This window comes from Paenibacillus sp. FSL R10-2782 (assembly GCF_038592985.1).
GTDB lineage: Bacteria > Bacillota > Bacilli > Paenibacillales > Paenibacillaceae > Paenibacillus > Paenibacillus terrae_C.
In genome coordinates, this window is record NZ_CP151951.1 from 5,501,055 (window position 1) to 5,558,725 (window position 57,671).

Genomic DNA, 57,671 nt, shown 5'->3' on the forward strand with positions numbered 1-57,671 from the left:
CTTAGTGTCGATACTTTACGTGAAAAGCAACAGAATATCATTATAAAGGCAAATAAATCGTTTGATATTCAAGGTAAAGTAACTTTAACTCATTATCGGACTATCCAATATACTTAGTTAATTAAATCAAAGCTTATCATAGGGCGAATTATGCAAGCTTAAAGGTTGCATTTTTTTTAGCGGATTCTGTAAGATCGGCTGGACGTTCAGTTCGGCTATGCACCTTCATGCCCTTATGCTATATTCGGTCTAACTTCAAAATCAGAAAGGGGCAACTCCATTATGAATCAAAATATTAAACAAGCGATAGTCAGGGGAGAAACGTCGCTTGGCATCGAATTTGGATCCACACGAATCAAGGCTGTACTGATTGACCGCAATTTTGAAACAATCGGTTCCAGCAGCTGTGAGTGGGAAAATCAATTGATCGACGGTTATTGGACCTACCATCTCAATGAAATGATTAATGGGTTGCAAGAAACTTATCACCAATTAAAGCAAGAGGTTGAGAATAATTATGGCGTAACATTGCAAAAAATTGGATCAATCGGATGTTCTGCCATGATGCAGGGCTATATTGCACTTGATCAAACAGGAGAGCTATTGGTTCCGTTCCGTACATGGCGCAATGCCACAACGGGTACAGCTGCATCTGAGCTAACCGAGAAATTCCAGTTTAAAATTCCTCAACGCTGGAGCATCGCACATTTGTATCAAGCGATTTTGAACGATGAAGAGCATGTCACTAACATTGACTATATTACGACTTTGTCCGGTTACATTCATTGGCTGTTGACTGGCAGCAAGGCTCTTGGTATGGGGGATGCCTCTGGTATGTTCCCCATCGACGAATCTGCACAGCAATATAATGAAGATATGGTGAAGCAGTTTGCCGATTTAATTGCCAATAAAGAATACCCGTGGAATCTTAAAGATATTTTACCTAAAGTTTATTCTGCAGGTGAACATGCTGGATATCTAAGTGAAACTGGTGCCCGACTATTAGATCCATCGGGCAGCCTAAAAGCAGGTATTCCGCTATGTCCTCCAGAAGGCGATGCCGGAACAGGCATGGTCGCTACGAATAGTATCAAAAAACGTACCGGCAACATTTCCGTAGGTACGTCGATTTTTGCCATGGTTGTACTAGAGAAAGATTTATCCACGGTGTACCCTGAGATTGACATCGTAACTACACCTGATGGCAGCCCTGTCGGCATGGTTCTTGCTAACAACTGCTCCAGCGATATTAATGCATGGCTCGGCTTGTTCCGTGAATTTTATGAAGCAATGGGGCTGAAACCCGATATGAACCAGTTATTCAGCGTCCTGTTCAACAAAGCGCTGGAAGCAGACGCTGATGGCGGCGGCTTGCTGAGCTACGGCTACTATTCAGGCGAGAACATTACCGGGCTTGCAAAAGGTCGTCCGCTGTTCGTTCGTTCTCCAGAAAGCCGCTTCAATCTGGCTAACTTTATGAGAATACATCTGTTTACTGCGTTTGCTGCACTAAGGCTCGGGATGGATATTTTGACACAGAAGGAGCATGTAACGATTGACCGTATTTTGGCGCATGGCGGATTGTTCAAAACGCCGCTAGTCGGTCAAAAAATGTGTGCCGCAGCACTGAATGTTCCTGTTTCGGTCATGTCTACGGCTGGTGAGGGTGGCGCATGGGGGATGGCAATTTTGGCATCCTACATGGCTAATAAGGAGCAGCACGAGTCCTTGGCTGATTACCTTACCACTAAAGTGTTCAATGATGCAGAAGGACAAGAGGTCTATCCTGACAGCGCTGATGTGAATGGCTTTGCCTTGTTCATGGAGCGTTACACCGAAGGGCTGGCAATCGAGCAGGCAGCGGTAGATCATTTTGTGGAAAATTGGAAGAAAACAAAAGCATGAAAATTAAAAATAATCGATGTCCACCCTATTGCAATAACAAGTAAGCAGCTAGTACATTACTCATATAAGGCATTTGAAAAGATAAACCGAAGGGCCATCCTTTTGTGGGATAGCCCTTTCTTTGATCTCGCATCTTTTTTGCAAATAGAAAAAGTGGATGGATTTCTCCAATTGCGCTTTCGCTTACTTTAATATTCTCTTTTAATTACAAAAAACGAACCCCGAATTGTTCCAGCTAGTTTTGACTTCTGCCTAGCAAACTTAAACTTCCCTTCTAGCTCCTTTGGTACCTCCATCCCCTCAGAAAGCTTAAAACCAACGGCCCGCTTCTTAGGGTCATCAACCGTATACATGACGTTGACCTCAAGACCATCCTCATAAAAAACGTAAGCAAATTTAATATTCTCAACTTGAAAACGTGACGTTTCTAAAGGTTTGGCCGCAAACTCAATATCACGCTCTTTCAGAACTCGGTTCACATAATCAAGGGTCTCCTGACTTTCACTAGCTGACACAACCGTAAATTCATGCTTGTATTTGTTCATAAAGTAACGGGCTTCATTTGCACGCAAACCAGCAAGCGCTTCTACTACAGGTGAAGACTCTAAACCAACCGTAGACACATTATTAAAATCAACGATATAGGACATTTCCATCTCTCCTTTTATCTCATTATTTCCAAAAAAACTTGCCACTACTCAATAGTCTCAAATCTACTAACGGGATCATTTCTGCCTAAAAGTTTATTTTTGTGAATCAAGAATAAACATAGATGCATCATGTCCCATGAATATTTTACTTCCGTTAAAAAAGGTTTTGGACTGAATATCTCTATATCCTATTTTAGTCATAATGTCAGTCAGCTCTTCTTGACTAAATCCGTTATGAACTATATCTGAAACTACTTTTTCATTTTTATTAAAATCTACGATTAATAAATGTCCTCCTTCATTTAGAACATCAAATAATCTTGATAAAACGAATTCAACATCATGAATATGGAGTAGAACCTGAGCCATAAAAATATAGTCAGCATGCAAATCCGATAGACCTTCCTTTTCAAAATCAAAGCATAATGTATCTGCATTCTGAATATTAAAATCGGAAATTTTTTGCTTTATTTGATTAATCATGTTTTGTGAAGTATCCAGAAAAAGCATAGAATTAAAATCGTTTAACAAGTTCATTCCGACAAGACCCGTTCCGCACCCGAAATCAACAGCATTCTTACTATTAGCGTCAACTACATATTCACGAATGGCATCAGATGATGCCTTTGCAATTTGAATTCTTTCAGAAGTGTCATATATATTAGCTATCATTTCAAACTTATCCGTATTTCCCATGATTACCTCTCCAATCTAAATTAATAAAATCCTGAATATAACAATATAGAATGATATGGTGGTTCATGTACACCTTTCTCACGATTCGTCTTTGTCGAAATAATCATCTGGCAAATGTAGTTCTCGCAAACAACCGATAAATTTTTCTCTGAATTTTGGATCTCTTTTATATTTCGGCCATACCGCCTTATAGTAAGGCAGCAACTTCTCATGTGGAATAATGCCGCAGTATAAAATCAAGTTATTCATAACCTGCGGGCCGCCCCCCATCAACATCTGTTCAATGATCTGCCAGTCTCCCAGCTTGTTTTCGCAACTACGCGCGGCATAGATGGCCGTGGTTTGCATTTTCGGGTCGGCGTGACACAAGAAAGGCGCAAAGTTCTGGAGAGTAATCGCACCGTTATCTTCCAAGATATACCCTGCATAACGCAACGTTTCCGGGTCGTGAATCCTGTCAAGCCTTTGCAAGATCACTGGAATAAATTCCGTTAAATCCGCAGTTTTACTGGAAGCATGTAGAATCTGTAAAGCTTGCAGAAAATCCTCATGCCCATCCGATTGCAACAGCTCCAGAAGATATTTTCTACCCGCGTCAAAAGAAGTTTTGCAGATTAGCCAAATGGCTGTGGGCCGATTTTTTGGGCTTTGCTCCGCAATATTCTTCAAAAAACCAAGGGTTGGCTGAGAGACTTTCTTAAACTTGTACATTCCATCAAGCGCTTTTGCTTGGATTTCTTCGTTTGGAGCGCTCTGATAAATCTGGATCAGCGCATTCTCATCACCCGGCATTCGACTGCCAAACCACCCGATATCATAATCCAGAATAATTTCATCCAGCCAGCGCTCGTACCAGTCCAGAAAGCTGTTTTCATAGACAAAGAAAAAAGGATGATCGGGATGAAAATCGGAGGTGTACACAATTCTCCCCCTATATTTCCCTTCAAGTACGAGATACATTTCGTATTCGCAGCCTTGGGTGCCTATGTACAACATGCCGCCCAGCACCTTATTACAGACGTCGTCGTATTCCTCATCTGGGATGTCCTCATCCTTGGCCAGGGGCTCAATTAGATGGTTCCATTCCTCTTTGGTCATCCCGGGATGCAGAACGGATTTTGCAAGGAGTGCCTGGCGTTCAGTATAGGAAGCTGCCTTTTCAATCGGATAAATTCCATAATAGGGTCCGGCGCCTCCGTTGCCGACTTTCGTTAAAAACTGCGCGTAAGGCTCAGGAAGAGTGACCTGATTGTGGGCTTGCCAGTCCGCCAGCTCTTTTGCAGTAAGCTTCTCATTAACCTTGTATTGATGTGAGGATGCTCCAAACACCGAGAAAGCCGTGTCTTTGCGCATGGCTTGACTCAGTTTGTTTTTTATTCGATCCAGTTGCGTTTCTTTCTTCCCAAACCACATATTTGAACCCTCCTGTTGACTATAGCCAGGTTTCCTCTATTTGCTTATCCAGCAATTTTATTATTTCTCTATGGGTCTTACCTATTTAGAATTATATGTATCTTTAAGTAGGTTTTCATTGTATCTTCTCCTAAGGTCACCACTGAACCACCTTAGAGTACCACAGAAAAAGTCCAAATGAATGGAATCTAACTAAACTCATCAAACGCAGATCATTTTAACCAAAATATAGTGAGGAGGAAAATAATGAAAAGCCAATTAAGAAATATTACAGTCGTCGGTTATGCATTCGTTTATTGGTACTCAGGCGGGTCTCGCTTCATCTTAAACCTATCTTCCAAAGAGAATAAAAACATCAAAATCACGCTCGTCTTTCAGGCAAATCCTCCTGCACCAAGGGAGACGCTTGAATGCACCTGCGAAAATCCTTGCCCAGCAAGGAGCCTGTCCGATCTCCGCCAAAAAAACTTGCCACTCCTTATGATACGGTTCAGCTTAACGTCTCTATCAGCGAAATTGCTAAAGGAGCTGCATCTATCAGCTCTTTTAGCAATTTCGATCTGATGTGCGTATTGTCATTTTCTGAACTGTTTATCCACTGGAATACTCTGAGCAAAACGGAACACATTATGAGGATCGTACTTTCGTTTCACCTGCTTCAATCTGCCAAAGTTCACGCCATAATACGCCTTGGGCCAGTTCTTAATCTGCAGATCGGGAAAATTCACATAATCCCCTTTAACAAAGGGACGTAACGCTCTGCGAAACCTTTCCACCCACTGAATATTCCGCTCCTGCTCCCCATTGTTTCTCCAGCGGGCTGACAGTTCGTAGATTGTCTCAGCCTTCCGATGAGGATAGGCCGTTGCAGTAGGCGATACTCGACTCACCGCGCTTCCTGCACCACCTAAGCTTTGACTCCACACGCTAGAATGTCTGTTGGGTGCTTTGGATAAAAAGTCACGTATAATTCGTACTCCTACAGGCGGCAAAGCTTGGAACCCGTAGGCCCCGGTTATTTTAAACTTCGGTTCCAAATTCAGGTCCGATTCGGCAAAAAATTTGGTTGCTTCAATAAAAGGTACTGTCTTCACCATCACCTTCACCGGAGTGCCTGCTCGCAAGAGCGGTCTAATCAATCGACGCAGCTCCTCTGCACCGCCAAGCAATTGCCCGGTAGATACAATGGTTCCCACCTGCTTGGCAGCCACCTCAATTGTTGAGGTTAAGCGGTTCGTGACAGACGGTGCCCAGCGCTGCCAAGCCGGTAACACTTTCTCAAGATCACTCCATTTCCATGTAATACTGTAAATAGATACCGATGAAATCGGTCTAACCCGAAATGTATATTCTGTAGCAACACCAAAGTTCCCTCCCCCTCCGCCTCGTGATGCCCACAACAGATCGGAATGTTTCTTTCTGTTTGCCACAATCGTCTTTGCCCCATACCGTCCCGAAGCTACGACCATCTTCACTTGTTTCAAGTTATCGCACGTAAGTCCATATTTGCGGGAAAGAAGTCCAATGCCTCCTCCCAGGGTAAGCCCAGCTACGCCTACGTCGGGCGCAGTCCCCGCCGGAATGGCCACACGCTTATCCCACAGCTTTTTGTACACACGGGCAAGTGGATTTCCCGTTTGTACAATGGCCACTCTATTTTTTCGATCAACCTTAACCTTATTCATCTCGCTCACATCAATAATAATACCGCCATTTACAGCCGAGAAGCCTTCATAGCTATGCCGCCCGCTGCGCACTCGCAGCCGTATGTCCCGCTCACGAGCCCATTTGACTGCGTTGATCACATCCTGAGTTCGTTGGCAAAAAACAATGACCCTTGGAAATTTGGAAAAGCGCCTATTAAACTCCATTCTGGCCGTATTGTATGACGGATTGCCCGGAATTACGATCCTTCCGGTTAATCGTGTACTTTTCTTTTGCAACTTTTGTGCCATCTACTTTACACCATCCCTGCTCATGACATAAGCCTTTCTCATCAACCTATTTCTATGTAGGGACACCTGTCCTAGTAACGGCAAACGCCCAGTTTATATCGTAAAAGTAAAACTAAGACGTGGTCGTTTATCTGATCAAGAAGAACAAAAAACCTCTAAAACTTAAAGTCTCAGAGGCAATGAATCCCTTCATCTTACTACTTGTGGTACGGTTCACCGCGATGGCTGTAACGGCAAGATTTAGGGCCATCCTTTTGTGGGATAGCCCTTTCTCCAATTGCGCTTTCGCTTACTTTAATATTCTCCTTTAATTACAAAAAACGAACCCCGAATTGTTCCAACTAGTTTTGACTTCTGCCTAGCAAACTTAAACTTCCCTTCTAACTCCTTTGGTACCTCCATCCCCTCAGAAAGCTTGGACATTTCCATCTCTCCTTTTATCCCATTATTCCCAAAAAAATTGCTGCTATTTATGTTACGGTTCTGCGATCACAACTTACTGGTACACATAAATCGTCACCGATCCGAAGGAATATTCTCTCCAACTTCCTTCTGTCTGTGGAAACATGGACAGACTTTATTTCAGATCGAATCAATACTTTCTTTTCTAATCGTGTGTACCATCACTTGTGATACGGTATGTTGAAACTACTGGCTGATGGGAAGCGAGGTAACTTCTCCACCGTTATCACGTAGAAACTTACCTGTTGACATTTTATGGAGGATACCGTATATATTCGAAGCCAATATGAAAGACAAAAAAGGAGGATCTGCATGCACAGAGTGATCAAAATCAATTTACGCTCTTTTACGGTGAGGAAATAGACATCTATGCCGGGCAATATGAAGATTTGTCCATTTCTTTACTATCGATAAATATGTATGGCACACAGGAAATAATTCTCCTCCAAAAATTTCTTCCAAAGCTGGAAAACATCTTGTCCATCCTATGTAGCCTTATACTACCTCATCTAACCAAAGAAGGGATGGCCATGTATTGTCGGATAACGCAGGTTGATAAAACTCTTCCCCCAAGCTATGCTACAAGCCAGATCAATCGGGTGGAGGCTTGGAAGGCTCAACATGAGGCCGCCAAGGCATCTACGATCAGCAATATTCACCAAAAAAAGGTAAAAGCCAGAGGCAGAATCATAAGTGTTCGCCTCTGGCTTATTTTGTTGTCTATTTGGGGTTATCGTGATTAGTTGGATTAGTCAGAACTTATCAATCTTGTACCAGAATATGGGTAGGGGAAACCATCCTACGGGCGCAGTTACTGCCATATAACGACTGTGTTGTGTAAGCAGAAGTGCCTGAGCCTGCTGCTTATTAAGGACAACTGCATCGGGCTTAGCAGACCGCTCGACAGTCACGCCACTCGCATCCACTCGCGCAGTAATCGGCTGACCGTCCATGACTGCGGAGAATTCCCCCTGGACAATCCCTGTGGTCTTAAACTTAAGCGTCAGATAAGCCTTCAATACATTGGCAAAATCCAGAATATGATACATATCAGATGTCTCGATAACATAGTCTTCAGCAATGCTGCCAAGAGTCGTATTCAGCGGAATGTCATACTCCGGCGTATACACAGAAATCCGCTCTGCTCTGCTATATACCATATAAGCCTTGATAGTCCGCGAAATATCGTCCGTATTTTCCATCGCGAATTCAGATATTTCATCGCCTGCCTCGTTTACGATCAGATACCCAATCAACTTACCTTTATCCAGGACACCCAGCGCATTTTGATGGAGGGTGTTAAAAATAAGTGGCAATTGCTGTACGTTACGTTCAATATAAGCAAGCCGCGAGGTGTTAATGCTATGCGCAAAGGATTCTGCTCCTTCAACCTCGAATAACGGGCAGAAGGATATTCCTGTGTCGTTCACATGTCTTAAGGCATGGCGCACGTTGGCCTCCCCCACGAAATACTTGAACTTTACACCGCCAAGAGTGAAGCCAAAATACTCATATCTCTGTCGCTGACCATATAATACAACCATATCATACGTATTGCGCAGTTCTCCAAGCCACATGTTCATGAGCGCCTTCATATGTCCTTCGCCACGCGCACGTGGATGGACCGATACGGTACCCAAATAGCAGGTTCGCAGAGTATAGTCACATACCGTCAGAGGCTCTGGAAAAACGGCCACCTGTGCGCGCAGCCTGCCTTTCTCATCCACAGCAACCTTATGCATGGCTGAAGAATCTACGCTCTTTCCATACGCTTTGGGCATCAGGGTTTCAAAATCTAAGCGAAAAGCATAGTTGGCTAAATCTATGCATTCATCGCGCTCGTTCGGAGTTGCCATTCTGTATTTAACCATTTTCCCTACCCTTTCCGTCTAAATATTAAACTACCTTCCTAAACTATAATTCTAGAAGCATATTCAATATCCTGCCCAACAGCGTAGTAGAGATCGACAAGGAACTGGCGACCATCGAGAGCCTGCGCAAGCGGTTCTTCAAGCTGTTCGAATCAAGCGGCGTAGATGACAATCTGTTCGTCGCGTGGCTATGCGAGTTGAAGGTTCAGCAAGAACGACTCACTCGGCGCAAGTCAGAGGCTGAGCGTCAATAAAATATCATTCTAATTGCACACCTGTGCGCGAAATCTCTTTAGGTGTTATTTTTCAAAAAGGTTTCTCTGGTCAAGCTCAAAAAGGCTTCGATTGCAGGCGAGATCCACTTCTCTTCATGCCAAAACATTTGGGTTGCAAACGATGTGGCGGTCAAATCCCACGGCAACGGAACGAGTTCTCCCCGATTCACTTCTCCGATCACGGCCATTTCAGGCAATATGGCAATGCCCATTCCTATTTTCGCACATTGTTTAATAGCCTCAGCACTGTAAAACTCCAATTCGGTAATTCCCCCCATGCCCTTCTGTGAAAGACTTCGATCAAAAAAAGTGCGATAGGAGCATCCCTTCTCCGTCAACAATAAGGTCTCGCCATGAAAATCTTCAATGGTCAATGCAGTATGTGCAGCCAAAGGATGATCTGGTGATACCAATAAATAAAAGGGCTCATCCAGCATTTTTTCACCGCAAAATCCTGTCTCGCCCTTGTCCTCATCCAGCATAAAAATAATGTCAGCGTCCCCTTCACGCAAGCTCTGTTTGAGATTCGAATTAGCCAGCGGTCGAAACATTAACCGAATCCCTGGATAGCTCAAACGAAACTGGCGCAATACAGTCGGCAGCCGGTACGTACACAACGTTTCATCGGCACTTATGACTACCGTACCCGTCAATTCGCCGGATTGCTTGACGGCATGCTGTGCTTCTTCAACCACACTCAATATGTTATCTGCATAGCGCAGGAACGTTCTCCCTGCATCGGTCAAAGTCACATTTTTACCCAATCTGTCCACCAACTTGACACCTAATTCTTCCTCTAAGGCCTTCATTTGCATCGTAACCGTGGAAGGGACATAGTTCTGCACTTCTGCAGCTCGGGTAAAGTTGAGTGTGGAAGCAAGCGTATAAAAAGTTTTTAATTGGCGCAATTCCATCGAGTTCCCGCTCCTTAATTCAAAAAAAATGAACGTTCTCTTTATGAACGTTTCTTTGACTTAACAATAGCAGCATCGTAGAGTGATGACAAGGAAGGCAGTCCATACTTTAGCTATGAAAAGGAGTTTTTTGTATGAGGGATTATGAAATTTATGAACTAGGAGATGTTCTGCTGCAATCCGGTGATACTCTGCCAAATGCCATTCTCGCCTACAAAACATACGGCATGCTAAATGCAGCCAAAAATAATGTGATTGTATATCCCACCTGGTTTGCCGGCTTGCATACTGATAACGAATGGTTAATCGGACCTGGCAAGGCTCTGGATCCAGAAAAATATTTTATTATCGTCCCTAATATGTTGGGCAATGGGCTCTCCTCCTCGCCAAGCAATACGCCACCGCCCTATCATCAAGCAAATTTTCCGCTGATTTCGATTTATGATAATGTGCGACTGCAGCATCAACTGGTGAATCAAAAGTTTGGTATTGCAGAAATCGCCCTCGTTGTAGGTTGGTCACTAGGCGCTGTACAGACCTTTCAGTGGGGGGCAAGTTATCCTGATATGGTAAAACGAATCGCTCCATTCGGCGGAACTGCCATGACCCGGCCACATGCAAAGGTTGTATTTGAAGGAATGATCGCTGCCCTTCAGGCTGATTCTGCTTGGAAAAATGGCTTTTACACGCAGAAGCCCAAAACGGGATTGGCAGCCATGGGTCGAGTCTACGCAGCTTGGGGATTCTCTCAGGCTTATTATCTAGAGCAGCTCTATCAGCAAGAGGGCTACCACACACTGGAGGAATATCTCGTCGATTACTGGGATCACGTATTTTTGACCTTTGACGCGAATGACCTGATCACCATGTTACGTACCGGAATTGCAGGTGACATTAGCGATAATCCGACGTATAACGGCGATTTTGAACTTGCATTAAGCAGGATAACAGCACGGGCCCTGGTTATGCCGGGAAGTACAGACCTTTTCTTCCCTCCCCAGGATAACAAAGTTGAAGCATCACATATACCCAATGCATTCTTCCTCCCGATTGAATCCAAGTGGGGGCATTGCGCAGGCATTGGACAGCATGAACCAGATTCCGTATTTATAGATAAAAGTCTAAAAAGTTTCTTGCTTGAATGAAACGGAGGAGGATCGGATTAAATTGAAAAATAAATTGATTATATATGTCCTAGCACTTGCTGTTTTTCTAATTGGAACCATTGAATACATTATTACAGGAGTCATTGAAATGATCGCCACGGACTTGAGAGTAGCTACTTCCGAAGCTGGTTTACTAGTGACTGTATTTGCTCTCGCAGCGGCCATTGTTGCTCCGATTCTGATTGCATTAACAATAAATATGGATCGCAAGAAGCTACTGATGGCTGCAATCAGAGAAGAAGAAGCTGTTACACCCAGGATGCAGCTGCGTCCATAGTTCTCTTACCGAAGCAGGTCCTTCATCGAAATCGAGATCAGGGTTGAAATGCGGAAGATCGCCCAATCCTTTCCTTGAAAAAAATTTGTTCCTAATTATGATAAGGTTCACCGCGCTGGCTTAAGGAGCAAGTTTTAAGGCCAGCCCTTAAAGAGCTGGCCTTAAAAACTTTTTCTTCTATTATCATTTTTATCACTTTTCATAGAACTTATGATGCTTGTCTCTTCGAGATTTTTTATAGCATTTCTTAAAGAACCATGATTAGCATAACCAAATTTATCCTGATCGTTTAATTGAAATGAACCACCTAATTCTTGTACTCTTCTAATGATTTTCCAATCTTTATCGGTTAGCTTTTTATTTAACGCCCCCTATTTACATAATATGTTATATATGGTACCATAAAAATGAATACGCTTACATTAATGACTGCGCATTGCTTTGATTCTTGAGCGTGGGTGCTGCAGGTCGGGAGAGGAGGAGGCCACTCAGTTTTGAAAGGGGTTACAATCGGATGGTAGCAAGGAGAATAGCTTCTGAGAGAGTAACAGAACAGAGTGGGTCAGGTTCACTCCAAGCCGGCAAGGCCAAGAGAATTCACAAATCAAGGAGGATAAGTGAAATGAAGAACGCCTTAACTCGCATTTTAAGTGTGGTTTTATTCACTACGTTGCTGGTGCCATCGATGTCCTATGCTGCGTCCCAGACACAAGATCAGAGCAATTCTGAAGTGCAGAGCAATTCTGAAGTGCAGAGCAATTCTGAAGTGCAGAGCAATTCTGAAGTGCAGAGCAATTCTGAAGTGCAGAGCAATTCTGAAGTGCAGAGCAACTCTGAAGTGCAGAGCAATTCTGAAGTGCAGAGCAACTCTGAAGAGAAGAGCAGCTCTGCTGTCGCGGCTGCCAGCGGCGCCGTAATCCCAGCTCCGCAGGGATATGATGCTTACCGCCAAAATATTCCACACGGGAACGTGCAGCAGATTTCCTATTATTCCACAACAGTAGGCAAGTCGAGGAACGCGATGGTGTATACGCCTCCGGGCTATACACCATCGAAAACCTATAACGTCCTCTACTTGCTGCACGGTATTGGCGGCGATCAGTATGAATGGCTCAATAATATGAATCCGAAGAATATTCTCGACAACCTGTACTCCGAGAACAAACTGGAGCCGATGATTGTGGTATTCCCGAACGGCCGCGCAATGTGGGATGATCGTCCGACAGGTGATATTTATGCTCCGGACAAGGTAGCCGCTTTCGAAAAGTTTGAGTTCGATCTGATCAATGACCTCATTCCTTATATCGACTCCCATTATCCGGTGTATAAGGATCGGCAGCATCGCGCACTGGCCGGCTTGTCGATGGGAGGCGGACAAACGCTGAACTTCGGATTAACCCATTTGGACAAATTCTCTTGGATTGGCGCGTTCTCATCTGCTCCTAATACGAAGTCGGCGACGCAGCTCATCTCCAATCCGTCTCAGGTTGCCAGCCAACTGAAACTGCTGTGGCTGTCATGCGGCGCTTCTGACAATCTGCTGTCGGTCAGCCAAAATTTCCATAATAGCTTGAACAGCATGAATATCCCGCACATGTGGTATCTGGATGTGGGCGGACATGAAGGGAAAGTTTGGAGTAGCGGGCTGTATCAATTTTCGCAACGCATCTTTAAGTAAATAAAACTATAGCGATTGCACGCTTCTTACGTGGCACAAGCCCATGGGACTGTCCAATACGTCTCTAAAATGAAAGCTGGACGAAAAACGCAATGTTTTCCGTCCAGCTTTTTTATGACAAGGTACCTACTTCACTAGACCCCCTGTACAAGATTAAAGGATGTAATGATAGCGTATTCCTGAATTCCCATGACCAAATACTTCTCTTTTAACTTGCCAACACCTATAAGTTGAATAAACAAATTCCATACCCCTATCTATGTTGAATGATAATGTAAAATCGCATTTACGATCCCTAACATGAAAAGATACCTTTAACATCACGCCTGTTGATTAACCAGAATAAGTAATTTGATTCATAGAAGCAGAGACACGCTTAAGAGGAACATGCTGAATCTGGATCAGCTATTCCACCGGTAGATTTTGCAGAAGAAAAAGACGAGAAAATCGAGCAAAGGAAAGAATGGCATGTTGGGGCCACGTCCCTTGAGCGGCATCAAATAACCATTTAAGCAGGACATAAACGATGAGCGCACAAAAGAGTTGCCCATAGACCGCATTTTCGGTTGTCCCAAACAGCGTTGGAATATTCAAATGTTGCTTGATCCAACGGAAAAAGACCTCAATCTGCCATCGAGCTTTATACATCTATGCAATTTGCTCCGCTGTGACCTGCATTAAATCGGTAACGACTCGGATGACTCGACCTTCAAAATCTCGAAACATCACCACACGATGACGTCGCTTGGAACGACACTGCAGTGTCCCCAACTGGCAGGTGATATCCCGAAAGATAGTTGAATCCGATGGCTTGAGACGGGAAATGGCATGAGGCTTTTCCAAATGGACATTGTCACGAAGCCGAATGACAAAGGATTGTCCTTGGATTTTGAAGTCATCCAGACGCTCCAGTTTCCCATAAGCACGGTCCATCACCACAATGTAGTCCGGTTGAGCCAACGCTTCACTCATGGGGCCATCATGCTTGGAACCCAGCGTTTCGACCACCTGAAGGGGTTGCCCATTTTGGGCTCGTAAAGCAACATGAAGTTTAATACCTGCACGCTCCCCGTGATAAGGAGCCCAGGGTAGTCGTGTTTTTCCCACCGTCATGGTGGTCGAATCGATGAGGAGTAATTCTTTGGGAAACGCAAGTTTTCGGCGTGTTTCTCGGCTACACTTGTGAATGACCCGATGAAGAAGCTCCTTAAATATAGCAAAGGGGACTTCGGCCGCTTTGGTGGAAAAACACGAATAATGAGCCGCAGGTAAGCTACTGTGAGCGGCATGATCCACCCCGGAACGATAACTGTCCCATTGTTCTAAGGCAGCTACACACCAGTATTGAAGTAAGTGGGTTACCGTGAATTTACGGGCTTTATCTTCATAGTCTGTTTCCTTGGCAACGCTTTGCACTTCTTCTGGTGTCAGAATAGATTGAAGGATGAATGGGATCGTGATAGACTTTTTCATGGAGTCGTCACCTTTCGGTTAAGTTTGTAGGGGTACAAACATTTTACCGAGTTGACGGCTCTTTTTCTACCATTTAGTGGTTAATCAACAGGTGTGATACTGTAGTAGTCTTCACTAATTTCCTAGATTCTACAGGTGGCTAATATGACTAATAAGGGATGATCCACTTCCTTGTCTGTATGAAGAGGATATGCTGGAGGTGCATTTGCTTAAGGAACGAAACGGTGGCGTCAGATGGAGAGATTGGTCACAAAAAAATAGAAGAGAGGCACTAATGCCCTGCCTCTCTTCTATAACGCATATGAAGCAGCTTGACACCGTGTTTCAATATCGTCATTTACGCTTTCGGGCAATCACCGCTAACCGGCCGTCCTCGGTTGAGTATTCACACGTAGACAGTACAATAAGCTTGTCGCCATATCGGGCTGTCACGCCCGTATCGTAAAGAGCGAGTTTTTTGATGTTCTGAATATATGAGTCAAACTCGGCGGGCGTACTTACCTTCTCAATCTGGTAGTATTTAAAAACGTCGTCCGATTTGCGATAAACTTTTGACAGAATAACGGCAACAATTTCATACTCTTCCTTTTCGTAAAGCGCGCTGAACTGGAACGTAGCATGCTCTTTATAAAAGCTTTCGTTCTTGTACTTCATTAAATCTTTAAACATCCAGCCGCTTTTCATGTGGTGTCCGTGAATCAGCAAAATGCCCGAACCGTTGGTCCGGCTATGCGCGTCCAAAAAGGGGAGGCCCCCTTTGTTTTCCTTTTTATCGAAATCATGATTGAGATAGTACTCCGCATCCTGTGGATTCTGCATGACTGGGTACTCAATTCGGGTGCCGTCAATCTTCAGCCAGCCGACGATGTCCGAGTTCCTCTCGTAAAGCTCTCGAAATTCGGGAAGCATAACCGGCTCATTCGCCTTATTGAACAAAAGGGAGGGGAATGCATCCCCTCCGCCTTTGTTCGACCCTTCCTCCCAAACTTTTGTCAGCTCTTCGATTTTCTGCTGCTCGGCATAATCCCCCAGAAAGGTTCTCGCAATATTAACGAGGGAAAATACCAACAGAAGGGAGGAAACGGCGATAAGAAACTTTTTAGTTTTGCTCATTTTCTTACCGCCTTCCCGGTCACTGGATGTGCTTGTTCTTCTTGTTACCGAGTAGACAGAACCCAATCGTCATCAAGGACATCAGCGCCAAAACCATATAGAAGATTGGTGATACGCTGTTGTCTCCGGTTTTCGGAGCATCGTCCAGCTCGTTGCCGACGTTGTCAGTTCCGTTGCCGACGTTGTCGGTTTCGTTGTTACCGTTGTCGGTTTCGTTGTTACCGTTGTCGGTTCCGTTGTTACCGTTGTCGGTTCCGTTGTTACCGTTGTCGGTTCCGCTGTTACCGTTGTCGGTTCCGTTGTTACCGTTGTCGGTTCCGCTGTTACCGTTGTCGGTTCCGTTGTTACCGTTGTCGGTTCCGTTGTTACCGTTGTCGGTTCCGTTGTTACCGTTGTCGGTTCCGTTGTTACCGTTGTCGGTTCCGTTGTTACCGTTGTCGGTTCCACTGTTACCGTTGCCGGTTCCACTGTTACCGTTGCCGGTTCCGTTGTTGCCGTTGTCGGTTCCACTGTTACCGTTGCCGGTTCCGCTGTTACCATTGCCGGTTTCGTTGTTGCCGTTGTCGGTTCCGTTGTTGCCATTGCCGGTTCCGCTGTTACCGTTGCCGGAGTTGCCGCCGGAGCCGCCACCGGAACTGATCGGCTTCATTGGCACGTCGTATTTTATAATGTCAAAATCGACAGAAATCGTATCACTCCGGTGCGTCTCGTATCCGTCCTTCGTTACGATCAGATAGTAATCCGCTTCAGGAAACACCATGTACGCATAGGAGCCATTTGCATCGCTATCCTGCTCCGGGCTCTCGTTGTTGTGCGGTGGAAAATTTGGAACCGGAGGAAGCGTTACTTTCGTACCCGGAATGCGGCCGTTATCTCTATTCCGCTTCGTATCCGCATAATACAGTGTAACTTTGGCTCCGTCAATTTTCTTGCCAGTGATGGCATCTCCTGTCGTTTCATCATAAACCGTACCATAAGGGTCGACCAATTCCTCGGAAATATTCAGCTCTCCGTTAGCTTTCACGTCCAGTTGCGTCACTTTGAGGAGCAGTTCCTCGCCGGTCTCAGCTTTATAGCGAACTTCCATGGTGTACTTCTGCTCGCTTAGCCCTTCCACAGAGAAAGTTCCGTTCGAAGCCATCGGAAACGCCTTAGGACGACCGTTCTCCTTAATATAATTGCCGTCCTTGTCCTTCAAATAGATATGCATATGGTTGGTAAACGAATCGTTGAATAGCTCTTTTGCTCCATTCAGCTGCTTGAACAGAACGATCCCTACCGCCGTAATGTCCGCCGGAACGGTCTCGTCCGTCACGCTACCGTCCACATTTGCTTTTTGCGTGAACTCGACAGGCACATCCTTCCCACCTACCTGATACCACTTCGTATATGTGATCGTATAGTCGGTATCCGCTGCGGCTGGGACCGAATATTCACCCTTCTCATTTGTCTTCGTCTGAAGCTCCTTGCCTGTGTTCAGATCGGTCACCGTGATGGGGGCATTCGGAATGACTTCTCCTGTGTTGTTATCACGCAGCACGCCTTCCAGATACGGGCGGGTATTGACAAAGTGTGCTTCGGCCGCTTTTTTCTGTGGAATGGTGCCTGTGCGAACGAGACTTTCAGGATCTGTCACATAGCCGTCTTTCGTATAATCATCCTGGGTCACCTTATACTGGAGATATGTCGGAAGTCCTTGCACAATGAGCGTCTGGCCATCTGTAAGCTCGAAGGTCTCTCCGCTCTTGATCGTGCCCTTACTGCCATCCGACTTCACATAAGAGTAGGATTCGTTCGCTCTCTCGCCTGTGAAGGTGACTGTGTACTTGAACGGCTTCTTTTTGTCGTCGTCTTTGCCTTTAATCGTGTTGCTGATTAGCAAGTCGCCCTCCAAGACTCGCACGTTCGTAAACGGGGCATCTTCATCTTTGCCCTCCATGACACCGGTATAATACCGTTCCTCAGGAATGGTCACGTATTCGTCGGCTGTGTATTCCTTCTGGGTAATTGTGTATTTCAGACCCTTAGGCAGACCCGAAATATCCAGTGTCTCTCCATGCTTGAGCTTGAAGGTATCGCGGGACTTGATCGTACCTGTGCCCCCGCCCGACTTCAAGTAAGAGTAGCTTCCATCCTTGCCTGCATCCTCAAAGACGACGGTGTACTCGAACATCTTCGTCTTGTCGCCGCCGTTGCCCATGACCGTATTGCTGACGGTCAGTTTGTTGACGGTCCGTTCATTGATGAAATCCGCCTTGTGGTCGCCTTTGTTCACGATTGTGCCGGACAGCTCTCTCGTCTCCGGCGTGGTGATATAACCGTCAACGGTCGTATAATCGGCCTCTGTTACGGTATAGACCAGATCCGCAGGCAATATCGGGAGCGTCACAGATTCCCCGTGCTTGAGGGTAATCTTATCTCCGCTCTTGATCGTGCCAAACGTATTATCCGGCTTCTTATAGGTGTACTTTCCGTCCTTGCCTTCGCCGGTAAAGGTCACGGTGTATTCAAATTCCTTGGAAGAATCGCTGCCGTTTCCTCCAACCTTATTGCTGATAGTCAGCTTTCCTTGCGCCGGCGTAGGTACGACCAGCGGATTATCAGAGGTTACTTTTACGCCATCTACCCAGATGGGCTTCCCGGGCGTATTCCCTACGTACACCTGATAAATTCTTGTAGTCGGCAACCATGTCGTTGTGTCAATATAAGTTTCCTTCAGCTCATAATACCCTGGATCTGGGAATAGCAGATTAAGTTTCCCTCCGCTATCGGTTGTTCCTTTGGCGATTTGAGTTCCATCGTCCTTCTTATAGAGCGTAAACTCTACGCCTTTTAGCGGATTGCCATTAGGATCCACCTTTTTCATGGGCAGCAGGGCATTGGAGCTTGAACTGCCGGCTACGTCCGAACTGTCCAGCGTGCTTTCGCTTCTGGCACTGACAGATTTCAGATTGTCATCACCCTCCAGCTTTACCTCGTTGCCCATTTTGTCTCCGGCTTTCGCTTTAGATGAATCAACCTCTGTTTGGTACACAAACTGGTAAAACTTATTAGGGTCGTTCATTTTGAATTTTAAAACTGTGGTGCCTCCCGCGCCTGGTGCAGCTTCTACCTGAACTTCAGCATTCGGGTCGCTTAGATCCAGTGCTGCGCCCTCTCGTTCCAGAGCACCGCTGGCAGTCAGTTTAGCACGATAGACTGCCATACTAGGCGCTGTCAGCACAAGCTTTCCGTTTTCTTCATAGCGCAGGTTCATGCCTGCACCTAGGGTATCCTGCAGATAAACGCCCTGCTTCATGTTAAATGGCGGGGTATAGTTCACTGTCCATTCCAGCACCCCTGGAACTGGCTTAGTTACCGACTTGCCCAAGGTCTGAATAGGTACGATAATCTTACGTTGTTCAGTGAGAACCTTTTCCTCTCCGCCCCATGTCATATGAAGGTCGGCTTTGTTATACAGCACCTGCTTGTCTGTGCCGTTGGTCGTGTATTCCTCTAAATATTTGCCTAATGCCACATTGGATGGTCTTGCCTTTACCAAAATGACATAAGGACTTTCCAATTTAGAGAAGGTGAAAGTTCCTACGTTTTCATTATGGGAGAAGCTTACCACATGAGCATTAGTGCCTGGTTCAATAATTGTTCTGGCGTCGTTTCGGACACCATACTCGGTGCCTCCACCATTGTCCGAGTAGCCTTTCCAAAGCTCAACATCTTTGCTCTCAGAAAACGGCACGAATTCCCAGCCTTCAGGCAGTGTATCCACTAGCTTGATGTTGCTGATTACTCGGCTACCACCGTCCTTAGCCATTTCTTCTGTGTTGTATCCTGGCATATTCACCCCTAAGCGGAATGTAACAGTCTTGGTTGTCCTGTCATAGCCAGAAATCGTCCACGCTTCATTGCTGTCGTTTCTAATGTAGTTATTTACGTTATTTGGATTAACATTTTCAAGTGTACCATCTGCTTTCAATGGCTTCGACGCAAAGAGCATATCCTTGTTCAGCATACGCAGATGAAGATTAACAGCGTTTTCCGCAGCAGTTTTTACGGTTTCGCCGTCAAAGAGCAAGGCCCGATTCCAGCTTATTTTCCCTGCGTTAATATCCTGTCTGAAGAGGATATCCGGCTTGGTCTCAAGTGAACGGAAGCTGAAGGATGCAGCTTTGTCGGTGTATCCGGTTACCTTGATCAAATCGGCTACGACTTCACCGTTCACTGTCAAAGGGATAACCTTCAAGGTTAAGCCGTTTGCGCTCTTGAGAGTACCTTCGCGATATTGCTTCCAAAGCTGAGCAGTATTAACATTCGCCTTGATTTTCGCAATCGTTTCCGCGCTCACCTCGCCGGTTGCATCCACTGCGTTGTCCAAGACGTTCAAATCTCCGCCATGCACCAGCACATCGTATACCGCCGCATTTGGCAGGGCATACTGTGGCGTTAGATTAACGCTCCACGTGATGCCGCCCAGGTTATAATCCTCCATCGAAACAGATCCATTTTTTGTAAAATTATGCGCACCAATAGTAACGATTGCCTCGTCAGTTACTGCGGCAGGTCTTATACCAGTTATCACATCATTGTTCTGAATACCGCCTGGTGTGTCCAAATTCCAGTTAGCGCGTGGATCGATTCTGAAATTTGAACCGTTTTTCACCTTAGTCTTAATCACTAATTCCACTTTACCGTTAATGTCCCCAAAGGAATAAACACTGTTCGCATCCGGTGCAATTGATTGTACCTCAGATGCAGTGCCATCCACCCATGTCTGCCATGTGGCTGAAGTAAAATCCAGCCCTTCAGGTAGTACATTTGTGATGGTAAAGTTCTTTAAACCTTTTTTGTTATACTGGTTAACAGTGACTTTCCATGTGATTGTTTCATTAGGATTGTCATACGAGGCGCTGGCTTGAATCCAGTCGGGTGCGAAAGAAATTTCCTGACCTGCCTGCACCAACATATTATTGTCCTGTCTCAGTTCCACTTTGCCATTCATATCCCGATAGCTGCGACCAAGATTGCCTGGCGGATTCCGGTGCTCGTAATAATAGGCTTCCTTTGGAATCCATGTTTTATATTCAACCTTTGGATCTACACCTGTTCCCTGTGGGAAAGTGTAAGTCAGCGATCCGTCTGCCCCAATGTCTGGAGTTACATTTTGGTCATTTACTTTGAATGAATCCTCCATATAGATACCGCGGACATTTCCAAAGCTGGTATTATAAGTTGAAGGATTCGTATAAAATGTCTTCCCGTCTAGCGGTAATTTGATTGTTTTATCAAACTGATCGAATGCAGATACGCTTGACTGCCAAGTAATCGCTCCCTCAACAAATTGTGCCGGTTGAATTCCGCGATAACTATACTGATCCCACCTGATCATTCCAGGCGAGCTTAAAGTAATGCTATACGCTGCTGTAACATTTGGGTTCTCTAGCTGATAAGCACCGCCAAAGATGTTGATAGGCTTTATATCGCCATACTCCATTCCCGTTACATCTGCATCGGCAGTAGTTTCAAAGCTGAAGACAATACCTCGTCCAACACCATTGAAAAAGTTATCATCACCGTTAAATACAATCCTGATGCTATTTGGAGTGAAATAGGCGGTACCAAGCTGTTTCATACCTGATTCAGTCTGTGCATTCAGGGTTTTATTAGTTGTCGGCAACACCACTTCCTTGAAGTAGTCTTCTCTTTTCAGCTCGATCCAGTCACCCTTCTGAATGTATAGGTCGAGATTCGCATTTGTCGGATTAGAGTCATCACCATTCACTGGCACCTTCAGACCTTCCGATTTGAGAGTAAATGGCTGTCTACCCTGAATAATACCGTTTGGATCAATAACAGCATTCCCCTGCGTCACTTCCAGCGGAAAGGTTGAATTAGCATCCATGAACACCGCCGTTTTGTCCGTCGGGACTGCCGCCATCGCTACGAGATTGGCCGGCATAGCCAACACCGCCTCTGGTACTAGCAACGGTTCGGTCGGCGCAGCGTACACTGCCTCAGATACCGACGACGGTTCGTCCGCCGTCCCGAAACCGTCTGACGTTCTCTCCGCAAACGCGACAGCAGAGAACGTCACCGTCTGCAAGACAAGCAAAACTGCTAGGCAGAGAGATAGCACAGCTTTGCTCAAACTGCGTTTTCTTTTCAAACAAATTACCCCTTTATTGCCAGATTTTTTTCTATATCGAGCTCATTTCCTCGATTTAACCGCTCAAGCGAATAAACATATGCTATTGGCTTGATCCCAGCAGCCTTTATATCATCGAAACTCTTGCGGAGTTCCAGATGAACGTGTAAGTGCCGTGGGGTGCTGGCTGTTGATCATACTTAGTAGCTATCTTCCCCTCTCCTTCGATGGTCTTTGCCACTTACATACTGCAAATGGCAGAATACGCACAGTCTACACGACGTATTTCAACATTATATTACGAAGGACCTATACAAAAACTAAACAACCGATCGACTCTTAGGAACTGATTGGCTTGCTGGTAGATGTAGTAGTTCCTTCTTCCTAGTATCTTGTCTGACAATGTTGAAGAATATTTGCTTTTTCAAAACACAATTTTATTGTGATCCTTAAGAAATCAGCTCATGATAACTACATTTTCACCAAAACTTTTTTCATAGTTTAAATCGTAAGACGTGGTCGTATATCTGAGCAAGAAGAACAAAAAAACTCTAAAACTTAAAGTCTCAGAGGCAATGAATCCCTATTTTCAAGTTAAGTTAACCTTTTTTGTCGAAAGACAGCTAATTAGCGGGGTGAAAAAAATCCATCAGAATGATGAAACTATTTGGGACGCTGATCTGTCTAACATACATTACACAATAAACAATGAAAGTCGAGGTATAACCAGCAATGGGGGTGTATCAACTGAACAAAGCAAACGCGTCGTTAACCGAACAACAGTTTAGCGACCGGCTGATGGGATACAAAGAACGAATGTACCGGATTGCATACTCATACGTCAAGAATCAACAGGATGCGCTTGAGATCGTATCAGAGGCATCGTATAGGGCTTTTCTCTCATATAAGAAACTGGAGAGTCTGGACTATGTAGAAACTTGGATTGCGAGGATTGTCATCAACTGTGCGATTGATCACTCAAGGCGGAAGAAGAAATATACGTATATAGAGGACAGCCAACATTCGCTAACATCCGCAGATTCGAATATAAGTTTGGAAGAAAAGATGGATTTGTACAAGGCCCTTGAAGTTTTGAAGCCTGAGGAAAGGTCCTTTATCATTCTAAAATTTTTTGAAGGCCAGCGATTCAAGGATATTGCTGAGGTGCTTTCACTTTCAGAAAATACTGTAAAAAGCAAGTTTTATCGCATTCTCAATAAGCTCAAATTACAACTAACGAAGAAAGAAGGTTGAAGCAGATGTATGGTAAAGAAAAATATGATGAGATCGAAATTCCGTCCAGTCTTTCAGAAGTGATTCAGGATGCTCGCAAGCGTGCACATAAAATGAAACGGAATAGACGAGTGTGGCGCGGTTCTTCTTTGGTTGCGGCCTGCGCGGCTATGGTCATTACAGTTAATGTGCCAACCGTAGCTCTGGCGCTGTCTGATGTACCAATCATCGGGTCTGTCGTGAAAATCTTTCAAATAGGCGGCGGGGGACAATCCACAGATGGGGCAGTCGCAACAACCAAACAGGAAAGCGACTCGTTAAGCATTCATTTCAAGATCGATGGCAATCAGCTTGCGTCTGCTCCAGCCTACACCGTAGAGCGACTTGCAGGTCCAGATCGGCTAGTTTTCACCTTTAACGGAGTACGTGAGCTTGATTATGTCAAAATGGAGAAGGATATTCGAGCTCTTAATTATGTGAAAGATGTATATCGTAATATTATTCTGGATGATTCGGCAGTCCGCTTTGTAATTGAGCTTAAGGAGAATGTGGATTATTCCGTATCAGAGTATAAAGATCCTGGCTACATCCAGCTTAAGCTGTTCTCTGCTGCAAACCGTTCGCAGCCGCGAGAGTTGTTCTTTGTGCGAAGTGAGGACATGGAAGAGGGGGAAGCACTGGCCATGCTGGCCGAACAGTTTCATGATAAAGGAAGCAGCATGGTTAAAACCCGCACTGGCAAGTTTGTAGTGGTAATAGGTGGATTTGACAATCTGGCGCAAGCAGAAACGCTGTTACAGCAAATGAAACAGCAAAAAGAAGAGGAGGCTGTAAGCCAGCTTTATGTAGCCCATTGGATGAGTAACGCTAACCCAAAATAGTAGTTTGATCCCTACCCTACTTATAAAAGACCTACACCCTCAAAACCCGCTGCTCTAGAATGCTTCAAAATAGTCGAGGCATACATGGAAAAATTGAATTTTTGAAACCGTTAATCTGAAAATGATCGACGGTTTTTTGTTCCCTTCTATTTGTTATGCGATTATAATCCCCATGAACAAAATGTTTGGCCGGAATTGTTTGTAAATAAAATTTTCAAATTTCTTCATATTTCCCTAGGGGAGATCTTTACTCCCCCCCCTTTAGGAAAGAACTCTCGAAGCAAACCGTTCGCATTCTCATTCGACCCTCTTTGCCAGGAAGAGTATGGGTCAGCAAAGTAGATCTGCACGCCATGTGTGGTTTCCAGGTTCGCGTAACAAGCGAATTCTTTACCTCCGCTGTTTGAAACGCCCTAACAGATTACAATCCGTCTTTAAAAAAGTTGTGTTTGAAAGGATAACTAAGCCTTATAGGAATCTGCTCCTGGCCGCAGATTGCCCTCGAAATACTGGTTTCGTTGCAAAAAAGGGGGGGGGTAAAAACTTGCCTTACTTATGATATGGTTCAATGAATCTTCTCAACAGCACATTATTAGATTTACTACTCACGATAATTTCTTAGTTGCTTAGTTTCCTAATAGAGATCATTCAAGGTTCTAATTCAAGGTGCATCTTGGCTTCCGCCTCATCCCATGGCACCGAGTAACCCGCCCCCTTGGCGCAAAAGATGGAGGAGGATGTATACAGTGGATCCGCCCCTTTGTGGTAGCCCATCCGTTCTATGACTTCCTCCGTATTATGGCAGCGGTCGTAGCCGCTGAACACGCAACGGATACTGCCTCGTCCATGCGTAAAGGATGCAAATTCGGCACTGTAGTTCATGAAAGTCGACACGGGCACCCTGCCCGTGACCACCGCTTGCGTTCCGGTTGTCTGCGGCGGATTAAAAATACCTGAAGCACGCTGAATATCGGACAGTACCCTGCCCATTTCATCGATAGCGACCTTGATTTTGAAATCGTAATAGGGCTCCAACAGCACGTTGTCCGCCTTCTCCAGACCCTGCCGTAGTGCTCGAAAGGCAGCCTCACGAAAATCGCCGCCATGGGTATGTTCTTTATGCGCGCGGCCCCTCAGTAGCGTAATGTTCACGTCGGTGACCGGCATGCCAGTCAGCAGTCCGTGATGCTCCCGTTCGTAGAGATGATTCCGAATCAGATTCTGATAGCTGACATTCAGATCATCGGCATGACATCTGCTATCGAACATGATGCCGTTGCCCCTTTCTCCCGGTTCAATCAGCAGATGCACTTCCGCATAATGCCTGAGCGGTTCGAAGTGGCCGTACCCTTTCACAGCCGATTGAATCGTTTCCTTATACAAGATTTCCGGTTGTCCAAAAGAGATAGCAAAGCCAAACCGCTCTCTAACAAGCTGCTCCAGCACTTCCAGTTGAATCAATCCCATGACGCGGATAGAAATCTCCTGCAGTTTCTCATCCCAAACGACGTTCAGAGACGGCTCCTCCGCCTCCAGCTTGCGAAAAGCACCGAGCACCTTCTGTACATGTATCGAGTTGTCGAATAATACCTTCGATTGTAACGTCGGCTCCGAATCGTAAGCTAACTTGTCTGATATCGCCCCCAAGCCTTGTCCAGCCCCGGCGGCGGACAAGCCAGTAACCGCAAACAAATCGCCAGCTTCCACTTGCTCCACTGGCTGCGATTTAAGGCCGTTAAACAAGAAGAGCCGCGTAACTTTTTCGTCATATTGAACCCCGCCGCTCTCGTAACTAAGCTGTTCTCTCACCTTCAGCCGACCACCCAGCGCCTTAATGAACGTGAGTCTCGCTCCGCCTGCATCGTGCCGAATTTTATAAACCCTCCCCTGGAACGAAGCATTCTCGTCATAAGTGGTTGTCGTCAGCAGATGTAGCTGATCCAGAAATTCAATGACGCCTGTATCCTGAAGCGCAGAGCCGTAAGCACAGGTGAAGAGATGACCCGCCGCTATCATCCTCTGCAAAGCCTCCAGCCAGAAGCCGGAATCCTCTCTCCCCTCCAGGAATGCTTCCAGCAAGGCTTCGTCCCGCTCCGCCATGGTCTCCCGCAGCGGCTCGCCGACTATGCCTTCAGCGAAGCTCTGTGTAATGCAGCATACTTCCCCCGTCAACTGCTGACGGATATCCGCCTCGGTTCTGCCTGCATCCGCGCCGATCCGATCTGTCTTGTTGATAAAGAAGAACGTCGGAATCCGATGCTTGCGCAGCAGCTGCCAGACCGTCTCCGTATGGCCCTGGACACCTTCAACTGCGCTTACAATCAGGATGGCATAATCAATGACCTGAATCGCCCGCTCCATCTCCGGGGAGAAATCGACGTGTCCGGGCGTGTCTATCAAATAATAGCTGTCTCCTTTATATTCAATTACCGCCTGATCTGCAAACACCGTAATGCCCCTTGCCCGCTCAATGTCGTGGCTGTCCAGAAACGCATCCTGATGATCCACCCGCCCCCGCGACCGGATACTGTTCGTATGGTACAGTAGCTGTTCCGCAAAAGTTGTCTTACCTGCATCCACATGGGCGAACAGGCCAATCGTTAGTCGCTTCATAGAATCCCACTTTCAACGCTTCTTGTTGATACTGCTCATTTTATTAAAGCATAGAAATCGGGAGAGAGGGTCTTTTTTCATAGGCGGAAGATAAAAGCAACGAGTTACATTTATGTTGAGCGATTTCTCCAGATTAAAATATAATTAATGTACTATCGCTTAAACGGAACCTTGAAACTGATTTACCGCTTGCATGAAGGAAACTTTCCTCAAACATACCTTTAAAGTGAGCTTGGCAAGTTCAGAGATTGATGCGATGATTTCGGAGAACTATCTCGAATGCAGTCTTTACAGGCACCGAATCTACACCATTCTAATCTGTATTAGTAATGTAAAAGAAAGACGGCAGTCAACGAAAAAGTTGAAGACTGCCGCTTTTTATAGTCCTGATAAATTTCGCAATTTCAAGTTTCGCCCTACTTATGATACGGTTCACCGCGCTGTTTGTAACGGCAAGTGTATTGAAAAAAGTCGATCCCTGCTAGGATGGACTTCCTCATTACGAACAAAATCATGTAGCGAGAAAGCATCATTTGGGCACTTGTACTTGAAAAGGAGTGTGCGCCAGATGCTCTGCTAACTGATTAACGTTGATTTTCACATTGTATACCTCATTTCAATAGTAATCGACCGTTATAGCGAACTCCTTTCTGCTCAAGCATTAGAAATAATATTTTCACAAATAACGCCTTCACGTTCCTTTTTCAATCAAAGTTTATTAGTTATTTATGGTACGGCTCTCCGCGCTGTCTGTAACGGCAGTTTTTAGGCCGTCCCTTGCTGGATGGCCATTGAACGTGTCTCGTTAACGAAATGCTTAATCAGTTGACTCTCTGGGAACACCGAGTATTTCCGATGCTGCTTCCATTTCATAGAGTTTTGTTCATCGGAATAATCTTCAAACTTTATTTTTTTGTTGTCTTCTGCAAACATCGATCCAATGGTTAGTAGCTACACGAAAAAGATACGACTTTGGGTGCAATATTTGTGCGCGAATGGAAAGGGAAGACAAACGGGTAATCTAAACAAATGATCGTTATACTCTTTTCGTTCGTTTGGAACCGGTTCAAGAAAATTTTGGGACATATATCATATTCGTGACCCAGTACCATGACCCCTTTTCGAGGGGTCATTTTCATTTTCAGGAGGGATGTATGAATGCGGATCATCAAGACCCCGGTGTACGTCGGGAAAATCAGGTACAACGTGCGGGACGAGGCTTGGAGCACACCGCGTCCGGACACGCTCAAGGATGGCACTGTCGTCAACCGAAGGTACTACGTATGCAATAGCTTCCGCAGCCGTAGAAGCCGAGTTTGCAGTTCGAACTCCGTCCGAGCCGACATGGTCGAGAGCTTTGTCTTCGAGCGACTTGCTGAGGTCGTCCAGAAACCATATGCTCCCGCAAATAAATTGAATAATACGATTTGAATACTCATCCCAAAGATAATCTTTATTTTCAATAATTAATTTTGGGATTTCCCATGACCAAAAAAGAGCGACAAGCATAGATGCAAGATCATTAAACTAACTAATGATTTCAATCTATACGGTCGCTCTTTATGCTCGTATTATTTATTTTTGTGGCTTTACAAAATTTAAAATCATATTCATTGTATTTTGCAAAACAACGGAAGTCTTTACTTTTTGGTCAAGCTGCAGCAGCTTGCTACGTAATAGATTACGCTGTAGAGATGCCATAACTATGTTACTGATCGTATATCCAATTTCTCTAGCGTCAATATCCTGCCGCATAGATCCATCTTGTATACCAGCTTGGATTAGCGAGACAAAAGGATGTGCTCCACTTTGCAAAAACGATCGAAACTGCTGCTCTAGCTCCGGAGTAGGATAGTTATTTAGATATAATGTATCAAACATAGCAGTAAATCGAATCGTCTCCATGTTTTTATCAGCATCTAATAACTGCTTTTTAAGCATGTACTCAAGCTTTTCATAGCTATTGTTACCTTTTAATTTGGTCTCTTTATTATTATCCACCCAACCCGATAATATATCTATTTGCACTTGAAAAATAATTTCATCTAATGAAGTGAAATATTTATATAGCGTCACTTTACTGATGCCACATGCCGCTACAATATCTTTTAGGGTTACTTCGGTTAAGCTTCGCTCAATGAACAGCTTCTTCGAGGTCTGGATAATATCTTCCCTTCTTTGGTTTCTGTGTTGCTCCAGATTATCTTTCCACATTATGTAGAATACCCCCCTTTCCTGGTTAAATATAAATAAAGACCTTTTATTTACAATTATCTGTATGTCATAGTATATGCTTTAGAACTGAAAAAGATTCGCGCAGTTCATCTATGTTGCACCCGCCAGCGTATTCAATCGAATTATGCAAAATGCTATGAATAGAATGCTCGCCTAACCTTTATCTAGAGTATATTACAACCTATTTCTAGATACAAAGTTTAGCGAGCACCCTACATATTATTGTGTTGATTACTCCAAATATATAGATTTTAAAAGTGCTTGTTTATCTGGTGTTAGCTCTAATGCTACCTCTATATATTGATTTAATGAGCCGTATTGTTTCACGGCTTCTTCAAAGGCTGTATCCAGATAATTGGGTTCTACTAGCATCATTTCTGAAATAATACTAAGCTCCTCTACATCTCCAATAGCTTCTTTAATAGCAGCAATCCATTGCTTATTTGCTTCAAGTCGATTTTGATTGCTTCGCAAGTAATCCTCTCTAATCATACTAAGAGGTACACCTAATACGTGTAATAATATCGCTGCTGCAAAACCGGTACGATCCTTACCAGCAGTACAATGCCAGAGTACAGGCTTGCCGTTAGCTTCTAACAGTAAATGAAAAAAGCGTTTATAAGCATCTTTAGCTTTAGGAGTAGAAATAAATTGCTTATACGCTCCAAGTAGTAACGAGCCTTGTTTTGCAGCCTCCCCCATACTTTTAATGTACGAAAACATTTCTTGCGGATTTACAGATCCGCCTAGTGCAGGCAAACTAATACCTACAGCCTTACCAATGGTTGGATTTGGCTTTTGCTGCTGCTCACTTTCTGTTCGAAAGTCTACGATATAGTGAATCTCTATTTCTTCTAGCAGTTGTAGATCATTTTCATTAAGTGCATACAGTTCACCTGAGCGAAACAAAAGCCCATTTTTAATAACTTTACTGTCTGTTGTGTAGTATCCGCCAAGCTGTCGAAGATTGGCTCTGTATTCTAAATCGTTCCATTGCTGATGGATCTGCGTCATCTTATCACCTACTATTTCATAAGTTGTGGTCAGAGCGTTTAAATGCTATAAGCTAGATATAAGCATTTAGTTGAAATATAGTTTACAAATAGCGGGTGATAACTAGTGTTTACCTGATAGAGCAGAAATAGGTATTTTCATATATTCACCACGAGGACGTGGCAAATCAATATATTTAGCTGTTACACCATCCTCATGAACAGTAACAACACTATAACCACACAAGTCAACAAAGCTAATATGCTCTTTATTTCCAGTAAACTCTGCTGTGAACGAAGTACCAGCTGCCGCAATATGCAAAACATCGTTATAATTCGCAAAATAATTGGAGTGAATATGTCCAGAGAAAACACCAACGACGTCAGTTCCACTAATCGCTTGCATGACATCATTACGATTTTCTACTAGCATGCCAGGTAAAGTATAATCGCCCAAATAAATAAGCGGGTGATGCAGAGCAATAACAGTACCTTTAACTGCAGGCTCTTCTAGCTGTTGTTGTAACCACACTAATTGCGTCTCATCAATGATCCCCCCTGGTTGCCCTGGGATTTGGGAATTTAAACCGATAATACGTAGCCCCTCTACATGCTGAGAATAGTAATATTTATCAGATGATGGATCTTCACCCAGGTACCCTTCTCTAAATGCAGGTAAATGATCATGGTTGCCTAACACGACATAAATAGGTACGCCTAGCTCCTCAGATGCCTTATTAAAAAGTGAGCGGATAAAACGGTAATCCTCAACATCTCCTTCATGCGAAATATCCCCTGTAATAAGTACAAATGAAGGCTTTACATTCGTTTCTTGAATATGACGAAATGCTTGCTCTACTTTTTCAGCATGGTGAGCAATTGGAAACTGTTTTGCATTTCCCGGAGCGTTAATATGTGTATCTGTAATGTGTATAAATTTCATAATCTTTTGATCCTCTCTTTATTTAGTCTGTGCCCATTCATCTAATTGCTTTTGTTTTTCAGCAATAATTTTATCAACACCAGATGCCTTCAATTTTTCGATAAACGTAGGAAGATTTTCCACAGGGTCTAGCGTTCCAGTTTCTAATCCAAGACGAAATTCAGACATAACATTATTTACTGCAGCTACCTCTGTCTTCACATTATCTACATGGAATAAGAATCCAAGCGCTTTTGATTGTGTAGCAGATTTGTTAAAGTCATCAATTTTTTTGTAGATATCTGGCTTCTCAGTTGACCATGTATAGGAAAGGAATTGATTCCCGAACATATAAGGCGTATTAAAATTGTATCCAATGTTTTTCAAGTCAACAGCTGGTGGATAGTCAATAACGTTGTCAGATGTTTTTACATAGTGCTTGTCCTGAATCCCCCATGCCAATAAGTTGTAAAAGTCCTTATCTGAATAAAGCAAATTTAATACCATCATTGCTCTTTCAGGATCACTGGAGTTTTCAGGTATAGACCACATTAAAGAATCAATAAGATCCGTAGTTGTATGAGCTTCCGTTAGAGGAACAGATACAAATTCCACACCTAATCTTCTTGAATTTTCTTGGTCAGAGCCAGGCTTCATATTAGAAAGGAAAGAAAATGCCTTTCCTGCTTTAATTATTTCTCTTCCATCCTGCTTACTAGTAGCAGCATCCTTTAATACATATCCATTTTGATACCAGCTTCTAAGTAGCTTAAGCTGATTTGCATACTCTTCTGTTTCAAACCAATTCACAACTTTTAAGCCATTATCATAATGAGGCAAGACACCAATTCCATCACCTAGAGAATCATAGGTCGTATATCCAGCAGTAAATGGAGCAGTACCTGGATTTTTTGCGACTAATGGCACGACATCAGGCTCATTCTTCTTGATGATTTCAAAAACACCGTCTAGATCATTAATCGTTTTTATTTTGGTTAGATCAATTTTATATTTGTCCACGAGGTCTTTACGCATATTAATCCCATAATAAGCAGCCATATCACGGACATTGGGAACTGCGTATTTTTCTCCGTTGATTTGAGAGGCTTCGAGCTGATAAGGAGCAAGTGCGCTTTTAATACCAGTACCGTATTTATCTAATAACTCATTAAGTGGTCTAAGCTGCCCCTTCGCTACCTGTGATGCATAGTTAAACAAAGTTGAAGTAAACATAAGGTCCACTTTCTCATTACCGACAAGCATTAAATTAGTTTGTTGCGCCCAAGCACTTAGACTAATAGGCATTAGCTTTACTGTTGCGTTAAATTTTTCTTTCGTGATTTTGCTCATTTCATCCTGTACTGCTTGTAAATCGGTTTGGTCATTTCCATAAAATGCGATAACTACCTCATACGGCTTAAGATTTTCACCCGCTGCATGGGATGAATCATTCGAATTGGCATGGTCCATGTTGCCATTACCATTTTTGCTACTACACCCTCCAAGCAGCATAACTGTTGAAATTACAATTAATAACGTGGTAATAAAGCTCTTCCTTCTCATGTTTGAACCTTCCTTCTGTTTTTTATGCTAACCGGTATGAAGCTGGTGTAAGCCTTAGCCTTTTACTGCACCAACGGTAAGTCCCTTTACAAAATATCTTTGGAAAAATGGATACACAATTAAGATCGGCAAGACACCAATTACCGCAAGCGCCATACGTGTAGATTCCTGTGGAATGTCTGCTGCCAGCTCTGTTTGAGTGCCAAAGTCACTGCTAGATAAATACTGAATATCAAGTAAAATACGGTTCAATAGGTTTTGTAAGCTGTATAGCTTACTGTCTGTTATATAAACCATGCCATTAAACCAATCATTCCAGTATTGAATCGTTAGAAATAAACCAACGGTAGCAAGTATCGGCAAGGACAGAGGTAACACAATTCTTAAAAAGGTGAAAAACTCACCCGCTCCATCTATTTTTGCTGACTCAATAAGAGCACTAGGAATAGATGTCATAAAAAAGGTTCGCATTAACATGATGTAAAAAGCATTCGTCAGCAAGGAAGGTAGAATTAATGCCAGCATCGTATTTTTTAAGTCAAATAGCTGGGTATAAACGAGATAGGTTGGCACTAAACCACCATTAAACAGCATCGTGAAGAAAACAAATAATGATAAAAATTTATTTAGGGGCATATCTTTTCGTGATAACGGGTATGCAAGTGAAGCAGTAATAATTAATCCGCATACCGTACCTATTAAAGTAACCATGATCGTAATGCCATACGCGTGAAAAATCCGATCTGCATCTTGCCAAATATATTGATAAGCATCAAAACTAAATTTTTCAGGTATAAAAGAATAACCATTCAAATAAATAGTCCTTTCATCTGTAACAGAAGAAATAACAAGTAAAATAAAAGGTAGAATACACATAGCTGAGATGAGAAAGAGGATCACGTGCATACTTATTTGCCAAATTTGTTGTCGCTGTTTCAAGCTAGTTACCTCCTTAGAACATAGCGTTATCTTTGTTGATTTTTCTAACAATATAGTTGGATATAAATACAAGCACACAGCCTACAATCGACTGATACAAACCTGCAGCAGAGGACATTCCAATGTCTCCTAGTGTCATTAAAGAACGGTACACATAAGTATCAATAACGTTCGTAGTTGATTGCAATGCCCCTGCATTTAACGGTACTTGATAAAATAATCCAAAGTCAGAATAAAAAATTCTACCAATTTGAAGTAAAGTCATAATCGTGACAACAGGCATTAAAAGTGGAATTGTAATCGTGCGAATTTGTTGCCAAGTTGTTGCACCATCTAATTTTGCCGCCTCATAGTATTCATTGTCGATACCAACAATAGTGGCTAAAAAGATAACACATAGATAGCCGGCACTTTTCCATATGTGCACGATAGTTAAAATGTAAGGCCAATATTTTGCCTCGCTATACCATGAAATATCTGATATGCCAAGCCAAGGTAAAATAGTTTTGTTAATAAACCCAGTTTCAAGACTAAGTAGTGCAAATACGAGATAACCCACGATAATCATCGAAATTAAATAAGGCATAAGTATGGCGGTTTGATAAAAACGTGACATAAAGCGGTTTTTAATTTCGTTTAAAAAAATAGCAATACTTACGCCAACAATAAGGTTTAATATAATAAAGCCGCCATTGTACAGAATAGTATTTCGTGTAATGATGTAAGCATCCGTTGTTTTAAAAAGATATTCAAAGTTTTCAAGTCCGATCCATTCACTTCTAAAAATGCCTTGTGAGTAGTTGTAATCTTTAAAGGCAATGATAATGCCAAATAGAGGTAAATAATTGTTAATAATCAAATATGCAAGTCCAGGCACCATCATCAGAAAAAGCACAAAGTATTTTTTCGTTTTGTTCATTCGCTTTTGAAATGCAAGCTGAGTCATGAAACAAATCCTTCCCTCTTTGTTGTAGTAAGTCAGTAGTATCACAGAAAGATTTACCAGAAGTAACTAGGTATTTACCACAAGTAAACATCTTGATTATAAAACAGCTTTATTAATACTAAATTAACTACCCGTTAAGTACGTGTAAATATAGTAGTTTCCTAACTTGCTCTTGTTGTCATAAAAAAAACACCTTCAAGATCATATCTTACGACATGATCTTGAAGGTGTTTTGATGAGTTTCACGTTTTGGGGGGCAGTCCCCGTTCACTTTGCAAGTCCTTAAGTATCCCCTGATAAACGGGCGAACTGCCCATCGTTTGACATGACTACATAATCGCTAACTAAGCTACTATTATTGGCTGATTTCAACCAATTTTTGTACAAGATCCTCGACCAGTGCCAACTCAGATAAAAAATCTTTATAAAATGCCAGGTCAGGTTGGATTGGAGGGTAAAAAACGATAATATCTCCATGGTTCAGATATCATCACGACCACGGCAAGAGCTATCAAGAAATCAATGCAGTAAAAAGACACTGAGATTCTATTCATCAGTGTCTTATTTATTGATACTTTTCCACCAACATCATGTTTCATCATTGAACTCGAACTAATTCACTTTAGCCCTATTCGCTGTAACTGACTTCACTTTCTTGTAATCATTTCAATCAGAGAGTTGTAATTTAAAGCAACTTAATCAGCTCTTCTAGCTCATCAACCAATACTTTTGCAAGTTCAAAATCAGTATCTTTTAAAGCCAATTCTATTTTCATTTCAACTGATTTTTTCTTTTGTTCAGTTTCTAAATAGTCTCTATCAAAATGACTAGCATAAATCATCTGTCTAAATTTTCGCATACTCATTTTTCTAATCGTCTTATCGTCAATGATTAAAACATAATCCATACCATTTACAACAGAATAGAAATCATGAGAAATCATGAGAATCGCACCTTTATAGTCTTCAATCGCTTTCTCCAGTGCTATTTGTGTATAGGTGTCTAAATGGCTTGTCGGTTCATCAAGAAGCAATACATTTGCTTTACTGGCAGAAACTTTAGCCAATTGAAGCATATTTCTTTCTCCACCAGATAAAGATTCTATCTTTTGATTAACGGTTTCTCCTTCAAAGCCATAGTTTGAAATATACGATCTAATCTCATCATAAGTTTTAAACCCAGCATCGATGAATTCATCTAGTATTGTATTAGTATCCTTTAGCATTTCACCTTGAATCTGAGATAAATAAGCCACTTTAACATCAGCATTTATTTCAATTGAATCATGATTATTTTTAAAGATTTCTCGGAGTAAAGTCGTTTTCCCGGTACCGTTTGAACCGATAATGGCTACTTTATCTGTAGATTTTATCTCAAAGTTAACATTGTCTAAAAGCAACTCATCAAAGGCAACACTATAATTATTGACATTTACAACAATGGTGTCTTCAATTTCATTATCAATACCAAAACTAATATTCGGTTGCTTAATATCAACAAATGGCGCTTTAATTCTGCGCGCTTCCAATCTTTCTTGAAACTTAACTCTAGCTTTTAACGCTCTACCTCTAGATGCTTCTGCATTATAAGTTGCGATAGCTCTAAGATTATTGATTATGTTCTCGTTTCTCTCAATTTCTTCATCTTCAGCGATTGTGAGTTCTTGTAACTCAATTTTAGTCTGAAGTAATGAGAAGTTATAATCAATATATCGCCCATCGAACTCTTGGATTTCCGTATTTTCAAGGTGTATAATTTTGTTGAAACAATGATTCAATAGATATCGGTTGTGCGTAACAACTAGCAGCATTCCCTTGTGGGAATTAATAAGATTTTTAAGTGCATTTAGGTTTTCAAAGTCTAAAAATACATCTGGTTCGTCCATAATCATTAAGTCTGGACTACTAAGCATTTCCTTCATCACTTGAATAAGTTTGAATTCCCCACCACTCAGGTCGGATACCCTAAGATCTTTTAGCTTCATGAGGTTTGCTAGATTTAGTTTCTTATTAATGTTGCTTTCAAAATCATCCCCACCCATTGAATCAAATGCGTCTAAAGCTAATTGATACTTTTCTAGTAACGATTCAATATCCGATGATGTTTCCATTTCAGTACAAATAGATGTTATTTCATTTTGTATCTTAATAAATTCTTCTCCTATATATTCAAAAACGGTTGTTTCTTTAGTTTTGTCTACTTGTGAGAACTGACTTACATACCCAATTCTGCAAGTTGGGTCTATCTCTAACTTGCCATCGAACAAATATCTTTCCGGATCCATCAGTATATCTATCAGTGTACTTTTCCCACTGCCACTTGTTCCTATAAAAGCGCAATGCTGTGCCTCTTCAAACGTAAATGAAATGTTTTTATATAGTTCTTTTTGCGGAAATGAGAAGGATAAATTATCAACTTTTATCATGGTGTTACCTTTCTTTATAACTAAAATGGTGACTATTATTAGAGGTATTGCAGAACATAGATTTTGAGTTTACCGTTGTTAGAGTAACACTGTTTACCACCAAGTTCAATCCATTTGTAGCCCATCCCTTGGGGGTCAAAGTTCCATGCTACCTCCTCAACTGTCCTCATAAAAGTGCCGGAATGAACTCGACTTTGATCTCTCCCAGTTGTAAATGTACCTTATTCGTCTTATCTCGCTCCTTGATCAAATAATGATAAGGCGAGAATACCTCCTGACGAATAGCCAACGGAATAGGTCGGGGAGCTTTTTGGTAGGCTGCAGGGGTGAGCTGAAAAGCCTTGTTGAATGCTCGTGTAAACGTCTCTTGTGATGAGAATCCATACTTTACGGCAACATCCAGAACCCGCTGATCCGTGTCGCGGAGCTCGAAGGCGGCACGGCTGATCCTTCGAGTCCAGATGTAATCCCGCAATGTCATCCCGGTTAATCGATTGAACTGTCTGGAACAATAATAGGGTGAATAGCCTATTCGTTCCATTTTATTCCATTCGTACATGGAAGTCTTCCCTCCTTTCCTTTTGATCATATCACCGGCGATTTTTGCATACTTGATTCGAGTTGTACAATAAAAACTTGCCGTTACTTATGATACGGTTCACCTTAGCGTTCATAACGGCGAAAAATCAAAAGGAGCTTGCCGCGGCAGCTCCTTTTGATTGCTATACTTATTGCACTATCGCTATATCCGATTTCTTAACCTTTGCTTTTTGCTCACACCGATCTCCCGGTGTTCCTTACGTCTCTTTACAAGACGATGAAGATCTTGTTTTTGTTCTTTCCGCCAGCTTAGTAATCGACTCAATATCTTGATCGGTTAATTGATCCAAAAAATGCTTGCGTATGGCCTTTGAGACTATGGGAAGGGCTTCATCCAAGGCTGACTTTCCGCCGGGAGTAATAATAACTTCAACACCACGTTCTCTGTCCAATGGCTTTCTCAATACAAGTCCGCGTTTTTCCATCCGCGTTAGATGATGTGATAATCGGCTCTTATCCCAGTCCATCGAGTCGGCTAATTCCTGTTGGCGAAGCCTACCGTTCCCAAATTGGACTAACCGATCTAATACTCCAAAATCGCCCTCTGATAGACCTGTGTGTTCGGACATGTCCTTTACAACACAACCGAAAATTCTCTTAAAGGAACCTTTCCACATATTCCATATTCCCATTTCCTCTACGTTTAGTTCGTTCTTATCCATAGGAACATAATAACATGGTTGACGTATCAACTTCAAGATGTTACAGTGTTCGTAGGTTGATACGTCAACCTAAAAGGATGACAGTTGACCCGGGGTTAATGTATCAACCAGAGGCTGTATTACAAAGATCGCAGTGGATAAAAGAATGAAAGGAGTGGTATTACTATGCAGGATAAACCCGTCGCCTTGGTCACCGGGGCCAATAAAGGAATCGGTCTTCAAATCGCGAAGGATCTCGCGGTGCACGGCTTCACTGTGCTCGTCGGATCGCGCAATCTCGAGAAAGGGGAGACGGCCGTGAAGAGCGTCGGAGCGGATGCCCGCGCCCTCCAGCTCGACGTTACAAATCAGGATTCCATCTCCGCCGCGGCAGAGCGCATCCGCAGCGAGCTCGGCCGTCTCGACGTGCTCGTGAACAATGCGGGCATATCGCACGCGGGTCAGCCGGGCAGGACTCTCGATGAGGTCGGGAAGTCGGGGCGCCCAAGCATCGCGTCTCTAGACGAGGTGCGCGCGGTGTTCGAGACGAACGTGTTCGGCGTCATCGCCGTCACGCAAGCGATGCTGCCGCTCCTTCGTGAAGCGTCAGCCGCACGTATCGTCAACGTATCGAGCGGCTCGGGCTCACTGACGTTAAACGCGGACCCGACTAATTCGCATCGCGAGATGTTCGGCGCCGTTTACAGCCCTTCGAAGACGGCTCTCAACGCGATTACGCTCGCCTTCGCCATCGAACTCGAGTCGACAGGCATCAAGGTCAATGCGGTATGCCCGGGCTTCACCGCGACGGACCTCAACAACTTTGAAGGCACGGGCACCGTCGAGCAGGCTGCTCGTCATCCCGTACGCCTTGCAATGCTCGGCGAGGACGGTCCGACGGGAACATTCTCAAACGAGAGACGCCAGCTCCCTTGGTGATTTAATCTCGAGCACTGGCTCGCCAGAAAATGCGTGAACAACCTGAAGGCGTGACCCTTCCCTATATACACTTAAGGAGTGTGTTATCAAATGGAATATGTAAAACTTGGACGCAGCGGATTGGAAATTTCAAAGTTAAGCCTTGGAACCATGAGCTTCGGAGTACCTGAAAGTGGCAATACCCCGTGGTCGTTAAATGAAGAGCAAAGCAGACCGATCATTAATAAAGCACTGGAATTGGGCATCAACTTTTTCAGTACCGCCAATATGTATTCCGATGGAACAAGCGAAGAAATTCTCGGACGTGCCTTAAAGGACTTCGCTCGTCGTGACGAAGTCGTCATTGCTACAAAGGTATTTGTTCCGATGCGTAAGGGTCCGAATGCGATGGGACTTTCCCGTAAAGCCATCATGACCGAAATTGATAACAGTCTAAAACGGCTTGGAACGGACTACATCGATTTGTACCAGATCCATCGTTGGGATCCACATACGCCAATTGAGGAGACAATGGAGGCTCTTCACGATTTAGTTAAGGCAGGCAAGGTCAGATACATCGGAGCATCCTCCATGCTGGCATGGCAGTTTGCGAAAGCTCAGCATGTCGCGAAGCGAAATGGCTGGACACGGTTCGTTTCCATGGAAAATAGACTTAATTTGCTCTATCGGGAAGAAGAAAGGGAAATGCTCCCCCTTTGCAAAGATGAGGGAGTTGGCGTCACTCCTTACCTGCCTTTGGCTGCAGGCCGGTTAACCCGGGATTGGAATGAGCAGACCTCGCGATCCGAGAATGACCAGGTAGCAAAGGCGTTGTTTTCAAGAACGGAAGAAGCTGATCGCAAAGTTGCGGCAAGAGTTGCGGAAGTTGCCGCTACCCGAGGCCTGCCACGCGCACAAATTGCACTTGCGTGGTTGTTGCAAAAAGAAGAGATCACAGCACCGATTATCGGGTCGACCAAGATCAGCCATCTCGAAGATGCTGTTTCGGCATTGTCGGTTAAATTGACAGCTGAAGAAATCACGAGTTTAGAAGAACTTTATGTACCGCATCCACTAGTATAAACTGGGTAAAAATGCACAACTGCTCTTCGGGCGGACACGCGATAGTTCATTCAATACAAACAGCGGCAGCTTCGGACTTTATTTTCTCGTCCATGGCTGCCGCTATTTCTTCATTTCATCGGCGAAGGTTAGATTCCAAAAAAGATGCAGACGAACCTCTGATATCTTTCGCCGTCACTTATGGTACGGTTCTCCGCGCTGTCTGTAACGGCAAGTTTTTGTCGAAGCTCCTTTCTGCACAGAGTATGGCCCAACATTTGTTACCGTAACTGATGAGGTTCTTTAGCTGAAAATGTAGAAGGAATCTCTCCATCAGAGTAGTAGCGGATTGCCTTACCCGTTTTTCCAGCATACTCAATCTCATTTCTTGTGCTGTTGCCAATGTAGCCATTTACATCAATCACGAAGATTTCGTCAGAAATATCAATCTTTCTAAAATGGAGATCTCCCAGTAACTCCGCTTGTTCTTCTGTGATTTCAAAACTTTCAGTTTGTTCAAAGAAGGCTACACTAATCACTATGTTCCCTTGTAGTGTAAGAAATGCATTAGCTTGTCCAAATTGCTCCTTGAATTTTGTAGAACCGCATAAAGTAATTATTTTCATAAGCATATCCTTCCTGAGCCGTTTTAAATGGTTTTTCAGGTTCTACACGAAACATAGTGCTTGAAACCAATGATTTGTTATGCTTTAATCCATAAAATATGGAAAAATATCTGTACATTCCGTAAGATGGTTGTACGAGCAATCCAACTTGAGGGAGTGACAGATGCACAAACAGTATACCCGAAATCCGTTGTCATGGATTTAGCTCCCTATTACCATACCTGGTGGAGGAATGCAACCAACCACGTTATGCTCATTAACATGTGTGGCTCAAAACCTCAAGAACTAACTTTGGTGTAGAGCCTATTAATTCATATTAAATTTTGTACATTCTCGCACTTTATCCTTCTTTTTCATGATTAAGCTCTTGACTGTTGTATATAACTCCTATAAACTCATGTCCAAATAGCAATTGAAATTATTATATATAATACTATTATAAGTTAATTTCAAACTGCTAGAGTTTAGTAAAGAAAGAAATTACATAGGAATAGGAGATCGAATAAAATGAGACAACTATCTTTAGGAAAATCAGGACCGCAGGTGAGCGCTCTATGTCTTGGTTGTCTAAACTTCGGTACGAATACCGACAAAAGCTTATCGTATCGACTACTGGATCAATATGTGGAGGCAGGAGGTAACTTTCTGGATACTTCCAACAACTATGCCTTTTGGAATGGAACCGGAGTAGGCGGACAAAGCGAGACCTTGCTGGGAGAATGGATGAAGGAACAAGGAAACCGGAATCGCATCTTTCTGGCAACCAAAGTTGGAGCGAACCCAACCATTCCCGGTGGCGGCTTTTCTTCTAAAGAAGGGTTGTCCAAAAAGGCCATTCATAAAGCGGTTGATGAAAGCCTCAAGCGGCTGCAAACCGATTATATTGATTTGTATTACGCCCATATCGACGATATGGATGTCCCTCTGGAGGTAACGCTCGAGGCCTTCAATCAATTAGTACAATCCGGCAAAGTAGGGGCCATCGGATGCAGTAACCATTACACCTGGCGGCTTGAAGAAGCAAGAAGTATTAGTCAATCCCACGGTTTTGCTTCCTATCAATGTATTCAGCAGAGATATACCTATTTGCGCCCTAGACCAGGCGCCGACTTCGATGTACAGCTCAGCGTTTCGGAGGAAATGCTCAAATATATTGAGACCCATGAGGAAATCGCTTTACTTGCCTATTCACCTCTGTTGAACGGTGCGTACAGCCGCCAGGATCGTCCAATTCCTGTGCAATACGCTGGCCTAGATGCTGAGACAAGAATTTCCGTTTTACAAGAAATCTCCAAAGAAACGGGCGCAACGCATAATCAGGTAGTCCTCGCTTGGATGCTGAGTAACTCCCCGGTTATCCTGCCGTTAATTGCAGCAAGCTCAACGGAACAGCTTCAGGAGAACCTACAGGCACTCGATGTAACGCTTACTCAGGAGCAGATTAAAAGGTTAAATGAAGCAACCTATTAAAATATTAGCTGAATAAATTTGATTGTGAGGGTGTCCCCTATGAATAGGGAAAATGATCCGCTCCGTTCCCATTCTGGGATCAGCTAGTTCTCCTTTGCAGAAGTCCAATGGGATTAAGCCTCTTTTACGTATGGAACCTATTTGTTGACCGGAATGATGCGTTGCCCTGACTGCGGAGCCACGCTTGTCGCACATCGAATTCATGATACGCTCAAGGATGGAACCAAGGTTGTACGGCGATACTACATTTGCAGCAACTTCCGTGCTAAAGGTAGCCGCGTTTGTACTTCAAACAGTGTGAAGGCTGACATGGCTGAGCAATATGTAACCGACCGAATTGCTGCCGTTGTGAGAAAGCCTAAGATATTGGAGGACATCGTGGCACGAATCAATAATAACCGTACAGTGAATGTCGTCCCTCTCCAAAAAGAACTAGCTTCCGTTGACAAGGAGCTTGGAACGTTGGATGCCCAAAAGAAGAAATACTTCAAGCTCTACGAAGCCGATGTTGTTGATAATGAATTTCTAATCCAGCGTATGAATGAACTTAAGCAGCAGCATGAAGCACTGACAAGAAGAAGGCAAGAGGCCTTACGACAGCTTGAACGAAGCTCCGCTGACCCGGTTCCGCTGCATCAAGTAAAGCAGGAACTGTCTCAATTCCATGAGTTGTTATCGTCAACACCGATTGAAACACAAAAGAACCTGCTTCAGATCATCGTGAAGCAGATTCATGTGAAGAAAGGCCAGAAAATCGAAGGCATCGAATTGGAGTTCGATGATAAAGTCAATGCGTGTTTTTTAGGATATGCCCCTTCCACCCAAACGGTGGCAGGGGCTTTTGCTTTTCCCAAGCAAAAGTTCAACGCTCTGTACACTATCGTCATTTGATGCCAAATAGGAATAAGTCATGGACAGCTCCATGCCCTCAAATCACAGCACATTGCCTTTGTAGCAGGCTTTTTCACAGAAAGTGACTTAGGGTAAACCCTTGCCATGCTAATCTTTTTCCACGCCTTTTAAGCAGTTCCCCAACAAAAAACATGCCGTTATTTATGGTACGGTTCACCCCGATTAATCTTCACCGCTCGGTAAATCTGTTCCACCAGCACCAGCCGCATCAGTTGATGAGGCAAGGTCATCCTTCCGAAGCTCAGCTTCTGCTGGGCGCGACGGAGGACTTCGTCAGAGAGGCCGTGGCTGCCGCCAATGACGAAGACAACATGGCTTGTACCGTAGGTGCCGAGCTTATCCAATCCCTCCGCAAGTTCTTCCGAGCTCCAGAGCTTGCCGTCGATGGCGAGCACAATGACATGTGCCTCACTCTTCACATGGGCAAGGATGCGCTCGCCTTCCCGCTCCTTGACCTGTCGAACTTCCGCTTCGCTCAGTGTGTCAGGAGCCTTTTCATCGGCTACCTCGATCATTTGGAACTTAATGTATGGCCCTAGCCGTTTAGCATATTCCTGAATTCCCATGACCAAATACTTCTCTTTTAACTTGCCAACACCTATAAGTTGAATAAACAAATTCCATACCCCTATCTATATCGAATGATAATGTAAAATCGCATTTACGATCCCTAACATGGAAAAATACCTTTAACATAGTTATTTTAGCACCTGAAACGTCTCTTACCTATCTATTTCCTCTCCGTTACGAGCCTATTCTCTGTTCAGATCATAGCGGATCATTCATTTACTTTCTTCATGATGCTATCCCTACCAGTTTCGTATTCATCAAGACACTGCATTAGCATCTTTCGATATTCGCTGATTTGTTCTACTGTCGCCCACTCGCGCAGTAATTCAAACAATGCCGTACATCTCTTAAAATTACGATCGTTACCTAACTGATTAGCTATGTGCATCGCCTGCACAGCAAGCTTCACCGCTGCCTGTAATTTGTCGTACTTCCGATAGTACAAAGCCAAATGATAGCAGTATTTATAATAGTATGATACGTTCTCCGCATCCTCGTAATCCCCAAATTCATCAATCTGCTCCGCTAACGTATGTAAAACGCCCTCTACATCCAAATGATACATAAGCGCTGCCTCTAATATGGTATTTAGCCCTGGTAATATTTCCTCGGGATTGTCCTGCAAAAAGCCTACATATTCCTCCACAAGCTCTATATTTCCAGATAGAATTTCTACTGTGTATAAATTGGTCTTGGCTAAAAACCTGAATTCATCGACAACCAGTAGGCCTTCTCCCTCTAAATCCTCCATCCAACCCAGCTCAGCATACTTATAAATGCACTCCCTTGCCTGTTCATATGCACCTTGATTCTGGTGAGCCATTCCACACATCAGGTGACTGAGCCCAAAATAATATACCAGCGGGCGCTCTAAATTGACATGCGGGATGGGTAATTTCATTGCTTTATGATACTGCCGTTCTTCATAGATACGCTGTACACATTGGTACAGAATATCCGCCGTCTCCATGACTTTTTTCCAATTCTCAAAAGCCACAGCCATTTCCAATATTTCAACAATGATGTCCGGTTTGAGTGATTTTAGGATAGAAGTTCTCAAAAAAACCCTCCTTACATTTCCATTTACAACCAATTGTATAGAAAATGAGAACCAAGGTCAATATAAAAAGTACTTATAAGTACTGTTTTCAATAATTTTATTTTGCACAAGATAGTCTGTAACGATATTCTATCCTCTTCTAACCTTAAGTGGAGGTGATTACATGAGTTTACCAGAAAGCGTCGGAAATCGGATACGGGAACTAAGAAAAGCTAAAGGATGGACACAGGAACAATTGGCAGAAGCAGCAGGACTTCATTACAGTTATATTGGCGGAGTAGAACGTGGAGATCGAAATATTTCATTGGAGACGTTGGAAAAAATAGTTTTAGCGTTAAAGGTTCCACCCTTTGAACTTTTCCAATTCGATGAAACTTCGGATCGAAAAGAAATCATAAATGAACTTATGTTACTCATAAATTCAAGAGAGACAATAGAGCTAGAAATTCTTACTACTATAACTAAAAATATTGTTGATTTAGTTGAGTTACAACAAAAAAAGAATTGAACAATTCTCTTCCACCTGACTTTTACACTTCATCTTCCATAAGCTTGTTATGAGGTGGTTAATATGACAAAATTACGGAATTCGGTTGGAGAAAGAATTAGAACGATTCGGAAGGCTAAGGGATTAACACAGCAACAACTTGCGGAACTTTCAGGATTAGATGATTCGTATATCGGATCGGTAGAGCGTGGCGAAAGAAACTTTTCGATTGATACCTTGGAGAAAGTGTTAACTGCCTTAAACGTGTCTATCAGTGAGTTGATGTTTTCCAAAGAACATATGACTAAAGACGAAACTATTCGGCAAGAGGCAGTAGATGAATTTGTTGCGTTGACCAGCAGATTAAATGAAGAGCAGATCGGCATTCTCAGACGAGTTAGTAAAGAAGTTTCACGTGCGTTTGAGTAAGCCATTCCACCCTCAAAAAGCCTTAAATAAAACCAAAAAAGAGCACCGCACAGGTGCCCTCTAAACCTTTTATAAAAATACTCAAGCGTACAACATAAAAAAGCTCACTTCATGTCCCAGTTGCTTCAGATAATTATAAATCTGGGAACGATGATGGAATACATGGGTCATGGTCTCAATCTGCCATTGGACCTGCAAATGTCCATGCTCCATATAAAAGGCTTTGGTCGAACGATTCAGATAATCCTCTTCGCTGAGCGAAAGAATGTAAGCCTTATAGGCCTCAAAATTCTCCCTGAAACTTGCAGCCAAGCGTTCGGGATCGTTTATCTCGGACAGGCTGTTTTCAATGCTTCCCACTTCACCCTCAGACTTCTCCTGCATGATCGCAAGATCCGAAGCAGGAATAAGCACAAAGTGATGTACTAACTCCAGCAGCGAGCGGAAATTGTCCTGCGGGCGAAATTCCCAATCCTCTGGACGTATTTTACGGATCAAGGCTTCCCCCGTCCGTACTCCGGTCTCCAGCTCATTCAGCAAATGATCTCGAACTTGCAGCGTTCCACTCATATTCTCATCTCTCCTTTGCCATTCTTCTTCATATTTTGAGTATAGCGGAAGCCTTCGAACGTGTATTGTAAAAATCGGACAACCTGCGAAAATCCTTTGCGGCAGTAAGCGGAGAATCTCCATAGAACCTGCGAAAATCACGAATCAGGTGGGCCTGATCGAAAAAGCTGTGCTCCAACGCAAGCTCCGTCCAATCCAGAGGGTCACCGCTTTGAATACTTTGCAGAACGCTCTGGAAGCGGACGACTTCACTGAACTTTTTGGGACTGATCCCGATCCATTGCCCGAACTTGCGGTTGATCTGTCTTTCACTGATCGCTTCGCGCTCTGCTAGCTCTTTAACACTCATACTCCCACTACCTACAAAAATACGATGCAGCAAATTTTTCATCAGATCACAATCGTTCGTGCGTTGGCGCAGCAGAAGCTGGTTAAGATACTCATCCATGATGCGCACCCGTTCATTAAAATCCTGTGCCTCCAGAATACGCTCACCTATGACCGCGATGCTTTCGGGCCAGATATCTTCCAAGCGGAAGTGTCCACCTGTAAACAGATGAGTTGGCATGCCGTGAAAATAATGTGCTCCGCCCGGAAAAAATCGCACAGCAAACATGCGTGTCTCGGTACCTGCTTGTCTGGCAGACACGAACGGATGTGTAAACGTCCCGCAGTACGAGATATCCTGACGCTTACTCACCGGGTCATATTCAAATAGAATATCCGTACAGCCGTCAGGTAATACCCGCTCCATGGTTTCTTCCTGCGGCAAGCTTAACAAAGCGGTGTCTTCGCACGAAGCTGTTAGATTCTCTTCTACCACCCTATTGGCAGAACCAGACTCCCAATAGCAAGCGACATAAGCTCTCAGCGCAGCAGACGGCTTTTGTTCGATATAATACGTGGAGAGATCACATCCATTGACCTGAATCGGACGAAACAGTGAATGCAGCAAAGGGTCCATCCATCATTCACTCCTGTCTCAGCACGTGTTGGAAATTAGTAAAGCTCTATGTATGAGGATTTTGCAAAATCCTAGTATACAAAAGGACGTTTCTGCCCGAAACGCCCGTGCTTGTTTTTTAGACGACTAAAAATTCCGCTTTCTGCTCACATTCCTTGCACTTCACTGGAGGGTCCCAATCCGAAAATTTCGTTTCCTTGAGATCGACGACATCCGGTGCATCCTCGTATTCATCGACGAACATATCAATTGCCAGTTCCACATGCTCTTTACATACCACGTACATCCCAGTTGCATCCCTTTCCGTATGAAGCTCTTCCAGTTGTTTGGTGTCTGTTACAAACACCTTCTTTTGTTCTACCATACTTAACACGGAAAGAAAAGGGCTTGATTCCTATCCCTGACGCTTGGTTTTAAAAATGAGAAAATGACTGACGTTCAGGTCCTCGTGGAAATCGGGATATCGCTCCAGCATCTCTGCGGACGGCTTCGGTTCGATCATTGCCTCTAGCAGCAAACCCGCTCCAGTAATAGCTTGTACGTAGCTGCCCAGCGTGCGGTGGAAGTACAGAAGCTTTTCCTCCTGATCATAAGGCATATCTTGCTCCAATGCGCCTTCGCTGAAATAACGGTTTACTTTCCAGTACAGCTTTTTCCCTGTCTCATCCTTCACCCATCCACTCTGCGGTGTCTGAAAGCACGGATTCAAAATAGAGAAAATAAAGCGGCCCCCTGGCACCAGCAACCGCCGCATTTCCGCAATCGCCTGCTCATAACTCTCCAAGTCCTGTATGACCATATTGGATACGACCAGGTCAAAGCTCTGATCCCCGAACATCTCCAGCTTCTCCAGATTACCGTGATGATACGTAATCCCCCAGTCTGACGGTGTCCGCTTTCTTGCAAGCTCCAGCATTTCCGGCGAATAATCGACACCTTCCACCAGCGCACCCGCCTTGACCATTTTACGGCTCAGATAACCTTCACCACACCCGGCATCCAGCACTTTTTTACCCGCGAAGGTGCCCATGCATTCTTGTAATGCAGGATTCAACAGCACTTGGCGAGAGCGATCCCCTTCTTCAGTGTATCTTGCGGTAAAATTCTCTGCATGCATATTCCAGCGCCGAATGGCTTCTTCCGTGTCCCACTTGTTTATATTCATCTCCTTCTTTCTCCTGTATTTACTAATTCAATGCTGCTCTGCTTTCTGCGTAGGGCCATAGATTCTACACTCATTCTTACATTTTGGCAATTACAACGTTTATAATCATAAAATAACGAATTATCACATGATTTTTCCACTAATTATATAGGTACTCTATAATGGAATAGTATGGTAGTATCTCAATGGAAAGCGCTTTCAAAAATAACTTTGTAAAGGGGCCTGCCACTATGTTCAAACGAAGACCCGTTTCATTGCTGTCGTTGACGCTTGCCATCATCCTCTTGTTATCCACGTTCGCGTCCGTTGCCGCCGCTGCTGAATCTGAAGGACAAGCACCACAAGCCACCGCCGCCAGCAGTATGCAATCGTATGTCGAAGCCATGCAGCCTGGATGGAATTTAGGAAATTCTCTGGATGCTGTCGGGGCAGATGAGACTGCCTGGGGCAATCCACGCATTACTCAGGCACTGATCCAGCAAATTGCTGCCCAAGGATACAAAAGCATTCGTATTCCCGTCACCTGGGATAAACACATAGGAGCGGCACCGAATTATACCGTTGACGCTGCCTACATGAACCGTGTAGAAGAAGTCGTCCGCTGGGCACTGGATGCCAATCTGTACGTCATGCTCAATGTCCATCATGATTCATGGTTATGGGTAAGCAGTATGGAGCCCAAGCATGATGAAGTGCTGGCTCGTTATAACGCATTATGGACACAAATTGCCAATCGCTTTAAAGATCAGCCGAACAAGCTGATGTTCGAGAGCATTAACGAACCCCGTTTCTCCGAAGGAGGAACGACGAATGAAGCGAAAATGAACCAGATGCTCCAAGAACTAAATGTTTCCTTCCACAAAATCGTCCGCGCCTCTGGCGGTAATAATGCAGCCCGCCCACTTGTTCTGCCTGGCTTGGATACTTCACCTGCCCAGAATAAAATCAACGAGCTGTACAACACAATAACCAAGCTGAGCGATCCCAACCTGATTGCAACCATTCACTATTACGGCTATTGGCCTTTCAGTGTGAATATTGCCGGATATACTACATTTGAGAAAGATACCAAAAACGATGTTATCCAAACCTTTGATAATGCCTATAACACATTTGTGGCTAAAGGCATTCCGGTCATTGTAGGCGAATATGGTCTACTCGGCTTCGATAAAAACACAGGCGTTATCGAACAGGGCGAAAAGCTGAAATTCTTTGAGTTTTTGACCTATTATATGAAAGAGAAAAAATTAACAGGCATCCTCTGGGATAATGGCCAGCATTTGAACCGCACAACATACAAGTGGTCCGATCCTGAGCTCTTTAATGTCATGAAATCCAGCTTAAAAGGGCGTTCCTCCAATGCAGTCCGTGACCTCATTCACTTGAAGAAAGGCACTTCCGTTCAGGATGCCACGGTCACTTTAAACCTGAATGGCAATCAGTTGAGCACACTAAGCGCCAACAACAAGCAACTGAAACAGGGCACCGACTACACACTGAGCGGAGATACATTAACCTTGAAGGCCAGCTTGCTCACCAGCCTAACCACCTCCGGTAAATATGGTGAGAATGCGGTGATTAACGCCAAGTTCAACAAGGGTGCAGACTGGAATTTCAAAGTAATCGTGTATGATACGCCAACATTAAGTGCTACCGAGGGCACTACGCAAACCTTTACCATTCCAACAGACTTCCGTGGCAGCCAACTTGCCACAATGGAAGCTGTTTATACCAATGGGGGCAATGCCGGCCCGCAGGACTGGACACCCTATAAGGAATTTGGCAACACCTTTGCCCCTGCGTATGATACGAATGGCATCAAGCTGCTGCCTGAATTTTTTAACAGTGTGAAGGATGGTGAAGTCACACTGAAGTTCCATTTCTGGAGCGGCGATGTGGTAACCTACAAAATGACCAAGAGCGGAACCCGTGTAACGGGAACGGCATCCTAACCTAAAATACAACCGAGAAACTAAAAAGGCGCTCCCGGAAAATGATCCGGAGAACGCCTTTTTTATAGTTATGCCTAACCATTAAACCTTAGCCTTCCGGCTTATCCGTTAACTTCAACGTCACGGATTCTTCCTTGCCTGCCCGGTAAAAGATAACCTTCAGCTCGTCGCCAATTTTCTTGTTATCGTACAAGTAGCGTCGCAAATCAAGCGTCGAGTTGATCGGTTCACTATCGAACGCGGTAATGACATCGTTCAGCTTCAAGCCTGCCTCCTCGGCAGGGCCATGCGCCTCCAGAACAACCGCCCCGTTCTTTACGGTGTCAGGCAGCTTGAGTTCCTTGCGCTGTGTTTCATCCAGCGGAGCATACTCATTATTGAGGTCAACCGTGTATACCCCCAGATAAGGACGGGTAATCTTGCCATCCTCGACCAGTTCATTCACCGTCTTCATGACCTCATTGGCCGGAATCGCGAAGCCGAGTCCTTCCACACCGGTATCGGCAATTTTCATCGTATTGATGCCTATCACACGTCCGTCCAGATCGACCAGCGCACCGCCGCTGTTTCCTTCATTAATCGCTGCATCGGTCTGGATGACATGCTGTTCCCAGTCATATACGCCGTCCTGATTAATGGAAATGGGAATAATCCGATTCGTATAACTTACAATGCCGGAAGTGAGCGTATCGCCCAAGCCGAGCGGATTACCAATGGCAATCACGGTCTCGCCCAGACGAAGCTTACTGGAATCACCGATATCCGCTATCGTGCTAATGCCCTTATCGTCTACCGCCAGCACTGCGATATCGCTAATGCGATCCTTACCGATCAGCTTCGCCTCTTTTTTGATACCATCCACAGTTACAATCTCCAGATCATCCGAGCCTTCGATCACATGGTTGTTAGTCATAATGAAGGCTTTGCCGGAAGCTATTCGGAAAATAACACCCGATCCAAGCGCCGACGGCTCCGTGCTATGTCCGTCTTCCCCTTTCAGGTTCACAATGCTGACGACCGCCGGACGCACCTTGGCTGCCGCCTGCACAATCCGGTCATACGGGTCACCCGCCGCTTGGCGCATGGGATAATGACTTGCTCCGGTTACTGCTGTAGTGGAGGGCAGACCTGTAATAAAGCTGAACAGCAGCACCGCAACCACCGCACTGACTGCACCGCTAATGACAGCAGCTTGCACCGGACTCACGCTCCGGTTCCTGTGTGGCCAACGTTTCTGTCCTCCGCGACGTGCCTTGAATGCCTTTTTTTTGGCCGCACGCGTGGATACCCTCGTTGAATAAAAATCGTCATCAAACAAGCCCATGTTCATCCTCTCCCCTTCGTTGTCATGCACCGACACTCACTAAAAAATTAGGGCTATTCGGGCTTGCGCCAACCTATGCTACAGAGACTCGCTCCGTTTGAACGCCAAAATGGATTGAATATCCCCCATGACCGAAACAACAGATCATTTCAGCCTACTTATTAATCACCACAAATGGGGCCTCCCTAAGCACCTGATCTCATAAACCAGCATACACGCCGCAATCCACTCCGAATAGAGGAAAAAGGAGGAATGATTTCCAAATCAATTGACTACAATAGTAACAAGTCTTCTATTCTATTACAAAATGATCGTCTCATAGAGACGTTCTGGCCTGTTCCCTTTCGCTTGTAACAGCTTATGCTTCCGATACGAGCCTTTTTTCAGAAAGCTTTCAGTTGTTAGCTTTATTGTATCACAGCACCCAGCAAAACCAAGCTGATCACACGCCATTTTTCAAATATTTTAACAGGAGGAATATATGATGAATCAACATCGCTCAGCTATGGATGAAGTTCGTATGGCTGCCAAGCTTGCGGATCTGAAAGACGAGCATTACCGCAACACCCTGGCGTTAAGTACACTCATTGAGCTACTGGTGGACAAAGGCATCGTGACCCGCGAAGAGGTAGAACGCAAAGCCGCCGAGCTGGACAGCTTTATGGCTCACTTACCTTATCCCACGGTGTAGGACGGTCATAATACGTATCGCACAATCGGAACTCACTGTCCTTGTAAAAGCAGCCGCGATCTTCCATCGCCCCGCGCACGGTCAGCTTTGCCAACTCCATCATATTGTGGTCGCGGCTCAAATGTGCCAAATACGTTCGCTTCGTCCGTCCTGTCAGCAGCTCGCTAAGGATCGCGCCCGCCATCTCATTGGATAAGTGACCGATATCGCTGAGAATACGGCGCTTGATGTTCCATGGATAACGTCCCATGCGCAGCATTTCCACATCATGATTAGACTCCAGTACCAATACATCTGCGTCTGAAATGGCCTGCTTCACCTTGTCGCTGACATAGCCGAGATCGGTGGCTACACTGAGCTTCTCTGCCCCGTCGTAAAAGCTATACCCTACTGGCTCTGCCGCATCATGAGATATACCAAAAGACTCTACACGCAACGATTCAAATTCCCGTGTCGCGCCTGTCTCCAATATTCTGCGGTTATCGTCCGCGATCTGCCCGACAGCATTGCTGATGGCAAACCACGTCTTCTCATTCGCATACACAGGTAAATTATATTTACGCGCCATGGCGCCTAGTCCTTTCACATGATCGGAATGCTCATGTGTGACCAAAATACCATCCAACTCTTCTCCGCTCAGATCGCGTTCCTTCAGCAATTCATCAATACGCTTCGCGCTGAGACCTGCGTCGATGAGTAATGTCGTGTCTTCGTTCCGGACAACGGTGGCGTTGCCGGTCGAACCGCTCGACAGCACGGTAAATGAAATCCCCATATCTGTTCAAGACCCTTCTGTTTGTTCTGTCTTTGGACTAATGACATCTCCGTTCATCTGCACGTAATACACGCCTTGCCCGTTATCCAGCATAAACCGCCATACAGGCGCAGCCACCTGGCTATCCGAGTTAAAGGTCTGTCCGTAATAACCCAGCCGGATATCCTTCACAATCGCATCACGCGGCAAATAACTGTCAATCAACCGTGCCAGCGCCTTGGATGCGGGCAGCATTTTCTTCGCTTCATCCGAGGGCTGGAGATCAACCTGAATTTTGCGATATCCGATAATTTTCTGATTACTGTAAAACAGGGCCAGCTTCACATTAAATAAAGGCCACTTTCCCTGTACCAACGGGTGTAGCACAAAAGCATCTGCCTGTCCAGATGCAAGCTCCTCCTGAACATCCAGCGGATCATACTGGTAGTTGTCGATGTCCCTGATTTGCGGCTGCAATGCCTCAACCAGCGCATCGTGGGTGAATACCAGCTTGCTGTCTACAGGCTCCGGTAGACTCACACGCCCATCCTTTTCCCCGCCATGAACATATGTGTAAGACAGCTTCGGCAACTGGGGAGTATCCCCGGGAATGGGAGCCAGCACCTGAATGCTCTTCTCTTCCATTGAACGCTGCGTATTTTCATCCAGCGAAGTAAAATCCAGATTCGGCCCTGCCGTTTCCTGCGCATCATTCCACAACTGGCGCCCGAGTACTACATTGAGCAGCAAAAACGTACAGATCAGTACGTTTTTGGCGCGACTCCAATCCATTCCCGTTCCCCCTTTCTGTCATAACCCTGTCCATGCTTTATCCCTTTGCTGGTGCTATGCTGTGTGAGTAGCACGAAACCTGAATCCGTCACTTCTTTACCGCCTGAGATTGCTGCGTTTGCGCTGTACTCGACGTTGTCGCTGTTACGGCCACAGCGTGAATCTCTGCCACAGAACCGTCGCCCAACGTAACACGCCACTCGGGAACGAGCTTTAACCCATCATTGATCAGCTCCGGCTGATATACAGGGGTCAGATCTCTAATCGTTATCCCTTTAGCTACAGCTTCGAGCTGCTTCTTCAAGGTTTCGCCACCCGGAAGCATAACCTTCTTCGAGGATTGCTCGCCGCCCTTGAGATACAACAGCGAACGATCATAGACGGATGCCGTTTCCTGCTGGATTTCCAACAAAATCGTGCCAAACCGGAAGGATGGCGTATCCAGTACCGGATAAGATCCGTAATACTGCTGGAATAGCACATTGGTACGGCTCTCGTCGCTGCTTCTCATTTTCAACTGATACGAAGCATCCCAACCGCCATGCTGATTCACAAAATCAACCGCCGCCAGTACATCCCTCACCGAACTGCTTCCGCCCGCCCCCGGTGCACTCGGATCGGTATAGCTCATCCAACGCTGCTCCTGCTTAATTTGCAGACTGCGCTTGCTGTCCGTGTAAATTTGGGAACCGTCCTTCTCCTGAATATTACGCGTAATCCCCGGATCGAAAAACAAATTCCGCTGCATCTGCTCTGTCGTGAACAACCCGGCATATACCACGGGCTGCACCGTCTCCAGGTTATCTGCCGGAATGTAATACTGATTATCCACCAGCTCGTACAACGGGGCATTTTTAGCGAAATTCACATGCTGCCGGATATCCTCCATCGTCATATCAAACTGATTCGCCTCATACACTACATCGCCTCTGGCACTGAAAAAGAGGGCGTGCGGCTTGGCATTTTTCTCATCTATATAGATCCAGATACGATTAATCGTCTCTCCCTGAAACACAGAATCCGGCGTCAGACGCATAACTCGCTCCAGTAATGAAACCGGGACACCGCCTGAAAAGGATAATTCCATGCCCTCATTCTCGCTGCGAATCCGCGCCCAATCTGCCGACTGGATACTGCGACGTTGAAAGCTGTTAAAGCTCCGGCTCTCCAGCCGTGTAAAAATCAAATCGTAGAAAGCAACGCCCGGATAAAAAACGGTATGCTTGTTTTGCCCTTGGTGAATTAGCATTTTATCAGGAAACACGAGCTTTTCAATCTTTTTCTCCTGTCCCATACTCTCGGTTTTGACATAGTTCGTCTCCGAGGTAAGTACAGAATCACTGCCTGGAAGACGGTAAATCAGAAAATAACTCTGTACAAGGCTGGAAGCAACCAGCAAAATAAGCGCCCATGACTTCAAACGTTCCCTCACTGTGCTTCCCTCCCTTCACCCAACATGGGGAGCGTAAAGGTCGTGCAGGTCCCTTGACCATATTCTGACTCCAGAAAAATCTGGCCTCCATGCGCCTTTACAATTTCCCGGGCAATCGACAGCCCTAGTCCCGTACCGCCCATATTACGCGATCTGGCCTTGTCCACACGGTAAAACCGTTCAAAAATTCGCTCCAAATCCTTTTTGGGAATCCCTATCCCGGTATCCTGTACCGAAATAGACAGCATTCCCTCACTATTGCGGCGAGCTTCAATCCGAATACTTCCACCCTCCGGTGTATATTTCAAAGCATTGGACATCAGATTGTCCAACACCTGCTCAATTTGATCCCGGTCAATCACGACCTTGCCGATCCCCTGCTCCACGAACATTCCAGACCGGATATGCTTTTGCTTCATTTGAAAAGAAAACCGATCTGCGACTTCGTCCAGCATTTCCATTACATCCGCAGGCTGCATCCGCAAGGGCGCTTCATTGGAATCCAGCCGCGACAGATGCAGCAAATCCGTGACTAACCGGATCATACGCTCCGTCTCGTTGCGGATCACACCTACGAAACGCTCCGCGAGCTGCGGTTCACCCATTGCCCCGTCATCCAGCGCTTCGGCATAGCTGCGGATCGTCGTCAATGGGGTGCGCAGCTCATGCGATACATTCGCTACGAACTCCCGGCGTGTCGTCTCCATCTCCTCCTGCTCCGTCACGTCCTGAAGCACGGCAATCGTCCCCGTAATGCCAAATTCCCGCCGATGAATCGGCGTGAATGTCACGCGGATGACGATCGGCTCGTCCTGACCCGCAGGCTCCAGCTGCAGCAGCGTGGAGGCCGAAGAGCCGCTGTACAGGGCCTCCGTTTCCTCCGGGTCGATACCGAGCAGCACCGCGATATGTCTGCCGGTCATTTCGTTCTCGTTCACGCCCAGCATGGCGCTGGCCCGACGGTTAACCAGAATGACCCGGCCATGATCATCTGTAGCGACCACACCGTCGCTCATATTGGTCAAGATGGAGGAGAGCTTCTCCTTCTCCTCTTCATTTTGCGACAGCGCCTCACGCAAGCGGCCTGTCATATAGTTAAAGGCCACGCTGAGCCTGCCAATCTCATCATCACCAAACACTGGCATCTGCTGATCGAATTTGCCCTCGGCAACCTCTGTCGCATGACGCGTCATCACCTTGATCGGGTGCGTAATCGTATGCGCCAGCACCACGCCCAGCACAGCTGTCAACGCCAGCGCAATCAGCATGCCTGAAAGAAACACATTGTTAATGCGCTTCATCGTATCGTACAGCTCCGTCATCGAGGCGGCGATATACACCGCACCGACAATTTTGCCCTGGCTGATGACTGGCTTGGCGACGACCTTCTTGCGGATATTATCCTCGTCCACCATGTATTCCTCATTGTCACGGATACCCTGGAGTGCACGGCTGACCACCGTCTGCGTATTTTTGCGTCCGACATAATCGGCGTGTGAGCCTTGAGAAGTAATCAGCACCTTGCCGCTGGCATCCAATACCTGAATTTCTGCGCCGCTAAAATCAAACAGATTATTCACACGTGCGCGCAGACTTTCCACGCTGTCTTCCTCCATTTTACCGTCACTGCCGTTCAGATCCTGCTCTGCCAGCACGGACAGCATTTCCGCCCGCGCCTGCAAGTCCTGTGTAAAGTTGCTCGTCAAAGAGTTCTTCATGGAGCTGACAAAATAGACCCCGATCAGCTGCATCGCCACTAAAATCAACAGCACATAAATAATGATCAGCTTCGCATGAATCGTACGAAAGAAAGACAGCCATCTCATGCCCGCAGGCCACCTTTGCCCCCGCTAATAATGTATCCGAGTCCACGGCGCGTCAGGATCGTCTCCGGCTTGCTCGGGTTTTCCTCAATCTTCTCGCGCAGCCGCCGGATCGTCACATCCACCGTCCGCACATCCCCATAGTATTCGAAGCCCCACACCGCCTGGAGCAAATGCTCCCTTGTCATGACCTTTCCGGCATTTTTAGCCATATAATACAGAAGCTCATACTCCCGATGCGTCAGATCGAGCGGTGTACCGTTTTTGTAAGCTGTATACATATCCGTATCAAAAAAGAGGTCCGCCACGCGCAGCCCCTGCTTCTCTTCCTGCGAGCGGCTTTCCGACGTGCCTGCCCCGCCGCGCTGCTGTCTGCGCATCTGTGCCTTCACCCGCGCCAGCAATTCCCGTGTGCTGAACGGCTTTGTCACATAATCATCTGCGCCCAGCTCCAACCCCAGCACCTTGTCGATTTCCCCGTCCTTGGCGGTCAGCATAATAATCGGCGTCTGGAGCTGATGCCCGCGCACCTCGCGGCACACATCCATGCCATCCATCCCCGGCAGCATCAGGTCCAGCAAGATTAGGTCAGGCTGCTGCTTGACCGCGATATCCACCGCGCTGATTCCATCGAAGGCGCAAATCACCTGATAGCCCTCTTTTTCCAAATTAAATTTCAAAATATCAGCGATA

47 protein-coding genes and 5 pseudogenes (1 of these 52 only partly in view) are annotated in these 57,671 nt (G+C 44.8%); 17 read left to right on the forward strand and 35 right to left on the reverse strand.

What is annotated here, in order from left to right; all coding sequences use genetic code 11:
• The first annotated feature begins 282 nt into the window (after nucleotides 1–282).
• Entirely contained in the window at nucleotides 283–1,905 is a 1,623-nt protein-coding gene (locus tag NST83_RS25055) for an FGGY-family carbohydrate kinase (RefSeq protein WP_342416078.1), read from the forward strand.
• A gap of 188 nt (nucleotides 1,906–2,093) precedes the next feature.
• On the opposite strand, the gene NST83_RS25060 is transcribed toward NST83_RS25055, so the two are convergent.
• From NST83_RS25060 to NST83_RS25070, 3 genes are all read right to left on the reverse strand, one after another.
• Nucleotides 2,094–2,555, reverse strand: coding sequence for a phage tail protein (locus NST83_RS25060; RefSeq protein WP_137060913.1), 462 nt, complete (start codon nucleotides 2,553–2,555; stop codon nucleotides 2,094–2,096).
• Nucleotides 2,556–2,648: 93 nt separating this feature from the next.
• Nucleotides 2,649–3,251, reverse strand: coding sequence for a class I SAM-dependent methyltransferase (locus tag NST83_RS25065; RefSeq protein ID WP_342416079.1), 603 nt, complete (start codon nucleotides 3,249–3,251; stop codon nucleotides 2,649–2,651).
• Nucleotides 3,252–3,329: 78 nt separating this feature from the next.
• Nucleotides 3,330–4,664: an SMI1/KNR4 family protein gene (locus NST83_RS25070; RefSeq protein WP_342416080.1), complete on the reverse strand. Its 1,335-nt coding sequence runs from the start codon at nucleotides 4,662–4,664 to the stop codon at nucleotides 3,330–3,332.
• Nucleotides 4,665–4,910: 246 nt separating this feature from the next.
• On the opposite strand from NST83_RS25070, the gene NST83_RS25075 reads away from it, so the two are divergent.
• Nucleotides 4,911–5,228, forward strand: a complete 318-nt coding sequence (locus NST83_RS25075; RefSeq protein ID WP_342416081.1) for a hypothetical protein — start codon at nucleotides 4,911–4,913, stop codon at nucleotides 5,226–5,228.
• 11 nt (nucleotides 5,229–5,239) lie between these two features.
• Here NST83_RS25075 and NST83_RS25080 read toward each other — a convergent pair whose 3' ends face one another.
• Entirely contained in the window at nucleotides 5,240–6,619 is a 1,380-nt protein-coding gene (locus NST83_RS25080; RefSeq protein ID WP_342416082.1) for an FAD-binding oxidoreductase, read from the reverse strand.
• Nucleotides 6,620–6,913: 294 nt separating this feature from the next.
• A pseudogene (locus NST83_RS25085) lies at nucleotides 6,914–7,036 on the reverse strand (phage tail protein); the annotation flags it as partial.
• Nucleotides 7,037–7,611: 575 nt separating this feature from the next.
• Here NST83_RS25085 and NST83_RS25090 point away from each other — a divergent pair.
• The gene (locus NST83_RS25090) at nucleotides 7,612–7,824 is read left to right on the forward strand and encodes a hypothetical protein (protein ID WP_342416083.1); all 213 of its coding nucleotides are present in this window, start codon (nucleotides 7,612–7,614) and stop codon (nucleotides 7,822–7,824) included.
• Nucleotides 7,825–7,833: 9 nt separating this feature from the next.
• Here NST83_RS25090 and NST83_RS25095 read toward each other — a convergent pair whose 3' ends face one another.
• Entirely contained in the window at nucleotides 7,834–8,952 is a 1,119-nt protein-coding gene (locus tag NST83_RS25095; RefSeq protein ID WP_342416084.1) for a GNAT family N-acetyltransferase, read from the reverse strand.
• A gap of 292 nt (nucleotides 8,953–9,244) precedes the next feature.
• On the reverse strand, nucleotides 9,245–10,141 hold the full coding sequence (locus NST83_RS25100) for a LysR family transcriptional regulator (protein WP_342416085.1): 897 nt from the start codon (nucleotides 10,139–10,141) through the stop codon (nucleotides 9,245–9,247).
• A 134-nt stretch (nucleotides 10,142–10,275) separates the two neighbouring features.
• On the opposite strand from NST83_RS25100, the gene NST83_RS25105 reads away from it, so the two are divergent.
• Both NST83_RS25105 and NST83_RS25110 read left to right on the forward strand, forming a co-directional pair.
• Nucleotides 10,276–11,286, forward strand: coding sequence for an alpha/beta fold hydrolase (locus tag NST83_RS25105; protein ID WP_342416086.1), 1,011 nt, complete (start codon nucleotides 10,276–10,278; stop codon nucleotides 11,284–11,286).
• Nucleotides 11,287–11,308: 22 nt separating this feature from the next.
• Nucleotides 11,309–11,533 (forward strand): annotated as a pseudogene (locus NST83_RS25110) (MFS transporter); the annotation flags it as partial.
• A gap of 36 nt (nucleotides 11,534–11,569) precedes the next feature.
• On the opposite strand, the pseudogene NST83_RS25115 reads toward NST83_RS25110, so the two are convergent.
• Nucleotides 11,570–11,653, reverse strand: a pseudogene (locus tag NST83_RS25115) (flavoprotein); the annotation flags it as partial.
• A gap of 847 nt (nucleotides 11,654–12,500) precedes the next feature.
• Between NST83_RS25115 and NST83_RS25120 the strand changes: the two are divergent.
• A complete protein-coding gene (locus NST83_RS25120) occupies nucleotides 12,501–13,262 on the forward strand; it encodes an alpha/beta hydrolase-fold protein (RefSeq protein WP_342418044.1) in 762 nt (253 codons plus the stop codon).
• Nucleotides 13,263–13,667: 405 nt separating this feature from the next.
• Here the strand turns inward: NST83_RS25120 and NST83_RS25125 are convergent.
• The 3 genes and pseudogenes from NST83_RS25125 to NST83_RS25135 form a co-directional block, all read right to left on the reverse strand.
• Nucleotides 13,668–14,735, reverse strand: a pseudogene (locus NST83_RS25125) (IS4 family transposase).
• Nucleotides 14,736–15,068: 333 nt separating this feature from the next.
• Nucleotides 15,069–15,848: a class B sortase gene (locus tag NST83_RS25130; protein ID WP_342416087.1), complete on the reverse strand. Its 780-nt coding sequence runs from the start codon at nucleotides 15,846–15,848 to the stop codon at nucleotides 15,069–15,071.
• A 19-nt stretch (nucleotides 15,849–15,867) separates the two neighbouring features.
• A complete protein-coding gene (locus NST83_RS25135; RefSeq protein WP_342416088.1) occupies nucleotides 15,868–22,008 on the reverse strand; it encodes a carboxypeptidase regulatory-like domain-containing protein in 6,141 nt (2,046 codons plus the stop codon).
• 711 nt (nucleotides 22,009–22,719) lie between these two features.
• On the opposite strand from NST83_RS25135, the gene NST83_RS25140 reads away from it, so the two are divergent.
• Both NST83_RS25140 and NST83_RS25145 read left to right on the forward strand, forming a co-directional pair.
• Nucleotides 22,720–23,241 carry a sigma-70 family RNA polymerase sigma factor gene (locus tag NST83_RS25140; RefSeq protein WP_342416089.1) on the forward strand — a complete coding sequence of 174 codons (522 nt, stop codon included), beginning with the start codon at nucleotides 22,720–22,722 and terminating at the stop codon, nucleotides 23,239–23,241.
• 5 nt (nucleotides 23,242–23,246) lie between these two features.
• Nucleotides 23,247–24,101, forward strand: coding sequence for a hypothetical protein (locus tag NST83_RS25145; protein ID WP_342416090.1), 855 nt, complete (start codon nucleotides 23,247–23,249; stop codon nucleotides 24,099–24,101).
• Between the two features lie 257 nt (nucleotides 24,102–24,358).
• Here NST83_RS25145 and NST83_RS25150 read toward each other — a convergent pair.
• Both NST83_RS25150 and NST83_RS25155 read right to left on the reverse strand, forming a co-directional pair.
• Nucleotides 24,359–24,496, reverse strand: a pseudogene (locus NST83_RS25150) (IS30 family transposase); the annotation flags it as partial.
• A gap of 253 nt (nucleotides 24,497–24,749) precedes the next feature.
• On the reverse strand, nucleotides 24,750–26,714 hold the full coding sequence (locus tag NST83_RS25155; protein ID WP_342416091.1) for a translation factor GTPase family protein: 1,965 nt from the start codon (nucleotides 26,712–26,714) through the stop codon (nucleotides 24,750–24,752).
• 1,154 nt (nucleotides 26,715–27,868) lie between these two features.
• On the opposite strand from NST83_RS25155, the gene NST83_RS25160 reads away from it, so the two are divergent.
• Nucleotides 27,869–28,006 carry a hypothetical protein gene (locus tag NST83_RS25160; protein WP_342416092.1) on the forward strand — a complete coding sequence of 46 codons (138 nt, stop codon included), beginning with the start codon at nucleotides 27,869–27,871 and terminating at the stop codon, nucleotides 28,004–28,006.
• Between the two features lie 283 nt (nucleotides 28,007–28,289).
• Here the strand turns inward: NST83_RS25160 and NST83_RS25165 are convergent, their stop codons facing one another.
• The 9 genes from NST83_RS25165 to NST83_RS25205 form a co-directional block, all read right to left on the reverse strand.
• Complete coding sequence (locus NST83_RS25165) at nucleotides 28,290–28,928, reverse strand: TetR/AcrR family transcriptional regulator (RefSeq protein ID WP_076292893.1); 639 nt, start codon at nucleotides 28,926–28,928, stop codon at nucleotides 28,290–28,292.
• A gap of 252 nt (nucleotides 28,929–29,180) precedes the next feature.
• On the reverse strand, nucleotides 29,181–29,963 hold the full coding sequence (locus tag NST83_RS25170; protein WP_076292894.1) for a tyrosine-protein phosphatase: 783 nt from the start codon (nucleotides 29,961–29,963) through the stop codon (nucleotides 29,181–29,183).
• 102 nt (nucleotides 29,964–30,065) lie between these two features.
• Nucleotides 30,066–30,884: a metallophosphoesterase gene (locus NST83_RS25175; protein WP_342416093.1), complete on the reverse strand. Its 819-nt coding sequence runs from the start codon at nucleotides 30,882–30,884 to the stop codon at nucleotides 30,066–30,068.
• Between the two features lie 18 nt (nucleotides 30,885–30,902).
• A complete protein-coding gene (locus NST83_RS25180) occupies nucleotides 30,903–32,426 on the reverse strand; it encodes an ABC transporter substrate-binding protein (RefSeq protein ID WP_342416094.1) in 1,524 nt (507 codons plus the stop codon).
• Nucleotides 32,427–32,480: 54 nt separating this feature from the next.
• Nucleotides 32,481–33,332: a carbohydrate ABC transporter permease gene (locus NST83_RS25185; RefSeq protein ID WP_342418045.1), complete on the reverse strand. Its 852-nt coding sequence runs from the start codon at nucleotides 33,330–33,332 to the stop codon at nucleotides 32,481–32,483.
• Between the two features lie 46 nt (nucleotides 33,333–33,378).
• On the reverse strand, nucleotides 33,379–34,311 hold the full coding sequence (locus NST83_RS25190; RefSeq protein WP_076292897.1) for an ABC transporter permease subunit: 933 nt from the start codon (nucleotides 34,309–34,311) through the stop codon (nucleotides 33,379–33,381).
• Between the two features lie 685 nt (nucleotides 34,312–34,996).
• Nucleotides 34,997–36,736, reverse strand: a complete 1,740-nt coding sequence (locus NST83_RS25195; protein ID WP_342416095.1) for an ABC-F family ATP-binding cassette domain-containing protein — start codon at nucleotides 36,734–36,736, stop codon at nucleotides 34,997–34,999.
• 166 nt (nucleotides 36,737–36,902) lie between these two features.
• Entirely contained in the window at nucleotides 36,903–37,295 is a 393-nt protein-coding gene (locus tag NST83_RS25200) for a helix-turn-helix transcriptional regulator (protein ID WP_342416096.1), read from the reverse strand.
• A 238-nt stretch (nucleotides 37,296–37,533) separates the two neighbouring features.
• The gene (locus tag NST83_RS25205) at nucleotides 37,534–37,998 is read right to left on the reverse strand and encodes a MarR family transcriptional regulator (RefSeq protein ID WP_342416097.1); all 465 of its coding nucleotides are present in this window, start codon (nucleotides 37,996–37,998) and stop codon (nucleotides 37,534–37,536) included.
• 165 nt (nucleotides 37,999–38,163) lie between these two features.
• Here NST83_RS25205 and NST83_RS25210 point away from each other — a divergent pair, with 165 nt between their 5' ends.
• Nucleotides 38,164–38,916: an SDR family oxidoreductase gene (locus NST83_RS25210; protein ID WP_342416098.1), complete on the forward strand. Its 753-nt coding sequence runs from the start codon at nucleotides 38,164–38,166 to the stop codon at nucleotides 38,914–38,916.
• 90 nt (nucleotides 38,917–39,006) lie between these two features.
• Nucleotides 39,007–39,978, forward strand: coding sequence for an aldo/keto reductase (locus NST83_RS25215; RefSeq protein ID WP_342416099.1), 972 nt, complete (start codon nucleotides 39,007–39,009; stop codon nucleotides 39,976–39,978).
• Between the two features lie 260 nt (nucleotides 39,979–40,238).
• On the opposite strand, the gene NST83_RS25220 is transcribed toward NST83_RS25215, so the two are convergent.
• Complete coding sequence (locus NST83_RS25220) at nucleotides 40,239–40,583, reverse strand: hypothetical protein (RefSeq protein WP_342416100.1); 345 nt, start codon at nucleotides 40,581–40,583, stop codon at nucleotides 40,239–40,241.
• Between the two features lie 507 nt (nucleotides 40,584–41,090).
• On the opposite strand from NST83_RS25220, the gene NST83_RS25225 reads away from it, so the two are divergent.
• Together NST83_RS25225 and NST83_RS25230 are read left to right on the forward strand one after the other, a co-directional pair.
• Entirely contained in the window at nucleotides 41,091–42,053 is a 963-nt protein-coding gene (locus NST83_RS25225; RefSeq protein ID WP_342416101.1) for an aldo/keto reductase, read from the forward strand.
• Between the two features lie 153 nt (nucleotides 42,054–42,206).
• Nucleotides 42,207–42,944: a zinc ribbon domain-containing protein gene (locus NST83_RS25230; protein WP_342418046.1), complete on the forward strand. Its 738-nt coding sequence runs from the start codon at nucleotides 42,207–42,209 to the stop codon at nucleotides 42,942–42,944.
• 158 nt (nucleotides 42,945–43,102) lie between these two features.
• Here the strand turns inward: NST83_RS25230 and rlmH are convergent, their stop codons facing one another.
• Together rlmH and NST83_RS25240 are read right to left on the reverse strand one after the other, a co-directional pair.
• The gene (gene rlmH, locus NST83_RS25235) at nucleotides 43,103–43,582 is read right to left on the reverse strand and encodes a 23S rRNA (pseudouridine(1915)-N(3))-methyltransferase RlmH (RefSeq protein WP_342416102.1); all 480 of its coding nucleotides are present in this window, start codon (nucleotides 43,580–43,582) and stop codon (nucleotides 43,103–43,105) included.
• Nucleotides 43,583–43,743: 161 nt separating this feature from the next.
• Nucleotides 43,744–44,595 (reverse strand): DNA-binding protein, encoded by an 852-nt coding sequence (locus NST83_RS25240; protein WP_342416103.1) that lies wholly within the window; start codon nucleotides 44,593–44,595, stop codon nucleotides 43,744–43,746.
• A gap of 163 nt (nucleotides 44,596–44,758) precedes the next feature.
• Here NST83_RS25240 and NST83_RS25245 point away from each other — a divergent pair, with 163 nt between their 5' ends.
• Nucleotides 44,759–45,103 (forward strand): helix-turn-helix transcriptional regulator, encoded by a 345-nt coding sequence (locus tag NST83_RS25245; RefSeq protein ID WP_342416104.1) that lies wholly within the window; start codon nucleotides 44,759–44,761, stop codon nucleotides 45,101–45,103.
• Nucleotides 45,104–45,166: 63 nt separating this feature from the next.
• The gene (locus tag NST83_RS25250; protein WP_342416105.1) at nucleotides 45,167–45,511 is read left to right on the forward strand and encodes a helix-turn-helix transcriptional regulator; all 345 of its coding nucleotides are present in this window, start codon (nucleotides 45,167–45,169) and stop codon (nucleotides 45,509–45,511) included.
• A gap of 81 nt (nucleotides 45,512–45,592) precedes the next feature.
• Here the strand turns inward: NST83_RS25250 and NST83_RS25255 are convergent, their stop codons facing one another.
• From NST83_RS25255 to NST83_RS25270, 4 genes are all read right to left on the reverse strand, one after another.
• Nucleotides 45,593–46,081 (reverse strand): DinB family protein, encoded by a 489-nt coding sequence (locus tag NST83_RS25255; RefSeq protein ID WP_342416106.1) that lies wholly within the window; start codon nucleotides 46,079–46,081, stop codon nucleotides 45,593–45,595.
• Nucleotides 46,082–46,109: 28 nt separating this feature from the next.
• A complete protein-coding gene (locus tag NST83_RS25260) occupies nucleotides 46,110–47,045 on the reverse strand; it encodes a helix-turn-helix domain-containing protein (protein ID WP_342416107.1) in 936 nt (311 codons plus the stop codon).
• A 118-nt stretch (nucleotides 47,046–47,163) separates the two neighbouring features.
• Nucleotides 47,164–47,331 (reverse strand): CxxH/CxxC protein, encoded by a 168-nt coding sequence (locus NST83_RS25265; RefSeq protein WP_081750721.1) that lies wholly within the window; start codon nucleotides 47,329–47,331, stop codon nucleotides 47,164–47,166.
• 108 nt (nucleotides 47,332–47,439) lie between these two features.
• Complete coding sequence (locus tag NST83_RS25270; protein WP_342416108.1) at nucleotides 47,440–48,210, reverse strand: class I SAM-dependent methyltransferase; 771 nt, start codon at nucleotides 48,208–48,210, stop codon at nucleotides 47,440–47,442.
• 230 nt (nucleotides 48,211–48,440) lie between these two features.
• On the opposite strand from NST83_RS25270, the gene NST83_RS25275 reads away from it, so the two are divergent.
• Nucleotides 48,441–50,162: a cellulase family glycosylhydrolase gene (locus NST83_RS25275; protein WP_342416109.1), complete on the forward strand. Its 1,722-nt coding sequence runs from the start codon at nucleotides 48,441–48,443 to the stop codon at nucleotides 50,160–50,162.
• An 88-nt stretch (nucleotides 50,163–50,250) separates the two neighbouring features.
• On the opposite strand, the gene NST83_RS25280 is transcribed toward NST83_RS25275, so the two are convergent.
• Nucleotides 50,251–51,486 carry a trypsin-like peptidase domain-containing protein gene (locus tag NST83_RS25280; RefSeq protein ID WP_342416110.1) on the reverse strand — a complete coding sequence of 412 codons (1,236 nt, stop codon included), beginning with the start codon at nucleotides 51,484–51,486 and terminating at the stop codon, nucleotides 50,251–50,253.
• A 484-nt stretch (nucleotides 51,487–51,970) separates the two neighbouring features.
• Here NST83_RS25280 and NST83_RS25285 point away from each other — a divergent pair, with 484 nt between their 5' ends.
• Nucleotides 51,971–52,177, forward strand: coding sequence for a hypothetical protein (locus NST83_RS25285; protein WP_014278958.1), 207 nt, complete (start codon nucleotides 51,971–51,973; stop codon nucleotides 52,175–52,177).
• Here the strand turns inward: NST83_RS25285 and NST83_RS25290 are convergent.
• From NST83_RS25290 to yycF, 5 genes are all read right to left on the reverse strand, one after another.
• Nucleotides 52,146–52,952: an MBL fold metallo-hydrolase gene (locus NST83_RS25290; RefSeq protein ID WP_014278959.1), complete on the reverse strand. Its 807-nt coding sequence runs from the start codon at nucleotides 52,950–52,952 to the stop codon at nucleotides 52,146–52,148. The two genes, NST83_RS25285 and NST83_RS25290, sit on opposite strands and share 32 nt — an antisense overlap.
• Before the next feature lie 6 nt (nucleotides 52,953–52,958).
• On the reverse strand, nucleotides 52,959–53,723 hold the full coding sequence (gene yycI / locus NST83_RS25295) for a two-component system regulatory protein YycI (RefSeq protein WP_342416111.1): 765 nt from the start codon (nucleotides 53,721–53,723) through the stop codon (nucleotides 52,959–52,961).
• Nucleotides 53,724–53,811: 88 nt separating this feature from the next.
• Nucleotides 53,812–55,155, reverse strand: coding sequence for a two-component system activity regulator YycH (gene yycH, locus NST83_RS25300; RefSeq protein WP_342416112.1), 1,344 nt, complete (start codon nucleotides 55,153–55,155; stop codon nucleotides 53,812–53,814).
• Nucleotides 55,152–56,981: a cell wall metabolism sensor histidine kinase WalK gene (gene walK, locus NST83_RS25305; protein ID WP_137060945.1), complete on the reverse strand. Its 1,830-nt coding sequence runs from the start codon at nucleotides 56,979–56,981 to the stop codon at nucleotides 55,152–55,154. Before walK ends, yycH begins: the two co-directional genes overlap by 4 nt.
• Nucleotides 56,978–57,671, reverse strand: the 3' portion of a protein-coding gene (gene yycF, locus NST83_RS25310) for a response regulator YycF (RefSeq protein WP_014278963.1). The gene runs 38 nt beyond the window's last position; only the last 694 of its 732 coding nucleotides appear in the window; the start codon falls outside the window, past its right edge; it ends in the stop codon at nucleotides 56,978–56,980. Before yycF ends, walK begins: the two co-directional genes overlap by 4 nt.

Bases quoted from the DNA above. Each gene is read 5' to 3' on its own strand.
- NST83_RS25095 (WP_342416084.1), bottom strand. From the start codon at position 8,952: ATGGTTAAATACAGAATGGCAACTCCGAACGAGCGCGATGAATGCATA.
- NST83_RS25070 (WP_342416080.1), bottom strand. From the start codon at position 4,664: ATGTGGTTTGGGAAGAAAGAAACGCAACTGGATCGAATAAAAAACAAA.
- walK (WP_137060945.1), bottom strand. From the start codon at position 56,981: ATGAGATGGCTGTCTTTCTTTCGTACGATTCATGCGAAGCTGATCATT.
- NST83_RS25260 (WP_342416107.1), bottom strand. From the start codon at position 47,045: ATGGACCCTTTGCTGCATTCACTGTTTCGTCCGATTCAGGTCAATGGA.
- NST83_RS25265 (WP_081750721.1), bottom strand. From the start codon at position 47,331: ATGTACGTGGTATGTAAAGAGCATGTGGAACTGGCAATTGATATGTTC.
- NST83_RS25215 (WP_342416099.1), top strand. From the start codon at position 39,007: ATGGAATATGTAAAACTTGGACGCAGCGGATTGGAAATTTCAAAGTTA.
- NST83_RS25165 (WP_076292893.1), bottom strand. From the start codon at position 28,928: ATGTGGAAAGATAATCTGGAGCAACACAGAAACCAAAGAAGGGAAGAT.
- NST83_RS25105 (WP_342416086.1), top strand. From the start codon at position 10,276: ATGAGGGATTATGAAATTTATGAACTAGGAGATGTTCTGCTGCAATCC.
- NST83_RS25190 (WP_076292897.1), bottom strand. From the start codon at position 34,311: ATGACTCAGCTTGCATTTCAAAAGCGAATGAACAAAACGAAAAAATAC.
- NST83_RS25075 (WP_342416081.1), top strand. From the start codon at position 4,911: ATGAAAAGCCAATTAAGAAATATTACAGTCGTCGGTTATGCATTCGTT.
- NST83_RS25160 (WP_342416092.1), top strand. From the start codon at position 27,869: ATGAATGCGGATCATCAAGACCCCGGTGTACGTCGGGAAAATCAGGTA.
- NST83_RS25250 (WP_342416105.1), top strand. From the start codon at position 45,167: ATGACAAAATTACGGAATTCGGTTGGAGAAAGAATTAGAACGATTCGG.
- NST83_RS25245 (WP_342416104.1), top strand. From the start codon at position 44,759: ATGAGTTTACCAGAAAGCGTCGGAAATCGGATACGGGAACTAAGAAAA.
- NST83_RS25080 (WP_342416082.1), bottom strand. From the start codon at position 6,619: ATGGCACAAAAGTTGCAAAAGAAAAGTACACGATTAACCGGAAGGATC.
- NST83_RS25210 (WP_342416098.1), top strand. From the start codon at position 38,164: ATGCAGGATAAACCCGTCGCCTTGGTCACCGGGGCCAATAAAGGAATC.
- NST83_RS25280 (WP_342416110.1), bottom strand. From the start codon at position 51,486: ATGGGCTTGTTTGATGACGATTTTTATTCAACGAGGGTATCCACGCGT.
- NST83_RS25130 (WP_342416087.1), bottom strand. From the start codon at position 15,848: ATGAGCAAAACTAAAAAGTTTCTTATCGCCGTTTCCTCCCTTCTGTTG.
- NST83_RS25145 (WP_342416090.1), top strand. From the start codon at position 23,247: ATGTATGGTAAAGAAAAATATGATGAGATCGAAATTCCGTCCAGTCTT.
- NST83_RS25140 (WP_342416089.1), top strand. From the start codon at position 22,720: ATGGGGGTGTATCAACTGAACAAAGCAAACGCGTCGTTAACCGAACAA.
- NST83_RS25220 (WP_342416100.1), bottom strand. From the start codon at position 40,583: ATGAAAATAATTACTTTATGCGGTTCTACAAAATTCAAGGAGCAATTT.
- NST83_RS25230 (WP_342418046.1), top strand. From the start codon at position 42,207: ATGATGCGTTGCCCTGACTGCGGAGCCACGCTTGTCGCACATCGAATT.
- NST83_RS25255 (WP_342416106.1), bottom strand. From the start codon at position 46,081: ATGAGTGGAACGCTGCAAGTTCGAGATCATTTGCTGAATGAGCTGGAG.
- NST83_RS25200 (WP_342416096.1), bottom strand. From the start codon at position 37,295: ATGTACGAATGGAATAAAATGGAACGAATAGGCTATTCACCCTATTAT.
- NST83_RS25055 (WP_342416078.1), top strand. From the start codon at position 283: ATGAATCAAAATATTAAACAAGCGATAGTCAGGGGAGAAACGTCGCTT.
- NST83_RS25275 (WP_342416109.1), top strand. From the start codon at position 48,441: ATGTTCAAACGAAGACCCGTTTCATTGCTGTCGTTGACGCTTGCCATC.
- NST83_RS25205 (WP_342416097.1), bottom strand. From the start codon at position 37,998: ATGGATAAGAACGAACTAAACGTAGAGGAAATGGGAATATGGAATATG.
- NST83_RS25185 (WP_342418045.1), bottom strand. From the start codon at position 33,332: ATGCACGTGATCCTCTTTCTCATCTCAGCTATGTGTATTCTACCTTTT.
- NST83_RS25180 (WP_342416094.1), bottom strand. From the start codon at position 32,426: ATGAGAAGGAAGAGCTTTATTACCACGTTATTAATTGTAATTTCAACA.
- NST83_RS25065 (WP_342416079.1), bottom strand. From the start codon at position 3,251: ATGGGAAATACGGATAAGTTTGAAATGATAGCTAATATATATGACACT.
- NST83_RS25195 (WP_342416095.1), bottom strand. From the start codon at position 36,736: ATGATAAAAGTTGATAATTTATCCTTCTCATTTCCGCAAAAAGAACTA.
- NST83_RS25285 (WP_014278958.1), top strand. From the start codon at position 51,971: ATGAATCAACATCGCTCAGCTATGGATGAAGTTCGTATGGCTGCCAAG.
- NST83_RS25100 (WP_342416085.1), bottom strand. From the start codon at position 10,141: ATGGAATTGCGCCAATTAAAAACTTTTTATACGCTTGCTTCCACACTC.
- yycI (WP_342416111.1), bottom strand. From the start codon at position 53,723: ATGGATTGGAGTCGCGCCAAAAACGTACTGATCTGTACGTTTTTGCTG.
- NST83_RS25225 (WP_342416101.1), top strand. From the start codon at position 41,091: ATGAGACAACTATCTTTAGGAAAATCAGGACCGCAGGTGAGCGCTCTA.
- NST83_RS25060 (WP_137060913.1), bottom strand. From the start codon at position 2,555: ATGTCCTATATCGTTGATTTTAATAATGTGTCTACGGTTGGTTTAGAG.
- NST83_RS25175 (WP_342416093.1), bottom strand. From the start codon at position 30,884: ATGAAATTTATACACATTACAGATACACATATTAACGCTCCGGGAAAT.
- NST83_RS25270 (WP_342416108.1), bottom strand. From the start codon at position 48,210: ATGAATATAAACAAGTGGGACACGGAAGAAGCCATTCGGCGCTGGAAT.
- NST83_RS25090 (WP_342416083.1), top strand. From the start codon at position 7,612: ATGTATTGTCGGATAACGCAGGTTGATAAAACTCTTCCCCCAAGCTAT.
- NST83_RS25170 (WP_076292894.1), bottom strand. From the start codon at position 29,963: ATGACGCAGATCCATCAGCAATGGAACGATTTAGAATACAGAGCCAAT.
- NST83_RS25290 (WP_014278959.1), bottom strand. From the start codon at position 52,952: ATGGGGATTTCATTTACCGTGCTGTCGAGCGGTTCGACCGGCAACGCC.
- NST83_RS25155 (WP_342416091.1), bottom strand. From the start codon at position 26,714: ATGAAGCGACTAACGATTGGCCTGTTCGCCCATGTGGATGCAGGTAAG.